The organism is Shewanella sp. 10B, assembly GCF_023475885.1.
In the GTDB taxonomy this organism is placed as follows: Bacteria; Pseudomonadota; Gammaproteobacteria; order Enterobacterales; family Shewanellaceae; genus Shewanella; species Shewanella mangrovisoli.
In genome coordinates this window covers 1-57671 of record NZ_JAMDJO010000011.1, presented here as the reverse complement: position 1 = coordinate 57671, position 57671 = coordinate 1, and the positions used below count along the sequence as shown (strand labels likewise).

Annotated in this window: 55 protein-coding genes (1 of these 55 running past the window's edge); 29 read left to right on the top strand and 26 right to left on the bottom strand. The window is 44.2% G+C overall.

Features of this window, described 5'->3' with window-relative positions:
* The 5 genes from M0415_RS20365 to M0415_RS20345 form a co-directional block, all read left to right on the top strand.
* Window positions 1-372 carry the 3' end of a PD-(D/E)XK nuclease-like domain-containing protein gene (locus M0415_RS20365; protein WP_123115335.1) on the top strand. 819 nt of this gene lie to the left of the window's left edge, so 372 of the gene's 1191 nt are visible here — the last part of the coding sequence; its start codon lies beyond the left edge, outside the window; it ends in the stop codon at window positions 370-372.
* Window positions 373-430: 58 nt separating this feature from the next.
* Window positions 431-1129: a recombinase RecT gene (locus M0415_RS20360; protein WP_086903412.1), complete on the top strand. Its 699-nt coding sequence runs from the start codon at window positions 431-433 to the stop codon at window positions 1127-1129.
* Window positions 1130-1143: 14 nt separating this feature from the next.
* On the top strand, window positions 1144-2067 hold the full coding sequence (locus M0415_RS20355; RefSeq protein ID WP_123115237.1) for a recombinase RecT: 924 nt from the start codon (window positions 1144-1146) through the stop codon (window positions 2065-2067).
* A 1-nt stretch (window position 2068) separates the two neighbouring features.
* Window positions 2069-3004, top strand: a complete 936-nt coding sequence (locus tag M0415_RS20350) for a hypothetical protein (RefSeq protein ID WP_086903414.1) — start codon at window positions 2069-2071, stop codon at window positions 3002-3004.
* A 73-nt stretch (window positions 3005-3077) separates the two neighbouring features.
* A complete protein-coding gene (locus tag M0415_RS20345) occupies window positions 3078-4172 on the top strand; it encodes a DNA polymerase III subunit beta (protein ID WP_123115238.1) in 1095 nt (364 codons plus the stop codon).
* 578 nt (window positions 4173-4750) lie between these two features.
* Here the strand turns inward: M0415_RS20345 and M0415_RS20340 are convergent.
* Together M0415_RS20340 and M0415_RS20335 are read right to left on the bottom strand one after the other, a co-directional pair.
* Window positions 4751-5668, bottom strand: coding sequence for a ParB N-terminal domain-containing protein (locus M0415_RS20340; protein WP_086903417.1), 918 nt, complete (start codon window positions 5666-5668; stop codon window positions 4751-4753).
* Between the two features lie 13 nt (window positions 5669-5681).
* The gene (locus M0415_RS20335) at window positions 5682-6497 is read right to left on the bottom strand and encodes a ParA family protein (protein ID WP_123115240.1); all 816 of its coding nucleotides are present in this window, start codon (window positions 6495-6497) and stop codon (window positions 5682-5684) included.
* 394 nt (window positions 6498-6891) lie between these two features.
* Between M0415_RS20335 and M0415_RS20330 the strand changes: the two genes are divergently transcribed.
* From M0415_RS20330 to M0415_RS20260, 15 genes are all read left to right on the top strand, one after another.
* The gene (locus tag M0415_RS20330) at window positions 6892-7119 is read left to right on the top strand and encodes a hypothetical protein (RefSeq protein ID WP_086903419.1); all 228 of its coding nucleotides are present in this window, start codon (window positions 6892-6894) and stop codon (window positions 7117-7119) included.
* Window positions 7120-7530: 411 nt separating this feature from the next.
* Window positions 7531-9234 (top strand): PRTRC system ParB family protein, encoded by a 1704-nt coding sequence (locus M0415_RS20325; protein ID WP_123115241.1) that lies wholly within the window; start codon window positions 7531-7533, stop codon window positions 9232-9234.
* Between the two features lie 101 nt (window positions 9235-9335).
* The gene (locus M0415_RS20320; RefSeq protein ID WP_123115242.1) at window positions 9336-9692 is read left to right on the top strand and encodes a hypothetical protein; all 357 of its coding nucleotides are present in this window, start codon (window positions 9336-9338) and stop codon (window positions 9690-9692) included.
* Between the two features lie 16 nt (window positions 9693-9708).
* Window positions 9709-9930, top strand: coding sequence for a hypothetical protein (locus M0415_RS20315; RefSeq protein WP_164489345.1), 222 nt, complete (start codon window positions 9709-9711; stop codon window positions 9928-9930).
* A 304-nt stretch (window positions 9931-10234) separates the two neighbouring features.
* Window positions 10235-11464, top strand: coding sequence for a hypothetical protein (locus tag M0415_RS20310; RefSeq protein WP_123115244.1), 1230 nt, complete (start codon window positions 10235-10237; stop codon window positions 11462-11464).
* A 50-nt stretch (window positions 11465-11514) separates the two neighbouring features.
* Entirely contained in the window at window positions 11515-12252 is a 738-nt protein-coding gene (locus M0415_RS20305) for a hypothetical protein (RefSeq protein ID WP_249556663.1), read from the top strand.
* A gap of 5 nt (window positions 12253-12257) precedes the next feature.
* Window positions 12258-12584, top strand: coding sequence for a hypothetical protein (locus tag M0415_RS20300; protein ID WP_123115246.1), 327 nt, complete (start codon window positions 12258-12260; stop codon window positions 12582-12584).
* A gap of 182 nt (window positions 12585-12766) precedes the next feature.
* Window positions 12767-13048, top strand: coding sequence for a BRCT domain-containing protein (locus tag M0415_RS20295; RefSeq protein ID WP_086903426.1), 282 nt, complete (start codon window positions 12767-12769; stop codon window positions 13046-13048).
* 57 nt (window positions 13049-13105) lie between these two features.
* Entirely contained in the window at window positions 13106-13882 is a 777-nt protein-coding gene (locus M0415_RS20290) for a hypothetical protein (RefSeq protein ID WP_123115247.1), read from the top strand.
* Window positions 13883-13951: 69 nt separating this feature from the next.
* Window positions 13952-14734, top strand: a complete 783-nt coding sequence (locus M0415_RS20285; protein WP_123115248.1) for a PRTRC system ThiF family protein — start codon at window positions 13952-13954, stop codon at window positions 14732-14734.
* Window positions 14735-15216: 482 nt separating this feature from the next.
* Window positions 15217-20226: a helicase-like domain-containing protein gene (locus tag M0415_RS20280; RefSeq protein WP_249556665.1), complete on the top strand. Its 5010-nt coding sequence runs from the start codon at window positions 15217-15219 to the stop codon at window positions 20224-20226.
* 9 nt (window positions 20227-20235) lie between these two features.
* Window positions 20236-20703, top strand: a complete 468-nt coding sequence (locus M0415_RS20275) for a hypothetical protein (protein ID WP_123115250.1) — start codon at window positions 20236-20238, stop codon at window positions 20701-20703.
* Window positions 20704-20951: 248 nt separating this feature from the next.
* Window positions 20952-21314, top strand: coding sequence for a hypothetical protein (locus M0415_RS20270; protein WP_123115251.1), 363 nt, complete (start codon window positions 20952-20954; stop codon window positions 21312-21314).
* Window positions 21311-21643 (top strand): hypothetical protein, encoded by a 333-nt coding sequence (locus tag M0415_RS20265; RefSeq protein ID WP_086903432.1) that lies wholly within the window; start codon window positions 21311-21313, stop codon window positions 21641-21643. The genes M0415_RS20270 and M0415_RS20265 overlap by 4 nt, the downstream gene beginning before the upstream one ends.
* A 3-nt stretch (window positions 21644-21646) precedes the next feature.
* A complete protein-coding gene (locus tag M0415_RS20260) occupies window positions 21647-21982 on the top strand; it encodes a hypothetical protein (RefSeq protein ID WP_123115252.1) in 336 nt (111 codons plus the stop codon).
* A 1304-nt stretch (window positions 21983-23286) separates the two neighbouring features.
* Here M0415_RS20260 and M0415_RS20255 read toward each other — a convergent pair.
* The 5 genes from M0415_RS20255 to M0415_RS20235 form a co-directional block, all read right to left on the bottom strand.
* The gene (locus M0415_RS20255) at window positions 23287-24354 is read right to left on the bottom strand and encodes a replication initiation protein (protein ID WP_086903435.1); all 1068 of its coding nucleotides are present in this window, start codon (window positions 24352-24354) and stop codon (window positions 23287-23289) included.
* A gap of 783 nt (window positions 24355-25137) precedes the next feature.
* Window positions 25138-27750, bottom strand: a complete 2613-nt coding sequence (locus M0415_RS20250) for a TraC family protein (RefSeq protein ID WP_123115254.1) — start codon at window positions 27748-27750, stop codon at window positions 25138-25140.
* On the bottom strand, window positions 27750-28586 hold the full coding sequence (locus tag M0415_RS20245; RefSeq protein WP_123115255.1) for a TraV family lipoprotein: 837 nt from the start codon (window positions 28584-28586) through the stop codon (window positions 27750-27752). The genes M0415_RS20250 and M0415_RS20245 overlap by 1 nt, the downstream gene beginning before the upstream one ends.
* Entirely contained in the window at window positions 28583-29443 is an 861-nt protein-coding gene (locus M0415_RS20240; RefSeq protein WP_123115256.1) for a thioredoxin domain-containing protein, read from the bottom strand. The genes M0415_RS20245 and M0415_RS20240 overlap by 4 nt, the downstream gene beginning before the upstream one ends.
* Complete coding sequence (locus M0415_RS20235; RefSeq protein ID WP_249556666.1) at window positions 29440-30192, bottom strand: thioredoxin fold domain-containing protein; 753 nt, start codon at window positions 30190-30192, stop codon at window positions 29440-29442. Before M0415_RS20235 ends, M0415_RS20240 begins: the two co-directional genes overlap by 4 nt.
* A 193-nt stretch (window positions 30193-30385) precedes the next feature.
* Here M0415_RS20235 and M0415_RS20230 point away from each other — a divergent pair, with 193 nt between their 5' ends.
* Together M0415_RS20230 and M0415_RS20225 are read left to right on the top strand one after the other, a co-directional pair.
* On the top strand, window positions 30386-30775 hold the full coding sequence (locus tag M0415_RS20230) for a hypothetical protein (RefSeq protein WP_123115258.1): 390 nt from the start codon (window positions 30386-30388) through the stop codon (window positions 30773-30775).
* Window positions 30776-30788: 13 nt separating this feature from the next.
* Window positions 30789-31037 (top strand): hypothetical protein, encoded by a 249-nt coding sequence (locus tag M0415_RS20225; protein ID WP_123115259.1) that lies wholly within the window; start codon window positions 30789-30791, stop codon window positions 31035-31037.
* Between the two features lie 27 nt (window positions 31038-31064).
* Here the strand turns inward: M0415_RS20225 and M0415_RS20220 are convergent, their stop codons facing one another.
* The 13 genes from M0415_RS20220 to mobI all read right to left on the bottom strand — a co-directional run bounded on the left by M0415_RS20220 (window position 31065) and on the right by mobI (window position 43645).
* The gene (locus M0415_RS20220; RefSeq protein ID WP_123115260.1) at window positions 31065-31529 is read right to left on the bottom strand and encodes a hypothetical protein; all 465 of its coding nucleotides are present in this window, start codon (window positions 31527-31529) and stop codon (window positions 31065-31067) included.
* A 2-nt stretch (window positions 31530-31531) separates the two neighbouring features.
* Window positions 31532-32866 (bottom strand): TrbI/VirB10 family protein, encoded by a 1335-nt coding sequence (locus M0415_RS20215; protein WP_123115261.1) that lies wholly within the window; start codon window positions 32864-32866, stop codon window positions 31532-31534.
* Between the two features lie 2 nt (window positions 32867-32868).
* Window positions 32869-33969, bottom strand: a complete 1101-nt coding sequence (locus tag M0415_RS20210) for a TraK domain-containing protein (RefSeq protein WP_123115262.1) — start codon at window positions 33967-33969, stop codon at window positions 32869-32871.
* Complete coding sequence (locus M0415_RS20205; RefSeq protein WP_123115263.1) at window positions 33966-34646, bottom strand: TraE/TraK family type IV conjugative transfer system protein; 681 nt, start codon at window positions 34644-34646, stop codon at window positions 33966-33968. The genes M0415_RS20210 and M0415_RS20205 overlap by 4 nt, the downstream gene beginning before the upstream one ends.
* Complete coding sequence (traL, locus tag M0415_RS20200) at window positions 34646-34930, bottom strand: type IV conjugative transfer system protein TraL (RefSeq protein WP_123115264.1); 285 nt, start codon at window positions 34928-34930, stop codon at window positions 34646-34648. The genes M0415_RS20205 and traL overlap by 1 nt, the downstream gene beginning before the upstream one ends.
* 150 nt (window positions 34931-35080) lie before the next feature.
* Entirely contained in the window at window positions 35081-35416 is a 336-nt protein-coding gene (locus M0415_RS20195; protein ID WP_123115265.1) for a hypothetical protein, read from the bottom strand.
* Window positions 35417-35510: 94 nt separating this feature from the next.
* A complete protein-coding gene (locus M0415_RS20190) occupies window positions 35511-36512 on the bottom strand; it encodes a S49 family peptidase (RefSeq protein ID WP_123115266.1) in 1002 nt (333 codons plus the stop codon).
* A 14-nt stretch (window positions 36513-36526) separates the two neighbouring features.
* Window positions 36527-37183 carry an IncC plasmid conjugative DNA transfer DtrJ family protein gene (locus tag M0415_RS20185; RefSeq protein ID WP_123115267.1) on the bottom strand — a complete coding sequence of 219 codons (657 nt, stop codon included), beginning with the start codon at window positions 37181-37183 and terminating at the stop codon, window positions 36527-36529.
* A 14-nt stretch (window positions 37184-37197) separates the two neighbouring features.
* On the bottom strand, window positions 37198-37743 hold the full coding sequence (locus M0415_RS20180) for a hypothetical protein (RefSeq protein WP_123115268.1): 546 nt from the start codon (window positions 37741-37743) through the stop codon (window positions 37198-37200).
* On the bottom strand, window positions 37740-39647 hold the full coding sequence (traD, locus tag M0415_RS20175) for a conjugative transfer system coupling protein TraD (RefSeq protein WP_123115269.1): 1908 nt from the start codon (window positions 39645-39647) through the stop codon (window positions 37740-37742). The genes M0415_RS20180 and traD overlap by 4 nt, the downstream gene beginning before the upstream one ends.
* Window positions 39637-42231 carry a MobH family relaxase gene (gene mobH / locus M0415_RS20170; protein WP_249560520.1) on the bottom strand — a complete coding sequence of 865 codons (2595 nt, stop codon included), beginning with the start codon at window positions 42229-42231 and terminating at the stop codon, window positions 39637-39639. The genes traD and mobH overlap by 11 nt, the downstream gene beginning before the upstream one ends.
* Complete coding sequence (locus tag M0415_RS20165; RefSeq protein WP_123115271.1) at window positions 42231-43073, bottom strand: hypothetical protein; 843 nt, start codon at window positions 43071-43073, stop codon at window positions 42231-42233. The genes mobH and M0415_RS20165 overlap by 1 nt, the downstream gene beginning before the upstream one ends.
* A gap of 11 nt (window positions 43074-43084) precedes the next feature.
* Entirely contained in the window at window positions 43085-43645 is a 561-nt protein-coding gene (gene mobI, locus M0415_RS20160; RefSeq protein WP_140374499.1) for a conjugative transfer protein MobI(A/C), read from the bottom strand.
* Window positions 43646-44046: 401 nt separating this feature from the next.
* Between mobI and M0415_RS20155 the strand changes: the two genes are divergently transcribed.
* From M0415_RS20155 to M0415_RS20135, 5 genes are all read left to right on the top strand, one after another.
* Window positions 44047-44661 carry a hypothetical protein gene (locus M0415_RS20155; protein ID WP_123115273.1) on the top strand — a complete coding sequence of 205 codons (615 nt, stop codon included), beginning with the start codon at window positions 44047-44049 and terminating at the stop codon, window positions 44659-44661.
* A gap of 8 nt (window positions 44662-44669) precedes the next feature.
* Window positions 44670-45389 (top strand): hypothetical protein, encoded by a 720-nt coding sequence (locus M0415_RS20150; protein ID WP_086904790.1) that lies wholly within the window; start codon window positions 44670-44672, stop codon window positions 45387-45389.
* 94 nt (window positions 45390-45483) lie between these two features.
* Entirely contained in the window at window positions 45484-46473 is a 990-nt protein-coding gene (gene traF, locus M0415_RS20145) for a conjugal transfer protein TraF (protein ID WP_123115274.1), read from the top strand.
* Window position 46474: 1 nt separating this feature from the next.
* A complete protein-coding gene (locus tag M0415_RS20140) occupies window positions 46475-47884 on the top strand; it encodes a conjugal transfer protein TraH (protein ID WP_123115275.1) in 1410 nt (469 codons plus the stop codon).
* 12 nt (window positions 47885-47896) lie between these two features.
* Window positions 47897-51733 carry a conjugal transfer protein TraG N-terminal domain-containing protein gene (locus M0415_RS20135; protein ID WP_249556669.1) on the top strand — a complete coding sequence of 1279 codons (3837 nt, stop codon included), beginning with the start codon at window positions 47897-47899 and terminating at the stop codon, window positions 51731-51733.
* Between the two features lie 290 nt (window positions 51734-52023).
* Here M0415_RS20135 and M0415_RS20130 read toward each other — a convergent pair whose 3' ends face one another.
* The 5 genes from M0415_RS20130 to M0415_RS20110 all read right to left on the bottom strand — a co-directional run bounded on the left by M0415_RS20130 (window position 52024) and on the right by M0415_RS20110 (window position 54917).
* Window positions 52024-52587 (bottom strand): hypothetical protein, encoded by a 564-nt coding sequence (locus tag M0415_RS20130; protein WP_086904794.1) that lies wholly within the window; start codon window positions 52585-52587, stop codon window positions 52024-52026.
* Window positions 52588-52667: 80 nt separating this feature from the next.
* Entirely contained in the window at window positions 52668-52997 is a 330-nt protein-coding gene (locus tag M0415_RS20125) for a hypothetical protein (RefSeq protein WP_123115277.1), read from the bottom strand.
* Window positions 52998-53032: 35 nt separating this feature from the next.
* The gene (locus M0415_RS20120) at window positions 53033-53446 is read right to left on the bottom strand and encodes a hypothetical protein (protein ID WP_123115278.1); all 414 of its coding nucleotides are present in this window, start codon (window positions 53444-53446) and stop codon (window positions 53033-53035) included.
* Between the two features lie 47 nt (window positions 53447-53493).
* Window positions 53494-53925, bottom strand: coding sequence for a hypothetical protein (locus tag M0415_RS20115; protein ID WP_123115279.1), 432 nt, complete (start codon window positions 53923-53925; stop codon window positions 53494-53496).
* On the bottom strand, window positions 53925-54917 hold the full coding sequence (locus M0415_RS20110) for a DNA replication terminus site-binding protein (protein WP_249556670.1): 993 nt from the start codon (window positions 54915-54917) through the stop codon (window positions 53925-53927). Before M0415_RS20110 ends, M0415_RS20115 begins: the two co-directional genes overlap by 1 nt.
* 182 nt (window positions 54918-55099) lie before the next feature.
* On the opposite strand from M0415_RS20110, the gene M0415_RS20105 reads away from it, so the two are divergent.
* Window positions 55100-55432, top strand: coding sequence for a DUF2375 family protein (locus tag M0415_RS20105; RefSeq protein ID WP_349627971.1), 333 nt, complete (start codon window positions 55100-55102; stop codon window positions 55430-55432).
* 19 nt (window positions 55433-55451) lie between these two features.
* Window positions 55452-55757 (top strand): hypothetical protein, encoded by a 306-nt coding sequence (locus tag M0415_RS20100; protein ID WP_086904800.1) that lies wholly within the window; start codon window positions 55452-55454, stop codon window positions 55755-55757.
* A 92-nt stretch (window positions 55758-55849) separates the two neighbouring features.
* Here the strand turns inward: M0415_RS20100 and M0415_RS20095 are convergent, their stop codons facing one another.
* Entirely contained in the window at window positions 55850-56650 is an 801-nt protein-coding gene (locus M0415_RS20095; protein ID WP_249556672.1) for a DUF559 domain-containing protein, read from the bottom strand.
* Window positions 56651-57671: the final 1021 nt, after the last annotated feature.

Below are 57671 nucleotides of genomic sequence, written 5' to 3'. Positions count from 1 at the left end.
GTCACAGGAATGATGCTCAAAGTTCGATTTGACTGGCTTCGATTTGATGCAATTGCCGTCGACTTAAAGACCACTCAATCTACCAACCCAACTAAGTTCGCATATCAAGTCAAAGACCTTCGCTATGACCTACAACAGGTGTTCTATACCTATGTCGCCAATCTGGTTGGTATCCCTGTCGAATATTTTTGCTTCGTCGCAACAGAATATAAGGATGCCGATAACTGCGAAACCTATGAGCTATCTCAGAAAATGCAAATGGAATCTAGAGAGGAAATGTTTGATTTACTGAATGACCTCAAAGATGCCTTCGAAACGCAAAATTGGTATGGACTGACTAAATCACGAGCTACTTGGGTGATAGAGATTTAGTTGCCGGTTCCACAACTGCGGTTATCGTGATTGTAATAAGGTTTAGGAGTAAAGAAATATGGCTATTCCATTTCAAGAAATATACCAAAGAAACTTTGATTATCTGCTTACTCAGCAAGCGGATAAATCCATCGACCTCAATGAAGAGATCGGGTTCCTAACCCACCTAATTGTCAGCTCGATGGACTCGTATCAACCGATGGTGAACGCCGCTGCCTGGTCTGTGAGAGAGGTTCTAGTCACTCTTTGTCGTCTTGGTTTATCACTTGATCCTGCCAAGAAGCTTGCCTATGTGATGATGGCCGGTGTTGAAACAGCTGAACCATATTTGAAGTTGCATCCTGGGTACCGCGGGGAAATTGCCATTGCGACAAAGTTCGGCGTTATTCAAAACGCCACTGCAACTCTGGTCTATGAGCAAGATCACTTCCGCTTACAGCCATCAACAAACGAAGTGGAGCATTTTGTCACTTCATTGTCCATCGACCCTGCTGTTAGGGGGCTATGCACCGGTGGATATTGTCGAAGTGTTTTAACCAACGGCAGCATTCACTACTCATACATGAGCATCGAAGAACTTGACGCCATTGCGCAAAATCAGATTGAGATGACAATGGGTAATACCCCTTGGAATGGGATCTGGCTTACTGAAATGCGCCGTATCGCACTTTACCGTCGAGCTTCTAAAGATTGGCGCCAGATGATGAAAAGCACCCTAATGGATACGACTTTACAGGCACTCGCAGCCGTCGCTTAAGAAAGGTGATCACTATGAATATGATTCAAAACATTTTAGACCAAATTGTTGAACAGCTATCACTCGACGACAGCCAACGTGAAGATTTGCAGGCACTCACAGCAGATCTAAGCCCTACATTCGAGTTTGGCCATGATTGCTATAGCCTCAAAGATGTTATGCCTCACAGCTTGAGTAATGCTATTGACCCTTACAGAAACGCAGGCCTATCTTTGTCTCCTCGATATGTCACGCTTGAGGCAAAATATAACGAATGCAATTTCAACTTTGAGTTTGAGATCTCCCACACCTTTGTTGGCTTGGCAGAGCTGCTGACGCAACACGCGGCTATCGCCAATGTGATCGTAAACCCGGTCTATGAAAACGATGAGCTACAAATCGATCATGGACAACAAATGGTTTACCACACCCCGGCCACTGAAGTATCTAAATTGCAAGGCCTGTATTGCATTATCGCGCTAAAGAATGGTGAATCCTTCATGTCACAAATCTCATTCGACGAAGCTCGACAGGCGCTATTAGCCAATTCGGAACAACGCCTAAACGGTGTCAATCCTTACACCACTGATGATAAGCAAATGGAGTGCTACAAACTCAGTTGTTTGCGTCGTTGCATCAAAGTGATTGCAGCTCATAACAATTTTGAACACGCTGAGTTTATCAACACATTGGTCAGCATTCATGACCAGCAATTCAAAGTTGCGAAAGAATTGAGAAAAGTGATGCCGTTGCACAACCACAAATATCGTGGCTGCTCTAAGCAGCCTAGCCAGATAGATAAACTGTTCAAACAACAGCAAGGCAATACTGTTGTTCCCTTTGTAGAGCCCTCTTCTAAAGCCAAGAATTCCGATTCTGATAAAAACAGTCTTATCCTCGCATTGGACGATTCTGACCTTGCTTCATGGTGTAACGATGAATTTGGAATGGGGTTCTAAGATGGCTGAATCCTTTGTGAGTCACGTTTATGTGCTTAAAAAGCCGCAGAACAATATTGTTCGTCTAATGCTCGTCAACCTTGGTGATTGTTGCTACAGCATCCAGCGCACTGTACTGGTCAATGGTCGAACCCAACAGTACAAAAACAAGAAGATTTGGTGTTCGCTGTTCCAGGTCAAAGAAGAGCTCGAGCGCCTGATCTTTGAATATGAAGAAAAAGGCTTTGAATTGCGTAATGAAATCAAACTACACCCCAGTAATGACACATTAAACTGCTCATACAGCGCTACAACGACAGTAGCACCTTCTGACGTAGGGATTCCGGTTAAGTCTACAGACATCCCGGTGCATATTGATGTCGGCTTCGACCACATTAAAATTTCGGACCTCCGCTACAACACAGGATTAGATAGTGATTCTCTGGTTCAATATTGTTCTTCATACAGGAAATCTATTGCTTTCCTACCATTTACCATGGTGGCCATTATTTCAGGAAATGTCATTAAGATCTTCAGCTTGAAGTTCAACAGCTTCCCGATGCCTGGTGATCCATTCAAGTACATTTGCAAGCTTGGAGTTAAAGCCTCTAATGATTTCTCCATTTGTGATGCTAGAGCTCTGTCTCAGGACTATATTCAAACAGACATCATCGCCGTTTTTTCTCAAACTGGCGGTGTATGCTCCATCCAGTACCACTTTTGCGCTAACTGGATAAAGATGACCCTGTTCGCCCAATTGAACCCCACAACCGGTAAGCTTATGCTTTACGCGATGAAAGATGGTCACTATCACCAAATCTATCATTTAAACTCATCGTTGCTCAGCCATAACCAAAACGCAGAGTTTATGATGAAGATAGACGGAACTAACCACGCATTTGTCGACGCCCACTTCCTACAAAGACTTTCTTACAACGAATCGGTCTCTGAGATCTAAAAACCTCCCTCAGTTGCCGCTTCAAAAAGGCTAGAGAAAATAGTAAACATTGTAACTACTTAGGAGTTCGTTCATGTTTACTATTCCTCTGACTCAGAAGTCACGAATCCAAAATGTTTGCAAACATGCACGGGGAAAGATTAACCCCATTTTTAACCAATTGCTGGTTAACGCTTCTACCGAGACAGGCCTAGTCACATTTAGAGCTTCAAATGGCACCCAGAGCATCTCGTTTGAAATCGAAGGCAATATAAAGTCCAACTGTAACTTCACCCTCGATGCCAAACGTCTTCATACAGTCCTAGACGCCCTCAGCGGCGATTCTGTGCAATTTAAGCTAAACGACGACCATGTGCTGGCCAGATCTGGTAAAAGTCGCTTAAAACTGGAACTAGGGGCTGTCTCAGCCTACCCAGATGCTCCCAAGCTGAATAATTGTCTTACAAAGGTTACCTGCTCTATTGGCGACCTATCGGGATTATTCAACTATGCGAGCTATGCTGCCGGTAATAATGACGTTCGCTTCTATCTGAACTATCTCAGCCTTCATATTGAAGCTGCTACGCAGAAGCTTACTGTCTGCGCCACTGATGGCCACCGCCTGTCTCAACTATCTTGTAACTCACTATCGTGTGAAGGGGGCGGTCATTTTCTCACTCCATTATCGCTTTTTAATGCGATTCTATCTCAGGGATTGAGTAACCAAACGGAAGTCATCATGGAAATCAGTGAATCAATGATCAGACTCCAATCCACTGACATCACAATTGTCTCCACGCTGGGGGATGGAAGCTATCCCGATGTAAACCGCGTGATCCCTGCAATTGGTCACGACTACATTCAGGTTGACTTAAAATCGTTTCGAAGTCTGGTACAGCGGTTACATTCAGTAGCAGCTTTGGAAAAGTTGTCTGCACTTCGACTTGAAATCGATACATCCTTGACCATCTCTGTAGCCTGTTCTGGGAACAATGAGTTTTCTGAGGATATGGATGCAGAAATCCACTGTGCACCATTAACTTTAGGCCTCAATGCCAGCTATCTAGCAGATGCGCTCGCAAGGCAATCAGGAGAGTTCGTAAGAATTTACCCTAATGGAAACAATGCTGTTCTCCTATGCTGCGAGATTGAAGAACTTACCACGCTAATAATGCCCACTCGCGTATGATTGCCCCCCAGACCCGGATGAACCTTGTTCATCCGACTTGGACAAGATGTGCTTTTCGGATATGAATGTCTTAAATACACAGGTACTTGTAACTAAGGGGAAATAAGAAGATTAAAAAAGGCCGCTCTGGTTGAACGGCCTCTAAAGTTATGAATCTAGAATTTTCTGTAGCCCGACCACTTAGATGGATTGTTAAAGGGTTGGCCTTTAAGAAGCAGTGGAGCCCCTGACAGTTCTTCAATAAGTAGGGAGCTTTCACACTCATCGTTAGAATGGCTATTTTTTGACTGTGGAGCTACAGAGACCTTACCTTTTTCTGTCTTGTTTTCCTTGGTTTCAGTATCGCCCTTATCACGCAAGCAATTTATCCACCAAACTAGATACAAGAAAAAGACAACTAGGGCTATCCATACAAACATTACAAATACCCTCCTCAATTCATCTAAGTACATCATCGCACAGGCTAAATTTTCCGCAACCCCTAACGCTCGTCTAAAAAAACTGCGGTCAACAGGGGGTACTGTGTCTAAGTCAATCTGCAACTAACTTAGCCTGAAGAAGGGCGTCTGTTGGTACCTTCATTCCAGTGATTGAATGAAACTTACTAGTTGTTCCATTTGGGCTTCAGTTACAGGGGCGCTAGTTGTTAGCTTCAACTTACCCTTTTTGTCTTGTTTTAAAACCCAACTGCCCTCACCTACTCCTATTGTCGTTTGGTTATTTACAGGCTTTTCTACTTCTGCTAACAATTCCAGCTGCGAGAGCATCATGGACGGCGTTGTCACAGGTATCTTGAGCTTAGCATTTGCTTTCAAGCTTTCCTCTGTTTCCCCGGATTCAGACAGCTTCTTCCACAACGTCTTTAATTTGATCGCCTGTCTTAGAGTCCAAGCATCTGATTGTTTAGCACCATTTTGTAGCAGCTTCGGAACAGCGGCGATCGCAAAGCGGTCTTGCATTGTCTGTCTGCTCATCTTGTGTTGCTTAGCGAACATCTCAACTGTTAGTGATTTATCAGATGATTGTTTTTTAAGGAATTTATATCTTAGATAATTGCTATCCGTGATGACGTTAATGTCTTTTCGGCCTTTGTTTTCTGTTGCAGCAAGATAATCAGCATCATCATCATTCATATCTTCGTAAATATCTACAGTCAAAGGAAAACCCGCCTCGATACAGCATTCGCGTCGACGGGAACCAGCTATCACCTCAATTTTATTGCCAACCATTCGAGCATCAACAGCCTGACTATTGCCACCAGTCTCCTTGATAAGAGGAAGTAAATCGCTAATATCTTTGATGCCGAAGTTACGCGGGTTCCCCTCATACAGAGTGGTCTGACTTGCGTTAGTTGTAACTCTAAACCCTTTTAGCGTTTTCCAAGGTAGTTTCTTAGTAATATTGTTTCCAGGTTGCTGCTTACCTGGTTCTTCCGATGGATACCTTGCCGTATTTGCTGCTAGCTCTATCAGCCCTAGATCGATTGCTTTGCTCATTTTTCACTAAACCTTAATCTAATTGCGTACCACGTTGATATGCAACGCTTCTTTCACCAAGTGCCTCAGATAATAACAACTCATACATAGCGCGTTTAGGGTGTTTTGCATCATTTAGTGCCAGTCCAAACGGTTGTAACTGCTGAACAGCTTTCACAAATCCAATAACACATGAGGAAAGGCTGCAATAAGGCAAAAGTGACTTAGCTTCTTCTTTGGCCGATTTAATGAGATCCTGGCCATTATGTTGCGATAAAGCCACAAGCAGACGAGCGTCAATACTGTAATCTGGCACTGAGTTACGAATAAACATTTCTGTTTCTGCAATAACCTTAATCGTAGGCGCCAACTGCTCCATATCAGCAAAGCAGGGTTGAAATGGCATGTATATCACATCAGCGACAGTTATTCCTGTTTTGAAAGCGCGGTTTTCATATCCGCCGGTGTCCACCACCACAACATCGTAAAATGTATCTAACTCTTGCAAATCTTTAGCAATATTATCGTCAGGACGCTTCAGTTCGCTTTTGATGAATGGCACCTGCTTCGCTTCTTGCTCTGCATTTTGTTCATTGTAGTCATTCCGTCTACGTACATTGCTATGGCAGGTTTCATTCGTATCGCAATCAACCAAACACACTTTCTTCCCTTTATGTGCCGCAGCGACCGCTAAACCATACGCTGTCATAGACTTACCACAACCGCCTTTCTTGTTTGCTAACAAAATAACTGCCATTTTCTGAAACTCCCTCGATTTTCGATAACTCATAATAAAGGCATACGATTTCACAATCAACATCCATTTTGTACAAACATAATGTTTTTTCATTATACTTTATGTTTCTGATTCTGAATTCAAACATCTGTAGCAACAACGAGTGTCATACGCGTGAGACATCTCCTATCTAACTCTGGATAACTGCAATTAGTGTCATACGCGTCTGACATCTCCTAACGAACTCTGAATACCTGCTCATAGTGTCATACGCGTCTGACATCACCTAACGAACTCTGAATACCTACTCATAGTGTCATACGCGTCTGACATCTCCTAACGAACTCTGAATACCTGCTCATAGTGTCAAACGCGTCTGACATCTCCTGACGAACTCTGAATACCTGCTCATAGTGTCATACGCGTCTGACACAGCCACCAGGTTGCGGGTTATTAACCCTGACTCAAGATTGGAAATATCAACTAGTTTTGAAAAGGAGTAATAGAGATGGCAAATAGCAAGCAAGAACTGAATGAAACTCTGGCAAAAAGTTTGGTCAATCTAGGAACGATCGAAACAATGAGCATAGTTTCAAGGTTTCTTCTATCAATAGCATTCAATCAAAATGTATCGTTTGACTTGAATTGTTCACTAGGAAAACTTCAAGTCACCCCTGCCCTCGCAAATACTGTAGATGGCCAAGAAATGAGTGAAAGCGAAAATCACTCAGGCTAAAAGTCTTATAGATAGAGAACCCCCCTCAAAGTTGAGTAATCAAGAATCACGTAGAATAAAATAGAAGCGCCCTGGGGCGCTTCGTTTAATTGTGTCACCGAGGCGTTGTAAAAGAAATGGGCTGTTAAATTGAGATAACAGCCTAAAGGAAACCTTATGCTTTACGTACAATAAATATTCTTGAACATGTTCCACAAAATTTGGATGACTACCAATACGGATTAGACCTCCCTCCCCTCGCCCAGAATTTCCATATCTACAGTGGAAATTGATAGTTACAAAGTAACAATGGTACACCATTGAAGATTCAATCAAATATGAACTTTCAGTCTTACTGGCACAGTTGCACCTTTTAAAACTAGTGAGAACATTTAGTCATCTGAACAAATAAACGAATGTAAAGGTGACGAAATGACCGAGCAAGCGACTACAGAAACAAGCAACACAAGAATTCCTCTCAGCCAGATAGACCCGGTTGTATTCGGTAACTATCGCAGCAAGCGTAACCCTGTGAAGTTTGACGAATTGAAAAAAAGCATCCAAAAAAGGGGGGTACTACAATCAGTATTACTTCGCCCTGCTGGTGACCGATTTGAGCTTGTTGCTGGCTTTGGTCGCTTTAACGGTTCAGTAGAGCTAGGGCTGCACGACATTCCAGCATTGATAAAACCCATGTCTGATGCAGAAGCAATTGAAGCTCAGATAGAAGAAAACCTGAACCGAGAGGACTTGAGCCTAGTCGATGAATGCAAAGCGGTACAGCAACTCTCTGCATTCTACAATGGTGATCGCCAAGCAATTGCTGACCGTTTATGTTGGCCAATGCGAAAAGTAAATGAGCGGATCGAGATACTAAAGTGTTGTGAAGAAGTATTAAGTGCTGTAACCGAAGGTACAATCACGGTTGGCCACGCTCTACTATTAGCCCCGTTCTCTACCAAACTTCAACAAGGCACATTGAAGAAGATCATTACTGAGAAATGGACTGTTTCTTATCTGCGTCAACGGGCATCAAAAGGCCAGCAGTACCTTTCATTCGCTAAGTTCGATACCAATGAGTGTAATACCTGCTCACATAATAGCGCAGCACAGTCTGGCCTGTTTGGGCTAGATGACCATAAAGCAGCTTGCTCAAACTTGAACTGCTTCAAAGATAAAACTGCAAGCTGGCTTGAAACACGAACAGCAGAACTTAAAGATGAATACGGCACAGTGCTACTAATTCAACAGATTGATGAAGCTGACAGAAACACCGTTGATGCCATTTCAGTAGGAGAAGATCAGTTTAACACTGGCTGTCAGGCTTGTGATAAGCGAGTGATCTTGATTGATGACCGCCTCGGTCGCGTTACAGGGACAACCTACCAAAACCAATGTATTGACAAATTATGCTTCAACAGGTGTGTTGCTGCATTGAATCCTCCCATTGTTGAAGATGAAAAAGCAACAGAGAGCCTTGACGTTGAAATTACCACAGTCTCAAAAGACGTAGTTTCATCAAAGAAATCAGCGGACAAAACTAACCAGAAAAAAACGCAAACTGTAAGCTGCCAAATCCCCAAAAAGGTGATTGAAACAAATAAGGCTATGCTTCGTCAGGTATCTGCTGAGTTGTTACTACCTCAAGAACAATTCCATCTGGCTTTAAGTTACGCAGCTCTGCGTAGAACGGCATCAGGATACAAGCCAAGCAACAACCATTTTGATAGTGCTTCAACCTTCGACACCAATCTATCAAAAGCTTTAAGTGCTGACTCAGCAGTGTTAAAAGCAGAGATTGCAAACGTGATCGCATTCCTCGCAAAAGAAGATAGTAACAGCGGCTTAGACTTCACTCAGATGATGATCAAGAACATAACCCATTCTGAACACGCAAAAGCGGCAGCTATTGCCAAGTGGACGCCTACTAAAGAGATTTTGAATGAATATACTGTTGGTTCATTAACCGCGCTCTGTATCAAAGCTGGTTTTGATAAGGCTATGGAGAGCAAAGAAACTAATAGCTTTAAAAAGGCGTCAAGTGCTGGCAAGGGCAAATTCATCGAGACAATCCTCAAAACAGAATTTGATTGGAGAGGCTTCGCTCCTGACGAATACATCAAATTAATCAAGTAACCAACACGCCCTCGGCATAAGTCGGGGGCAGTTGCGGCTTCAAGAAGGTAGGGCAAGATGACCCTATCAACTTACTTATTTGAACGAAAGAGAACTTGACCATGCTTAATCAACTAACTCAATTAAACACAATTGGTGGCGCTGAACGTCTGAACTTTTCAATCGCATTTTTGGGTAACAATAAGGCCAGAGTGGTACTGACTTCCAAAGTTCAAGACTCTGCTACAGGTGAGCTAGCCGAATTGCTCAAACGTCCAATCGTTGTTACTGGCTCTCTCAGTGATATTGATATGATGCTGACAAACGAGTTATTCAATCTCGCTGAAAGTGCCGAGATTATTCAAGCGCCACTGACCCAAACAGCACCTCAAAGCACCCCAGCTGTTGAACCAGCGTTCTCAGACTCAGTAAAGGAGAGTGAGACTGACACTGAACTAGATGACGAAGAATCACTTTAGGGATAAGGAGCTAACCATGATCTCAGCAGCTACGATTATCAGAAAATTTAAAATAGGTGCAGCAGTGATCGCCGACCCTGCGCCAACGGCAGAACTAGAGGAAGTACAACGCATTCTTACCCAACAGTTCCCGATGATAAGGCACACACGGCTCTATGCCGAGGACGGTGTATTGTCTGATGACGCAACCGAAATTCTATATGAGTTTCAATTGATACCCGTTAAAACCAAGGGGTAAAAAATGGATAATTGCCTCTTAGCATGGAAAAAGAAATGCAAAAAAACGCTGGATAAACAGAAGAAGGCAGAGAGCAGCGTAAAGGATTACCGATTGCTCGCTACCAAGATTAAACTGTTACCTGTTAGAACCCATCACATCGAGTCGAGGCATGTGCCTCCATTGGGTTAACCTATCGGCGTCTGATTAAAATCAGACGCTTTTTTTTGCTTTTAGTGCGGAACAATCTGCCGTCTATTCAGGGTTGCGGGATCTCAAAAGGGGTTTAAATTTGAACTATTAATCAGCAATAAGAGTGTTCACCATGAGCGTCAACCCACCAAGATTAAGCCACGTTAACCGCATTTGGCATAGTAAGGCCACAGGCTTAAGCGCCCCTAAACTTGGGAAAGTAAAGACGATCAATTCAACCAAAAACCAAAGACTTTTAAAAAATTCCTCATTTATCGCGGATATGTTGCAATTCGGTATTGAGAAAGGATATTGCTCACAGTCGGAGGTAGCAAAGACTCTTGCTATCAAAGATCCAACAAAACAGCTAGTTCAAATCTGTGAACTGTTAACGGATCAAATATGGAACCCGTTTGCAAGCAAAGTGCAAACCATTATTGAGACACAACATCAAGCAATTAGGCAGATCATAGCGTCTGCTATCAATGATTGGCCAGAAAGCGAAAAGGAATCCTTCTTAAAAGGCTACGATGATGCGCTTTCATACCGAAACGGAATGGCTGACTTAAAGTTTGGGATCAATCTGGACAGTAGGCTTCACGGTGATTCCTATGAAAACACTCTTAGTCCAAGAGTCACCTTTAATTCAGCCTATAACACTAACTTTGATATTGAATGGTTGCGCTTTAATCCACGATTAAAGACCGGGTTATATTACTTTGTTGAGAGCATTATGCCATATCAGTTTGAAGCCCCGATATTGGAACTGACAGACTTCTCTGCAAACTGGTTTCTTGAAGAAACATTTGGCGAGGATGAAGAATTACTGCGCCGCATTAAGCCAATTTACGAATATATCAATAAGCATCCTGAGTACACGATAGAAGAACTCGTAGAGGCATTAAAACTTGATGATGATGTTGAAACATTTCTTACTGACTACGGCGTCGAATACCTTATCAACAGAGTAGAATTAGAAGAACATAAGGAAGTAGTCGCTAAGTATAGAGCGCAAAAACATGATGATGTGATGCGCGCAATGGGCGGTTTAGTGAAAAGCCACCCAGCATTAAAGCCGTTACTGAATGCCTTTTCATATTTTAAGAGCAACATTGGGAAGGTTCATTTCCCATTTGAAAATCAGTCGGATACCGAATCAGAGTTTCAGCTATTTTTTAGCTATGGCCACCAAGCAGAATCCGAAGTCATAGACGCAATCACCGAAGATTTTTGGCAAAGAGGGGAGGAAGCGGCGTTGGGGTTGGTATTCTCACAAGACTGTGAGCAATTTTTCCATAACTACTCTATTTCTTCGTGCATCGTGGCCTTGATGTTCACTGTGTTGAACTCAGTTGCCGAGTAGCGAAGCGACGATACCATTAAGTTAAACCAAATTTCAGATAAGGCATAAAAATGAATATCCTGCAAACTAACACTAATACGCTTGTTGAACAATTCATTGGTCATTCAATCAAAGACGAGATAGAGATTAACCCACAATTCGCCTTAGTGGTTCATGGTAACACTAGCGGCACCAAAACCTATATCACGCGTCACGATGTAATAAACGGCGCCCTTGGGATTGCACAGCACCACTCAGCGTCAGATCTCATAGATTCTCTCAATAACCTGTCTGTAAAGCCTCAATTTAAGCATGACCCGCATCAAAAAGGATTTCTGGCCTCAAATGTGTTGCTTAAAAACTCAAACACAATCATGTGGCACACATCACGCCAGACCCGAACCCTTTACATGACGACTACCGCTTATAAAGTCCAGTTGCCGCCACTGTTGTTCTTCTATTCAACGATTGGTTCAACGCTTTCTGTGTACGCACTACCGTTTAACAAGCGTCCAGAATTGAACACAAAAATTTATCGTTCGCCGTTTTTTAATGTTTATGAAGATTGCCGAGTCTGTCTTGGCTCAATGAAAATGCCAAGCCAAATTAGCGCTGATACCATCAAACAAATCGAGGAAGAATTTTTTAACACTCGGTTTACTCACTCAAACTGCAAGCAGGTCTTACGCAAAAACCAAAGTGTTGAAGCCTTTTACGCGAAGAAAGAGAAAGCAGGAGACAAGATCCTAGTCTCTGAACTGCAACCTCTCGGAATCACGTTAAACGAACTGATAAACAAGCTGGCATAACCATTATGATCATTGATGAAGATACGATCTTACTTGCTTCTCAAGCCCCTTATTTGACAGTATCAAGCTTGGCTTTTAATTACATCAAGCTAGCTAAAATTTACCAGCTAAACGCGAGCTACTGGCATGTAGAATCATGGGATTACTTGATTATTGAATCATTGTTTCACCTATCTCGCCTGGCACGATTAGAGCGCGTTCACCCTCAATACGCCAATATGCAGGTTCAACAATGGGCGAGGTCGCCCTCACATGCCCAATGCTTGCTATGGTACAGCCAGCTTAATAATGCTGTAGAAAAAGTATTGGCAATCAGCAGTCTTAAACAATAGCCAATATTGTTCTGCTTTCCTGGGAACGTTAAAGCAGGGTAGGGCAGTGGCGCGAAATAGCGGAGGCCACCAACCTGACCGCCGGGCATCTTTTAGCCATTGACGGATTTGGTAAACTAACCTCATAGTCGATTAGTCAGGGAATTGCAGATAACGCTAATAACTTTTCATATTTAACAGCCATGCTGAACGTGATTGATACCGTGGAACCCTTGAAGCAGCTGACTGTTCAGGGTTCTAGTATTCGTGGACTTAACCTTGTTTTCACTGGCAAAATGCAGCAAAACCGCAATGCTATGAGCGCAAAAGCTGAATCCCTTGGAGCTAACGTCCAAAAAGGGATTAGTGGTACTACTGATTACCTTGTTATCGGTGAGAATGTTGGAGCTACAAAGCTCAATGCAGCAAAGGCTAAAGGAACCAAGATCATTACTGAAGCAGAGTACGAGCAGATGGTCGGTTAGTAGGGTAGGGCGGCGTGGTATCCACCAGCCGCCATTTTTCGTTGTTGAGGAATATGTATGTTTACCGGATTTTCACCAACCATATTCAGTTTTTTTGCGATCTTCACTGTCCTGTTCCTTTATGAAGGTATTTTGGAACTAATTGCCAATAAACCTATGCCACCAGATAAAGTCATGTATTTGCTGATGTTGGGCTTTATTTATTGCCTATTCAGATTGCAATCGGTCAATGCCGTACCTTCCCGTATTCGTCAATCAAGCACCTTACTCGCCTGTATTGGCTTCCTGCTAGTAGGGTTTTGGTACACCTATGATTACATTCACCCCTCAAGCATCGTTGTCGTCACCTTGAGTCCATTTGAAAAATGGTGTTGTGTGTTGTTTGTTCTATTCGCGGTACTCATTACCTGGAAATCCGATAACACATGGCGACTCGATGGTGTTCCTAACAAGTCCGGCCTATCGTTTGGCGTAGAAAAGTCAGGGACAATGGAGATTATTAAGCTTCATTTTAGCGGTACAGAGCAAAATGTGATCCACGGTCTCAACGGGCTTGCTGGATATTGCCACCTGGTCAATGAAAATCGCATGATAGAACTACGATCCCCTTTGCTCTCTAACCCTCGCTATGTAAAAGCCATAACATGGAAATTGGAGTCAATCAAAGATGTTGATTTACAGTGGTCTATAAGCACGACTCCTTATGCTGCATCTACGCTAAATCGTCTATGTTACGCCTTACTATTCTCTATAAAAACATTGAAGTTCAATTCGAATTTCTGGAAGGTTGCTCAGCAAGATTGGAAAGTTATGACCATCAACTCAAAGCAGTAATTCCAACACGGTTGCGGATTACCAAAACAGCTTTACCTTTAAGTATCACTAACTTAAAAGTAAAGACTCATGCACTATTCATTAAGCCCCTCACTACTGAATAAGCCAATTAAAATCGCCCTCATAGGCGCAGGCGGCAGCGGTAGCCAGATAGCCACTGAGCTATTCCAGATGGACTCACTCTTACGCCAGCTATCAAATCAGGAAGTATATATCGATCTAACCCTCTTTGATGGTGATGATGTTTCTATCTTCAATGTGGGGCGCCAGTGCTTCTACATGGGTGATATAGGCCAGAACAAGGCAGAAGTGTTGATCAATCGCTTTAACAGCTTTGGGGGCACAGCATGGAAAGCACAGCCAAACTATTTTACCCCAAATAAGACTCTCATAAATGACTATCACCTTATCATTACAGCGGTCGATAAGGCATCATTCAGAGTGGAACTTGGACAGTTCTTCGCTTCCAGCAAAAATAAGTCCGAGCTATTATGGCTCGATGTTGGAAATGGTAAGCACGATGGTCAAGTGGTATGCGGTCATGCCACGCCAGAAATACTAAGTTCCTTTCGACTACCCAACGTATACGACTTATACCACACCATGCTTGAGCAGATTGATGACAACAAAGAAGATCAGCCTTCCTGCTCAACTGAAATGGCATTACAGAAGCAAGACTTCGGCGTTAATCGTGCAGTGTCAGCTCAAGCCACTCAAATAATTTGGCAACTACTTCGATATACCAAGATCGAGCATCATGGAGCATTTGTTGATGTATTGAGCGCATCGGTTCAGCCAATGAAAATTGATCCGCAGGTGTGGGCTGTATATGGCTATGGAGTTAACGAATGACCTCAAACCCTCAAATCGCTCGTGCTCACAACGCGGCTGAACAAGCCGCTAGAGGTTTCGGTTTTACTGACTACGCCTAGTTAAACCAAAGCAACAATGAGCAGGCAAAGGCAGCAGCAAGAGCTGCCTTTGATATAGCCCTATCTGATTATGCAATGGATGAGTGAATAACTCCTCAAATCCCCCAGTGTTAAGACTATCGCCTCAAACTTAACCATCCAGCTAAATCCACCAGCATCATTACGCGCAAACACTACCTAAAGCGACATGTCTGTTTATCCGTGTGTCATCCCAAATGCTGAACCTGGCCGGCTACCACCAAAGCTTGCTTAACGTGAAATGAGCCCTCACCAATACCACTTCGATAACCATTCGCAACTATGATTTTTCCTCGCTAATTAACACCTTTCCCCGCGCAGTAGCCGAATTTTCAAACCGTGTTTTCATTGTACTCAGATTGATTTACAGATGATGAAAACGTTATGGGTGTAATGCAAAATATCGAATACGTTGGCGGTCAAATGGGCTTTTTCTTTGGTGATCAAGCCGAGCTAGCCGAGTTTATTCAGCAATCACAGCAACATAAGAAAACCAACTTGCGAGTTCAAGTAAAGGCTAACGATTTCTTTGCGCGATTCCCTCTTAAAAAAATTGGCGTGGTTACTCGCTATAACCTCAACGTAGCCGCTATTAAAACGCTTAACCACCTTGAAGAAGCAGGAGCAGAAGCCACCCACGACGATCAATTAAAACTCGCTCAATATGTCGGCTGGGGCGCTTGTCCTCAAGCATTCGATCCAAACAATGACAAGTGGGCTAAACGCTACAACGAGCTAAAATGCCTGCTCACACCAGAGCAATACAAGAAAGCGCAGCAATCGACGCTCTCAGCGTTCTATACGCCCGATTTCTTATCTGCCGCTATCTATGACGGCCTGATAGCTTCTGGCGTCGATACAGGCTCTTTTCTCGATACCTCAGCTGGGGTCGGTGGATTGATCCGCACCATGCCTAAATCACTCGTGGATAGCTTCAAAATCCATCTTGTTGAGCAAGATCAGATTTCATCTGCAATTTTAGAAAAACTATACCCAAGCGCCCAGGTACATAATTGTGGCTTCGAAGAAGCCAAGCTTAAAAAACAGTCTGTAATTTTCCATAATCCACCATTCGGCCAAGCGCCTATTTTTGACCGCCAAAACACTGAGTTCAGTGGTCTAAGCCTGCACAACTATTTCATGGCTCGTGGCGCTTCCCTGCTTGCCGAGAAAGGTTGGATGATTGCTATCGTGTCGCGCTCCTTCATGGATGCAAAATTATCTAAAAGCCGCGAATTAGTTGCTAAATACGCGACTTTAAAAGGCGCGGTTCGTCTACCTAAACAAGTCTTTGAAGTCACCACGGGCGCAAACGCCACCGTAGATGTGTTGGTATTTGAGCAAGGCGCAGACTCAAACCCTAATTGGACGCAATCAGTAAACGTTACTGATGAACAACAAAACGACTATCTCATAAATCAATATTTTATTGATAACCCTGATCGCATCATCGGCAAAATGAAATGCCTGTCGCAGTTTCAGGGCAACAATGTTCACTGCGTTGGTGATGACCACTTCGAAAGTGCCACAACAACAGCGATAAAAGCGCTATTTGCCCCGCTTTCATTTGAGGGCCGTATCACCGAAGCCACCAGCATAGCACCAGCTTTAAACCCACAAGTAACGATCACAGAAAAGGCCGGGTGCCGCATTGGGTCTTTTGCTGTTGGCTCAGATGGTGAAGTTTACCAACTGGCTGAGGATGATAGTTGGAAAGATACGGAGTTCACTGGCACCGCCAAACTACGCCTTATCAAAATGTGCGGTATTCGTCACGCCTTAATGACCTTGTTAGAAGCAGAGCAAAACAATCATGTAGAAGATGAATTCGACACTCTAAGGGCCGAGTTAAACGACCGTTACGACGCCTTTGTCAAAGCACATGGTTTTATCCATGATACCGCTAATCAGCGAGTGGCAAAACTAGATCCAACTAACTACAACTTGCTATCTCTTGAGGTCAATTACAACGCAGGGTTAACCCAGGCAGCGGCAAAAAAACTTGGGATCGAGGCCGTCAAAGCTAGCGCCAAAAAAGCAGAAATCTTTTCAAAGCGCGTACTGATGCCATGGTCTGCGCCGACATCTGCAAACACTGTAGAAGATGCCCTAATAGCCTCGATGAATGTCTACGGGTTCATCGATCTAGCATATTGCGCGAGACTACTTTCAATCTCCGAATCAAAATTCATAAATAACAATGAAGGCCTGTCTATCTTTAACGATAACGGCAAATGGGTAACCAAAAACGTTTTTCTATCCGGTGACGTGAAATCAAAACTGGCAGCCGTATCGAGTCTTAGTTGCTCTAACGAAGTCAAAGAACGCTATCAGGCTGCGTTAATGCCAGTGATCCCTTCTGATGTAACCTTTGACCAGTTTAAAACACATTTAGGCGCGTCCTGGGTTCCTGCTGACGTCTATCGTGAGTTCGTTACATTGCTGTGCGGTGACAAACTTCATAGTCACACTCAAATTGACATAACCTATGCTGCTAACCAATGGCATTTCCATTTGTTCTGCCTACCGTACCAGTTAGAAACGCGCTTAGGCTCAGACTCTGCCTATCGTTTTAGTAAGCTTTTCCCTTGTCTAATGAATGGCCGATCCATTCAGGTCACCCTCAAGGGGGAAAACGGGGGCCGGGTCGTAGATCAACAAGCAAGCCTAGAGAACGAACTAAACAGCGAAAAGATTTTGGCAGAATGGGATGCTTTTCTTTTGGAACGGTCGGACATTCAAGCCAAATTGACGAGCATCTATAACGAGAAGTTTAACCGACTGGTGCGCTTGAACGCGTCTGCAGATGTACTCGCTTTGCCAGACAGCAATCAAGCAATCCAATTACGCGACCACCAGTTAAACGCCGTCTATCGCGCTATTTGCGAGGGGCGTCTGTTAATTGCTCACGAAGTGGGAGCCGGGAAGACTTTTACCATTGCCGCGCTGGTTCATGAGTCAATCCGACTAGGCCTTAAGCAACGCTGTATAATTGTTGTTCCAAATCACCTAACAAGCCAATTTGCATCTGGTTACTTGCAACTATACCCACAAGACCAAATCACGGTTTTATCGCCGGATGACTTGAGCCCTAGCACACGTAAAGCAACACTTATGCGCCTTAAAACGGGCGCGAAAGTCGTGATTTGCCCCGAGTCATCTTTCGCCTCAATCCCTGCTGATGATGATATCGAGCAGGAAATTATCGAATTTGAACTGACCAAGCTCGATACGGCGTTATCTAATCTTAAAAAATCGGATGCGCGTTTCACAGTCAAGGGTATCGAAAATAAGAAAGCCAAGCTCAAAGAGCGCTTGTTAGAACTCGGGACCGACAAACGTAAATCGGGCTTGTCTATCTCTGATCTTGGCGTAGATATGCTGGTACTAGATGAAGCTCATTATATTAAGAATCTCGCCTATGAAAGCTCTCGTTTAACCAATGTCCGGGGATGTGGTACCCCCACAGGTAGTAAGCGCGCATGGGACTGGTATTTAAAGATCAACGTTCTGAAACGTAAAAATGAGAATGGCCTTGGTGTTTATTTCTCAACCGGTACCCCGATTTCTAACACATTACTTGAGGCTTATACGTTCATACGATACCTAGATGAAGATTTGTTGCTCGCGCAAGGAATAGAATCTATCGATGACTTTGTATCATGCTTTGCTAAAATCAGCAGTGATTTTGAAGTCGCCGCCACTGGTGCAGGCTTTAAAACAGTTACCCGCTTGCGCGAATTTGCTAATCTGCCCGAATTGCAAGCCCTTTGGGGGTCAATCGCTGATTGTGTTAATGAATCAGAGCTTGCGGCATATTTGCCAAAGCTCATTCATAACAATCAGCTCTATGCTGCAATCCCCCCCGTCACTGGTGGTATGCCTCGGCAGCTGGTTGTAGAGGCGACAGAAGCACAGCTCGCCTACTCAAAATCTCTAGTCAAACGAGCCAAAAACTTTAAGGCCTCGCCAATCGAAAATGACAACATGCTTGTTATAATGAGTGAAGCTAAAAAAGCAAGTGTCGATATGCGACTCTTATTGCCTCACACACCGGTTGATGAGTGCGGCAACAAGATCCTAGCCTGTATTAAGATCACCGCTGAAAAATACCATGCGACCACCGCTGAAAAGGGTACCCAAATTATATTCCTTGATATTGGGGTGCCAAATAGGGACGGGCGCCATTGTGTATATGACCAGATCAAAGCAGGTCTGATCGCTCAAGGCGTAAATCCCGCCGAGATTGTCTTTGCTCAAGATTTCAAAACGCCATTGCAAAAGACAGCGCTATATAGCAAGTTAAACACTGGTGTTTACCGTGTCATTGTGGCGTCGACTTCAACGCTTGGCTGTGGTGCAAACGTAAACCAACGACTTGTAGGGATCACTGTTCTAGATGCCCCTTATCGCCCCTCAGACCTCACACAAAGACTAGGCCGGGGCATACGCCAGGGTAACCTCTTATATCAAGCGAACCCTGATACCTTCACGCTCGATGTAACTTTCATTGCGACTAAGAACAGCCTTGATAGCTTCCTATTCCAAGTGCTAGAGAACAAACAAAAGTTTATCTCGGCGTTTAATAGCGCTAACACAATTTCAGCTGTTGCAGATGATATTTCAAATACTGAACTCACCTTTGCGGAGCTAAAAGCCGAAACATCGGGCTCTCCACTTGTCCTTGAAATGGTCACACTCACGAAAACCATTCAACGCCTAGACGCAGAACGTAACGCCTATATTCGCGATCAGCGTAATGCCTCATGGGAAATTGAGAACTCCCAAATGGCGATTAGTAAATATCAACGCCTTCTTGATGGTGTAACCCAGGATATGGCCTCTGGTAACCATACTGTGCAAGCAGGTGACCAATTCTGCTACATCAATGATGCCTCTTTAACCTTCAATAAATACACAGAGGCCGCGAACAATATTTCTGAAACATTGGCACCGACCTTGGAATCTATAAGCCAGGGCTTTTATAAAGACCGCACCATCAAGTTAGGGAAGTTTGCAGGATATGAGCTATCGGCTAAAGTTGAGGGCCGCAGCGTTTCATTAATCGCGAGCAGTAAGACTGATTACAGATTTTCTTTGGATATGTCCAAGGCCTCTAGTATCGGTCGACAAATCCTCAATACAATTAACTCGTTTATCACCAACTTTGATCAGCAAATTGAACGCTTTAGCACTGAGATTTCAACTAAAGTGGCTCGTTTAGCAGTGGCTAATGACCACAAATATAGACGATTCGATAAGTTAGACCAACTGCTTGAATGCAAACAGCGCATGATCGAGCTAAAACAGGCAATTAGCGAACTAGAGAGGCAAGGTGATACAGATGCGGGTAATGATATTGACGATATAGTGATAACAGACCTTGCAGCTTAGGCGTTAAATATGATCAAGATTATTTTCTTGGCGAAAGTGACAGACTCGCTTTCCACATGGAATCTAGCAATTTACCAGAAACTAAAAGCGGGTACCGCGCCGGTATACTTCGTTTATCGGTGCCCCCAAAGAGGCAGCTCAACATCATTGCTTGACGGTACTGAGAGATTACAGGTTGCCTTAGCTCTGGTAGAGACTATTGCAAATGATCCTCACATTTCCGTTGTAGTAGAACAACCATTAAGTGTTTTAGTGCCAAACCACAACTCGGAGTCAACCATTTTCCAGCGACCAGCTACAACAACGTGCGTAGTGATTGCAGTTAACCGAGGCGGATATATCTTAGCGATAGATAACGTAGATTTATCAAAATCCAAGCCTTTATCGGGCGTTTACAACAGCGCAGGTCAACTGGCTGTTTTTGATAAAGTAGAAGTGGATTTGAACACTCGAATGGTTTTCAGTGTTGCAGAGTAACGATGAGTTTTGATGATCGGTCAATTTAAGATTTTTCTACAACAATGAAAAAAGGGGCAGCTATGTTCAAACCTAAAGAAGTTCAGCAACTCGAGCAATTAGCCAAGCAATTGCCTCTCCTGGGAAACTTGCTTAAGGAAAGCCAAATCTCAATTGCGAACCTTTAACACTAAATACTAGGTGCGGTTGCCGGTTTCTCAACCTCGTTTAAGTTATTAACCATAGACCCATTACAAACAGGTATGACTATGAAAACAGTTGATGAATACAAGCTTTTACTGAACCAACTTTTAAACCGTCAAATTAGCCCAGCGACAATCGTCGGTCGAGGCTACAAGAACCCGAGGCTAACTGCGAGCGCCTGGCTACATCAGCAATGGCACAACCTTGAGAACCCTAATAATCGTGTTGATTTCGTAGGTGTGACCTCAACAGGGAAAGCGTATGCAAGCGAAGCAAAGGCCATTAGATCTAAAGATCATCAAGCACTCGTTGAGGGTAGGTTCAAATTGCTCTCAGATTGCCTAGTAGTTGACTATGGAGTTATGCCCGCGCCTGGAGGCGATGGCTATATGGTTTACGCTTGTACTGCGAAAAAGGAACCAGCATGAAGAACGATTGCTCAAAAGTGGCCAATTTTGGTGATCTGCTAGCACTATTGATGACCTTGAATATGCTATTGTCAATTGTCGGAATTTTATGGCTATCGAGCATTCGTCAATTTGCATCCGGTTTGCTTGCCGGCGCGTCAACGTTTAAGTGGAGGCAACTAGCAGCACTAGAATTGAACGGTAATGACCCTGTTTGCGATAACGATGGTGAACAATGGCAATACTTGTTGAGTGTCATAGAAAAAGATCTGACAATATCTCATCAATTTCGTCATCGATGTCACCCAAAAACAAAAGAACATGAATACCAAAACATCAGGATAGGGTGACAAATGAACAATGATTTAAGCCGGTTCTTACTTGCCGATAAAGCTCAAATGCAAATCAGACAGTACATTCGTCGTAATGTTAAAGCCAGTCACTTGGCCGAAAAGATCACTAAGCTAATGCACGAGTCCTTCAGTAGTTTGACACTCGCACAACTAGATAAGAAAATTGCTATTCATGGCTTTAGTAACAAATTTGAGATTCTAGCGATCAGTGGTAGGGCCGTGAACGATTTACTCGGCCGGGATTTAAACCTGGTTCTGGACAAACAAGTGCTAGAGGAGGCATGGCAATTGGTATATCGAAATGGTGTATGTCCCTGCAATAACCGTTACCAGTAATGAGCCTACCTATTCTTCACTTTCTCTCTTCATCATCGCTAGCAGTATTCTGTCTAGCGATGATTATCTTCCTTAGAAACCAACTAGCTAAACGAACAGGTCCTACGGTCTACGCAATCATAGGTATTTTCGGTGTTCCACTTCATGAATTATCACATTTGATTGTCGCCGTGTTCTGTGGCCACAAGATTCAATCTGTAAAATTTTACGAACCTGCAGCTGATGGCTCATTGGGCTATGTTAATCACAGTTACCGATTGAGGTGGTATTCGCATATCACTAATTTGTTGATCTCTATCGCCCCTTTGTTTGGGTGTACAGCAGCTGCTTGGCTTGTTACTAAAGCGGTTTTACCTGAGGTTACGACCCTTATCAGTAACTATATAGCTACCGAGTCCATAGGTGTCGATTTTAGCGTTTTAACCAAGAGGGTAGGGCAGATAGCTATGGCAATACACTTATCGCCCCAAAATGGCTATTTGGTGACTTTATGGGGATTTTTTATCTACTCAGTGATCTTGCATTCGGTACCGAGTAGAGTAGATCTTCAAAATGGTGCCAAGGGGATGGCGATCTTACTCATCTTTCTTTTAGCAATTGGCCTGTGTTGGCCTAATCTGCTTGAAGTATTAGCGAACATGATCGAGCACCTTAACAGTTTGTGGTTTATCGTCCTGCTGATCCATTCGTTCAATTTCCTTATTGGCTACTTGGTAGTCAATATTCTCAAGTGTTTCCGGTAGAGTCATGCATCTAACGAGATAGGATAACGAGGCAATTTCTTTTCATGCTATAGGAAAATTTTCTTTATAAGATCTATATATAATATCAAAAATATAGAAACTATAAGATCTATAGGGGATGATGATTTCTTGAAAAACCTCTTTATAAACAGTGCTTTATGAGAACAAAAAAATGTAACCTTTTCATAAAACTGTCATTTACGATCAATCTGTTGTCAAAAACGATCATTTAGCTGTTTTTAGGGATCGTTTTAGTGTTAAAAAGGATCTTTATCGTGTTATTGAAGATCATTTGTATGTTGCCACTTATCCACAAGTCTAAAATATGACCACTTTTCAATGGTTTTGAACGAAAACCACCCGATTTAGCAAGGATTAGATCATTTTTTCGTTTTCTGGATCACATTTACTTGTTAACTTATAAGAGTTGAGGTGAAAAATGACTATTGTAATGACAGCGCAGGATCATTTTTATGTTCTCCTCGTGATCGTTTTAATGTTGGCTTAAAGATCATTTAAACGTCGCTAAAGAGATCATATTATCGTCATCGTATCTTAGGCTCAGTAACTAACATCGTTCATTTCTTTCATCTGCCTAATCTTATCCAAGAACGACTCTTTCTCTTCTTTGGCCTTAACCTCAGGCTCTATAACCTTTTCTTGCTGCCTTTGCTCAACGCGCATGTAGATCTCGCTAGCAGTGTCCGGGTCGCCAAGCACTTGATATGCTTCAGCTAGCAAGGTCAATTCCTCGATGTTCAGCTCTTCTCGTTTGATCCTGAGCTTGGTCTCAAGCGTGCTAATTGTCTTTTTAGCTGTATCTTCACTCATGCTGATCTTGCCGGCCATCCATTTATAGTGAAACTTAATGGCAACGGTAGTTCTACCTTTCTTAACTAGGCTATAGCCCAATTGTCCTGAGTCGCTCTTGAAAAGCATTAGCTCATGCTTGCAGACCTCAGCTATTTCCTCAAAAGCATCAGCTACACAGCGTTTAATGAAAACGCCCGTGGGCTCAAGACTCTTATGCTCTTTACTCAGGTTCCCATTTTCATCTAAAAGACCCAGATACCCTTTCAGCTCCAGAATCTTAAGGGGGCGCTGCTTAAAGCCGGTATCTTTGAATCGAGAGATCATTTCATAGAGGCGCTTACTATAGGTACGTCTGAGACGGTATAGAGGCTTCCGGTTAATGAGGGCGTATCCCTTTTTCTGGTGGTCTATGTACTGCTCTTTCAACTGGGGGTTAGGGATAATGGTGAGCTTTCCGTTTTTGTATCGGATTCTCGATAGGAGCGGCAAGTAGTCCCATTCCTGTGTATCTTCATTCACAAAACCGACAGTCCTGGTTGCTAATCGGTCCGCTACCGGTGCCAACGTAGAGCTCAAGTGGTTTGATTTAATATCAAACCAATCACTAAGTGTTTGTGCAGGGAATTCGTAAGAGGGGGTTTGGCCCGCCCAATGGTCTTCTCGCATATGAGCGATCATAAGATTGAAAACGTTTTGTTCATGAGACGACAATCGTTGACGAGAAAAGATAAGTTCATGTGATTTTTTGAACACCTCAGGCATTGTTTCCTGGAGGCCAAGTTCTACGCGCATTGGATCATCAGTTGAGCGAGCCATTTTCTAACCCTGTATTATTGTCAAAATCATTCTGCCACAATGAGTAAGCTCAATATTACACAAATCCGTTGTTCTTACAAACAGGTTTTTGTCATCCAAAAATACACGATTCTGTCTTTCACTAGTCCGAATTCCGTTGTTTTGGATTGCATGATATTGGCCTGGATATGTGACTGTTTCTGTTACTAGATCTCTGTGTTTTTGTGCGAATGGTACTTCCGACTTCATTTCTCTGTTATTGGGAAATGCTTCTTCGCTAACATACTGGTTTTGTAACTTGCTGAAAAAATAGTAATTATTCCTTTAGATCATTTTCCCGTCATCTTGAGATCATCTATTTGGCATCCTGGGATCATCTTCTTGGCATTTTGATGGGCCGAAATAGGCCTGATCATTATCCTTTTTTTTGTCCTTTAATGTTTTATGTCATTGTTTATAAATAGATATATCGTTCTATATGTCGATTCCGAGCATTTTTTAGCGATCACTTTCTTGTTATGGTGGTTTTATGTCATTTCCTTTTATTTCAATTACTTAATAGGGCATAGCTGTTGTTAACAACAAGAATGTGATCTTTTATGCCTCAAGGACATTTTATTGTTGCCTGTCTTCACCGGGATTACTGCATGATTTTATTAATTATCAATCCCTTATGCGATTACGGTCATGTTTTTGTACCCGCTGCACAACAAAAAAATGTATTCAGATACGCTCCAAATACATTTTTTTGTCATTAGTTCCGGGGGAATTGACAAGTTTTAGCTAAAGAACCGATCCTGATCGTTACCTTTGTTTCTCCAGTACCGACAATCTTGCGGCTTCTTTAACGTCATTGCCCAGGGCGCGATATTTCTTCATCAGCTCACGGTCATCCGGGTCGGTGGAGAAAATCATGAGGGTTTCTGGCTCAAGCTCCAATCGACAGATCTCACTCATTTGTTGGTGGAAGATCATGATTTCTGAATAAGAACCCTTTTTGGTACGGACCGACTTCATAAGTTCAAACTGGTGATCTGAAGCTGAGAACGCCTTATTTTCACGAATAGTGTCAATTGCTGAAGCATCTTGTTCCAGGAACAACTTCCAGTCAGTGTTGGCCATAATTGCGTGGCCAACCGGGTTCATCGTGAAGTCCATTAATCTTTGGCTGATCACCCCGCCTGCGGCACGAACTTTACGAAACTTACGGAATGCGGCTTGTAGGTAGTCGCCTACGAACTCCACCAACGCTCCCTTGTCGCCATCTTTCTCACCAGTCATCCATTGCCAGGCTTCCTCTAGCAAGAAGAGGCTCCGGCGGGCAGTGCCCCCTTGGAAAATTTTGTGCTGGATTTGTGAGATGATGCTAAGAATGGCCACCAACTGCAGATGAATGTCATTTTGAAGTTCTTCTAGCTCGATGACAACTAAGCGACCATTGAAATCAATAGGTGGGTACTTGTTTGAAAACAGCTCGCCGTAGATACCGCCTTCTGCAAAGATGCGAAGCTGCATACCGATTTGGCGCATTTCTTCAAGTTCATGCTCAAGGCACATATTCACGAACATGGTGACAGTAGACTCCTGCCCGTTCTCATTCCACATATTGGTAAGTAGAGTCATCATTTCAGCACGTTGTAATTCAGAAACACCGTGTTTAGGAGCGGCCATGGCTTTAAACATGGTGAGAATCATCGGGCCTTGTCCTTCGTGCTCTTCACCATCTTTGGTAAAACTGGACCAGGAGTGGATTGATTTGAATGGATTAAGGGAATATTTAAAGCCACTATCAAATGCTATGAACTGAGAGTCCTGGAACATTTCAGCTAAGTTTTGATATGAGCGGCCGCTATCCAATACAAACACCTGGGCGCCGTCATCGAACTCAACTAGCTCCATATTTTTTTCGTGAGGCTTTCTAAGAAGTGACCCGCCGGTCTTCACGCCAGAGTTCAAATAGCAGTTAACTATGTAGTTCACTAACACTGATTTACCGGAGCCAGTCTTCGCGCTAAGCATGAAGTTGAAACCGCCATCGGTTTTAAACAGATCCCAGAAGAATATTTGTCCGTTTCGTGTGGTCATCGGCACAATCGGAAGGTGAGTATTCCCTTTCCAAGAGCTCATGTGAGGGGTTAGGTAGCTCATGGCTTCAGATGAGTAGATTGAGTGCCGGCGGAAGTTAGCGTAGTCCTTGTCCATCATACAAGGGACGGTTTGGAAGAATAGGGGACCTGTGAGAACGCTTTCTTTTGTGAATGTGACTTTAGATGTTTCAAAGTACCTGATCATCTTGGCCACTGTGCGATCGGCACGTTCAGCGGTTGCAGAGAAGGTGGTTACATGCGTACCGGAAAAGACCACTTTCCGCTTTTTCTCATCTAACTCATACCACATTTGGTCATAGTCTTGTTTCTGCGCGGCAAGTCCTTGGAACCACTCGAGCAGTTTCCCTTTGGCTTGGCCTATCAACCAGTTTCTACTGTTTGATATATCGCTTCTCGCTTTGCTTTGCTCTGGGTAGAGCATTAACGTGGAGATCATGAAAGGGTCACCATGGGCCACGTTCCCGTATCGGTAGTCACCTACCAGATCCAGCATTTGTCCAAAATGTAGCTCCTCAAATGTGCTAGCAAGTGACATCATCCTGATATGAGTTTGGTTTTCTTTTTCAAACTCTAGTCCCCCAGCTTCATCTACTGCGTTAGGTTTGCCAGTAACGATTCCGTTAGGTGTAAAATGGAATGAGTTACCATCTTCCAGAATTTGACTTGCGAACGAGCGGCTATTGTTTGGTTTATAGATAGGATTGCGCCATAACGCATCTTTAGAAGGGTTGAACAACGACTGCAGGCGCCAAAGTAAGTGCTCTGGCTTTGCTTTTGCGGGAAACAAGCCACCACTTCTTAGACCTTCTTCGACGTCGACTATCAGCTCTTTATATCGCTGCTCTTCGCGGCTATTTGGCAATTGCTCTGCTGTCGGTACCCGAATCGTAAACCAAAATTCGAAATCTCTGATTCGAGCTCCATTGCACATATCCTTAAACACCTTCCCCTCGATATCGTTGGCTAATGACTCTGCCATAGAGGTGGTTAGCTCATTGTCATTACCCATCAGACGGTTACCGCGAGTTGTTTCAAATTGCTGCATGAAATAACTCACATCCGGTACGGCGACCAACTGTGTTTGAATGGTGGTGTTAGCCGGGTATTCTTTATTGAAAATGGCATCTAGAGCATTTTTCTGTTTCTCAATAGGCCCGGGAGCAGGGCTACAGACGAAAACCGTAGCCATTCCGCCACCATCCATGATGTAGTAGTCAGATTCGTAGCCAACAAAACCAAATAAATCCTCAACTTGATCAAATCTAGAGAGGTCTTTGACTTTGTGAAAGTAGTTTGAGAATACGCCCATCACTTTATCCCTTTTTCGGTAACCCCGAGACTGCTATACCCAGATTTAGCTTTTTCCTGCCGGCGTAACTCTTCTTGGCTGGTTTGTTGAATTTGCAGCGGGACAATTCGCCCTGGGCGATCATTAGCTTGTTCACCCACAACCCACTTTTTAGGTTCGACTTCGACATAAACAAAGCCTGGCATGTGCAAATCACCGTCCTTGTCGGTCCATGATGAAATCAATATCCGCATGGTTTTTGGCTGTTGGAGAACCGCGAGTGGCTCAGGGGCTAACGCCATAGGTGATTGCCTGCGTACCATGAGCTTGCCATGTTCATCTTGAACTCCCTGAACGGCGCCGAAAGTACGATTCTTCGGCTCTGCGACTAGTTCGGCTGCTGGCAACTCATCTTGGCGCAGAAGATTTACCGGCTTGTAAACGTCATTTCGAGCTCGACCGAGATCAGTTAAGTCAGCATTGGCCGCAGTGGATTGGACTTCCTGGCGTACTGGAACGGGATTCAAACTATCAGGATCATATGAGGTATCTTGTGGAAAGGCAGGGGCACTACCAGTTTGGGTTTTGCTTGTCGTGGTGGAATTGTATGTACCGTCGTCAAAGGGAATCACCTCCCCATTAGCATCCACTCTACCTTGTATTTTTCCCATCGAGACGTTCAAACCCTCAAGGTTATCCCGGTTGTTGGTTAATTCATAAATTTGACGTGACGATGAACAAGTGGCGCCTTTACCACTGTTGGGACAGGCAAACTCATCTTCTCCAACCTGCATTGAACATCCAGATGCCAACAAGACAGCAGCCCCAAGGCTGCTCAGGAGTATGGACTTTTTCATTCTGCTTGCTCCGTAGTTGTAGCTGATTTCTCACCGTTATCATCAGATTCGTTGGGTTCCTGGGCCTCATCTTTGGGTGAGTTCTCCAACCACTCTAGATATTTCTTAGGAACACCTGCGACGCGTTTGCCATCGATACGCACGAAATATGGCACCTTGTCGATGTCCAGATACATCGCCATTAACATCGGGGTCATCACTCTTTTCAAATCTTCTTCTGAACAATCACGTTGGGCGACGCCTTCTGTCTCTCCTGACATAAGGATCTGAATCGAGTCTGTTGTTGAGTAACCACACCAAGCTTTTAAGGCAGGTGTAATGGCTCCCTTTTGATGCGGCATGATAATGAGGTCTAAATTGACCTTGCTGGGATCCAGCTCTTTGATAAATGCTTGTGATTCTGAGGCCGTTGGGCTGACAAAAACACGCGCTTGTTTCGGCAGGTTTTGGTTACCGAATGGGATCACCGCCAGCTTTTCCATTAGCTTGCCATCCCCAAACTTGTCTAGATGTAACAACCAAGTAGCATCGGCTTGTTCAGCGGTTTTTACCTGCTGCATCGCCCACAAATCTTTTATGTCTCCATCAATCAAAAAACGCCCATTGGAAGAAATGAACATTGGCGGTTTATCTTTCAGCTGAATGAGCATGACGTTCTTGATTGGCAGCATCTTTACGACTTCAATATCGCCTAGACTATCCATCATCGTTTTAATTTCATCACTGAAGGAAGATTGGATCTTGGCCTCTGATTCTTTGAGCTTTGCTGCTTGTTCGAGATCTAAACTGGCATTGGCCTGAAGGGTAAACAAAATGCCGCTTAACCACAGCACGGCTTTACAAGACTGCTTTATCATCCTGCATTCTCCAATGTTTGTAATAATTGACGAGCGGGAACATAGCCTGGTGCTAACTCACCATTAGGCAGCAGCAGGGCGGGGGTGCCAGTTATCCCGAGTGATTCACCTACTCGATACATCTGATCGACAGGGTTCTCACAGGTTTTATGTGCCAGTGCTATATCGCTCTTAGCCTTGGTCAACGCTACAGCTGGATCCTTCGCACACCACACGTCTTTGAGAATTTTGTCCATTTCTGAGTTCACACCACCCCGAGGAAATGCGGCGTAAGCGATGGTGATCCCTAACTTGTTGTATTCGGCTATTTCAGAGTGCAGCTTTCGGCAGTACCCACAAGTTGGGTCGGTAAATACCGTGACTCGATACTTTTCTTGTTTTGCAGGAAACACGATTAGCTGATCTGCAAATGCTGCAAGCTGTTGGTTGGCGAGTTCACGCTGACGGAGCGCGGTGAGATTCAATAGCCCTTCTTCAAAATTGTGGAGTGACCCTGAGAAGATGAATTTGCCATCTTTGGACGCATAAAAAATGCCCCTATCAGATTCCAATTGGTAAAAACCAGATAGGGGCGAGTTACTAACCTTATTGACTTTAAGAGGGAGTAAATTTTCGAACTTGGATTGGGTTTGTTGCTCAGTTAAATCAGCCGCCATTACATTTGGAACAGCTAATCCAGCAAAGAGAGCAAGTGCTGCAGCGAAAACAGCGAGGAGCTGAAGGTTTAACTTCAAAATTGTTCTTGGCATCTGACGGTTTCCTTTCATTAAGAGGGCTCATTTTTTCACACTCAACAAAAATCACATGCCATTTCAATGCTCATTTTGAGCATTGAAATCGGGTAACAGGGTACCGCTACCAGTATAGAATCCGGCCGGTTGCGGGTTAATCAAGAGGGTTTCTAATAGTGGTTTATCAGACGACAAGTTAGGTATAAACACGATGATCGATAAGATGAAGGCGGCACATTTAGCATTACGTAATCTGCTGCTATTCCCCGTAGTGATTTTTTGTTGGGGGATTATTGATATAAAGGCGGCTTCCTATGTCTATGAAGGGAGTTTCGTGTATTTGGTAGCCGTTGATTTTATCGTTTTCGCAATGGCCGCTAGTCATGCCCTTTACTTCCTTAAGTGCGAGGGAACGGTACTGTGGGCTGCCTTGATTTTTTGGCTTAGCCAACTGGCGTTACGAAGCGATATGCATGAGCTAGATGGCTACTTAACCATTGTATTTGCTTGCTTGGTGGTATACCTAGCGATTGCTGAAGCGTATGTCGCCGTGGCCAGAGTAAATATCGTCAATGATGTTCAAGATCCCGAGAACGAATAGAAGTACAGGAGCAATGACGTTGGGCGCATTTAAAGTAGTAGACGCAAAACCGTTTTCCTCAGAAGCGCGAAAGGCGGTGATCTACAAGTATTTTTACCATCTCTCTGCATTTAGGCGCTTTGCTGCGAATTATGATAGTGACAAAGAGTTAAAAAAGGGGTTGGCCGAGCATATGAAAACGCGTAATAAGACTCATAACCTTGGGCTTGATACTGACCAACTTCAAGTCGATCTGCTGGTGATGGTGCAATCCCTTAATTGATTGCACCACAGGCTTGATGCAGCGAAGCTACACACCAAATAGTCTGCTGACGATCTCCTTTTGAGTGGCTTCCCTTCTCAAATACTCTTCTTCATTGGCTTTCCGGGGGTTCTCGATTCCCAACTTCTCTAACTGTAAACGTAACTGATCTATGGAGTTGATTCTGAGATTGTAACTCTCGATGTCAAATTGCACGGCTGAAGCGTTTACCGCGAGTATATGACTCCTCTCCAGCAAGATCTTGAGAATGTCCATGTATTCGAGTTGAGTTGGGATGTCATACCCTTGTGTTTGGAAATAGACTGCCAGGGCTTTTTGATCAATGACCTTGATCGTGGGCGAATTGGCCTCGGCCGCCGCCCACTCTTCTTGAACCTGTTTTTTAATCCAATCCACCAGCGTATTTCTAATAAGGACGACGCTTAGTACCGCTAGAATGAACACAAAAAAATAGTAAAACTTACTCATTTTGCCTTTCGATTTATCAGTCATTCTCATTTCCCTGTTTTAAGCGCCAAGCCACGTTGTACGATAAAGTCCAGTTCTCTACCGCCTAGCACCTCTACCACTGGCCAACTGGAGTCCACCAACTCTAAATAGTATTTGGCTATCATGTCGAATGAAGTGCTGGCACCATTGAGCGCAGCGCTTTGACCCATACTGGCCCAGTCGGTGTTTTGAAACAGAGATTTTTCCCCAGGAGTGGTATTCAAGACGTTGATCGACTGAGGCGCCGCTGCCTTTGATAAACCGCTTAAGAAGCCGGCTGCCATGGCATTACCCATTAAACCTCCAGATTTGGTTACCAAAGTCCCGTCAATGCCGTTCTTACCATCCCGGCCGACCGCATAGGCGTTAAGAGGCACCTCGATCGCCTGGTTATCTTCGGTAATGCAGGAGAGTGTCTCAGCGCGTATAAAGGCGCGTGTAGTCGCTAGGTCGCCAATACTGGTACCAATGACTAAACACTCTCGTATATCTAGCGTGAAGTTGTTCGGCATGATGGCTTCATGCTTTAAGCGCACGAGGACTGGCATTGGCATCTTTTGCTGTTGGCCGCCAGAGGTGGGGGCATCGATACCGTTGATTAGCGTGCCAGTCAAAATCGACCCCGCTGACAACCAAGTGCTGTTATTGTCTTCTTTCTTCTCCTTGGCGTCTTTTGCGGCCGCGGATGTTTGAGGGTTATTGCTTTTCACTTGTTGTGAGTTTTCTGACACAGTAACCATTTCTACGTTTTGTTCTTCGATCATCCCAGTTTCTTTTACGGAGCGCACTTTGCCTTGGGTTACAGTTCGAAGAATGTTTCCTGTGACCAATGGTTGTCTTGTGATCACCTGTGTCTGAGGCTGCTCTACTATTTGAGCTACAGTTGCATTGGGATCGTGTCGGATGACATTACCATTTACGTCAGAATTACTGGCGCCGGCGTCAATAGGAGTTTTGTTATTCATCAACTCCTGTTTCAACTGCTCTAGCCATTGTTTTTGCTGAGCCATGTCGTTACGCATTTTGGAGAGCTCCATTTCCATGCGTTTTTCACGGTCCTTGAGGCGCTGTTCCTGGTTGAAAGCAGCAACTTCTCGGTTTTGAGCATCTGCTGACAGTTGGTTAAATAGCTCCTTGGTCTTTTTCTCTTCCATTTGCTCTACTTCAGCTACAGAGAAAAACTCTGTGCCGGTAGTGTCCTGGCCTATCAGCTTGGGCTTGTTGTCAGACTTGAAGAAAATTGGAACCATGATGTACAAGAAGAGTAGAATTCCACCCCAAATGAACAACTGACGTTTTTTGGGATCAGCAAAAAACTCTTTGATTGCAATCGATGTCATAACTATTCTCCCCCAGTAAGTCCGAGTTCTGCCGCGCTGATCTGCCGACGACGATTGCTCTTCTCTAATTTCTCTACATACAGTTTGTCCCGGACGATATACACCTCAGTGGACTCATAGGGCTGTAAAATCGCTTGGTCTACAAAAGCGACTGCTAAAGCATCTCTACTCAGGCATTGTTCTTCCTTGATCTGATACGCGTAATCAGTTTGGTTATATAGGACTACTACGTCGATATACTCCCTGGAGCCCACATAGCGTTGAGCTGTTTTTTGTCTAATGGCCACCGAGCAAGGTTGGCGGAGGGTTCTGGGGATCTCAACTGATTCGGTGAATCCAGTGGGGATGTTATTCTGAGCGATTGGTAATAGTAAGGCCTTCATTCTGCTAACATGAGATTCGAGACCCAACTCTTCCTGGGGAACGCTGGCAAGACTATCGATTTTTTCCAGTCTTGCGCGCTCTCTTTTGCGTTGAGCGATCTTATATTTTTGTGAAGGGGAGAGTTTCACATCGACGTTTATCATTGCTGGTGGATTGTTGTCAGGCTGTAACACCAAAGAGATAGCAGTTTCTGGTAACCCTTCCTCGTACACCATGATACCTACGGGTGCCATTGAGTTAGTGGTGATGTAAATATAGCCGTCTGACGCCTCTATGATGGACTGGTCATCTGATGTGCGGATAGCCACCATGGAGAAGTTAGTTTTAATCCGGTTCATCAACCCAGCAGCGACTGCAACAGCTATGTTATCTCCAGGCTTAAGCTCGTAATCCTGTACAGGTTTATAACTGGCGCGTAGTGAATCACTAAAGGAGTTTCCCGACTCGTTAATAGCTACTTGCATTGGACGGCCGTAACCGTCAACGGTAGGTTGTGCTGGTAGCCGATTGTCATCTGGCACCTCAGACTTCAAAGAGTCAAAAATGAAGGCGACAGGGCTTTGCCTGTTGATTTTTTCAGCTGGTAGTCGAGCACTCGATGTCTGAATGGGTAAAGTAAAAGAATCCACTTCAGAGTTAGGGATTTGGGGATCAGCAGCAACTGCATGACTTACATAGAGCCCTAACAGCAGGGAGGTTAGTTTCAGGTTGTTGCTCATTCTTTTAACTCCTTAACTTGAGAGCCACTAGCTTCTAAACCATCACGCATTTCTTCTGTTAATTCAGGAATTGAATCTGCTGAAGGAACTTTACGTTGGCGGGTATTTGGCTTGCCTGGGTATTGTTTGAAATATGAGATTTTAGGCATACCGGCGGAAACCCCAATACGGTACTCATACGTCCACGTCTTTTTCATTGGGGTTTGGTTTGGAATGGTGATCTCCCTTTGCCCCCAAACCCATACCACATCTTGGTATTCATCGAAGTAAATATCCTCAAACGTAAACTTCTGCTTTAGTTTTCGCGCATTGATAATACTAATTTGGCGGTCAATTTCGTCTTGAAACTGATCCCTGAGGTTAGGCGTACTAGCTGCTAAAAAGCGCTCCTTCACTAGGTTGATGTTGGCATTACTGACATTGCCTATTAGCTCAGAAAATGCCGTGGCGTGGCCTTTTTTGAAGCCAGAGTTTGCCCAGTCACCCTTTACCTCAATGACGTCAGTCAACGGGGCGTTTGGCAAGGCTATGGCGCCGGGCTCAAAGGTGATAAACCTTATCGCGAACAGTAGAACACCGATACTTAAGAGCAGATTACTCAACAGTGTGATATTCCGTACAGAAATCGCTTCCTTAAGAGACGTCTTGATCTCGGACATATTTCTGAGTAGTGACATTATTTAATAAACTCCCGTTTCAAAGGATCGGCCGCTTTGCTACCAAGTTTCAAAGGCATGAGCCCCCAATACCAAAGTGCATGTTCGACATATCCACGAGGGTGATTGGTAGTGAAGTAGTTAGTGATTTTGAAATACATGAAAGCAAAAAGGGTTGCCTCAACTGCCGCCTTGAAGGTGTATCCCAAAATCAAAGCGATAAAAATTGGAATGAACTGATCGAGAGTGACAAAAAATACTATCAATGGGTCGTTAATTCGTCTTGGTACTCGATATGTATTCATGGCAGAACCCTGTGCTGTGTATAACTGACACTTATTTTGATGCTTTGAATAAAAAACACATCGGTTTCAGTGTTCATTTTGAGCATTGAACTGATACAGAAAGGCCGCTCAATGAGCGGCCTTCTATCAAACAGAATGAGTAGGTAGAACTTAGATGGTACCAGTGAGGAAGATGTTGATGATCTGAACTGATTGGCTCAATAACATACCACCGAGAAAGGCACCGACTGCCAGATAGTAGTTTTGCTTAAGCACGTTAAAAAGAGAAGCAAAGAAAGCCAATAGGGTGATGATCTTGCCCGGCACACCATCAGCCCAGCCAGAGATCTCCGTCCAGATAGAAGTAAAAGCAGCACCGCCGGTACCAGCAGTAGCATCAATTGAAAGCAGCAGACCAACCACAAATAAAGCGACAACCGCGAGAATTTTAAAATTTAATCCGACAGCGGTTGACTCGTAACGAGGTAAAGCAATTGTGTTTTCCATGAATCGTATTCCCGAGTTGTTAAAACAACATCAATTTAGCATCGCGAAATATCTGTGCATTACGTTTCAATGCTCAAAATGAACATCTTAATTTTTACCACGTTATACCGAGCTTACTTACCAGGAATGAAGAGAGGCTAAACTGCTTATGAGTGTAGGCCTTGTACTTGACCCCAGCCCACGATTCCAGGGCTCGTTGCACTTTGACTCCATTGCTTGTCGCGTCAACAAGGCCCAATTCTTTGCTTTGCTCTCCAGTCCAAACTAGACCAGTGAATAAAACATCATCTGTAACTTTGAGCTTGCCATTTCTACCGGTTTTCACATCCTTTTTGAATTGGTTAAACACTGGCTGAAGTAAAGTAGAGTTCGCCAGCTGCATCTGTTCATTGTTCAGCGGGAGCCATGGATTAAGCATGTCCTTGTTCTCGCCGGATGTCAGAGTGACGTTGGTTACGCCTATCTTCTCTGCTAAGGAAGACCAGTTGAGGCTATCGATCCTTACCCCGATGTTGCCAAACATCGATGCTTGCTGGGCTACTATGAAATCCGCGTGAATGATAGCTTGGACGCAAGCAGAGGCACATTGTTTACCTACAACAGCGACAATTGGTTTGCGTGATAAGTCACCACTCAATGCTTCTGAAGTTGTAGGATGTTCTTCAAAATTGGGGAAGGCTGCGTTTAGTTTGGTCTGGATTTCGCCTTGCAGCTTTGGGCTCAGCTCCCCGCGGGCCAGTTTGTATTCGATCAGGGTTTCGGCGATGACCTGAGAGTCCGTAGGTGATCCGCCGGGGGAGTCGGCGTTGATCACTAACATTGATGATTTCTTATTATTCAGTGCTTCCACTATTTTTGCCGCAATGGTATTGCCAGAACTGGTCTCATTGTCATTAAACCCGCCACCTAACTCACCGTTGATGTTCACTACCGCTATGTGTTGAGCTTCGACATTGAAATTATTGATGAGGTTTGTAGCGAGCCCCAGGGCAATGACAAAGGCTAACAACCCAACTTTGCCATAGGTGGTTCGCTTGTAGACCTTTAAAATGTCCTTGGCAACCGACAGTAGCTCATGTTCTGCATTCTTATCCATAATTATATGATTCCTCAAGCAATTTTCATGTAGTTTTTCACTGTGTTTCGGATTGCGTATCCAGTGAGAAACAATGTTGCGACCGGGTACCAGGGGGCGTACTGGCCCAGGAGGTTTGGTAACACCAGGTAGGTGAAAGTGATGATTACTAGGTAGACGAGTGAACGAGTCCAAAACCTGCTCCCTTTTATTGAGATCTGCTCGGGTTCGTAGAGTCTTATCTGTCTTGCGGTGTAACCCTCGTAAATCATGGCAAACAACATTGGCAGCATCATCCAGAGCCAAAATTGGATCACTGTGATCCTATAGATGATCTGGTAAGTCATAATGTGGATGTTTGTGGCAGCCCTTTTTAGAACAGTTTCTCCCTTATAGTTCTGCACGATTTGCTTTAATTTATAGTCTCCTTTTGGGGTTAACGTTTGATCGACCTTTTCTCGTAACCCTGAGTTTTCGTAGTATTTGAAGTAGTTCACCGATACGTCGTTGGTGACATAGCTCCACCGTGTATTGTTGAGCAGCAACGATAGAGATTTGACCTCTGTCTCCATTTGTTGTTGAAAAGTATTGCTTGGCACAAACGCCAGTACCACAATCAGTGAAAGGGTGAAAATCAGTAGGATAACCCCTAGCAGCTTGGTTGCCCCATGTTCTTTGACTAGTTCAGCCATCAGTTAGCAATCCTTTAAATTGGTTGGCCTAAGCGATAGACGCTATCCATATTCGGCAAGGGAAGCCCAAGCATATTCAATTGCCGGCGATCAAATACATGCCTCGCTAACAACATGCAGATGCACATTTCCGGTATTTCAGATTGTTTTTCAATATATTCGACTCGCAAGCAATCACAGGTTGCGGTAGGAGAGAAACAATCACTGACTTTACACTTTTTAGCCCATTTGGACTCGAGCTCTATCTGCTTGCGGAAGTCGTCAAATGTCTGGTTCACACAATCCCAGTAGATCCGTTCATGCGCCGTGACTTTGTAGCTCACCTTGAAATGGCTGATCTTGTATAGCTCCCCCAAAATGGCCTGTGCAAATGCCGTGAATTGGGACTCAATACCATTGTCGAACTCTGACTCCCAGGCGAGCGACGCTTTGACCATGATTGAGTCAATTAAAGCTAGATCCTTCCAGACCAATAGGGTGTTGCCACCCACGTAGCTGTGAAGACGGTCATAAACTTGCTGCACCCCGCCATGTTTAGCGGTAAGTTGTTTGATATTCATTGACTCTTTCCTGTGATAATGGGGAGCTTGCATTTGAGTTTTTGACCGTTTGCAAGTCGCGCCACATACTGCAATTTAGGTAAGTCACCTAGGAGTGCCGGCGGGAACATATCTTCTCTGGATTTGGTCACGTTCTCCTTATAACCACCGGAAAACTCGGTCAACCCTTGTCCGGTTGCCGACTGGATGGCGTATTGCACGCCGACATCCCGAATGTTTGTCTTGCTAAATTGTCTGGACACGTATTCCTGAGTTTTATAGTCCGTTACCTTCATTGAGAAGTAATTGTTGCATAGGCCAAGGTAGCGCTCTGCCGTTGCGTCATCTGTCTGGTCTATTAAATCTGGTATGGTTTGTGTGGACAAAACAAACTGACATTTGGCTGCACGACCCTGGGCCAGGTTGTTGAGCAGCGAGTCATTTCCTGCTACCGCGGCGTGTACTTCATCGACAAGAATACTGAGGCGACGTTCTTCCCCATTGCCATAGTTGTAACGGAATCCTAAGCAGCCTGACACATCGGCAAGTAGCAATTTTGCAAGGTGGCCAGCAGTACGGGGGTCATTCATCGAGTTTAAGGCACAGTAAATCACACCACCGTTTTGAATGACCCGCTTGATGTCGATCACTTCTCTATCAGTGTCACGTTTAGGAGAAAGCAGCTCATCTAGAGGGTTACTGCATAACACCTTGAATAATGGGAAAACGCTAGCCAGCATTTTTTGAGCGTGTTCATGGTTGTGTGTGACGAATTGGACCACATCATCGACAGCAGCTTCCTTTTCAGAACTGGGGATTTCGGTGTTGTAGAAACTCAACATGCCAAGTAGAAGTGTCTCTCCCATGTTTAGCATGATCTCTGACTTTTCTTCCTGCCAGTTGTTGCCAAATCGCTTGCGATAAAATACTGAGAGCACTTTCTGAAGCAACTCGGACTTGCCCGTTCTCATGTAACGGTATATCTCGGTTAATTTGGGGCTTTCTGAGCAGTAAATCATTCCGTCAGTGACTTGCGAGATAGTTTGCCAACCAAATTCAATGAACGAATCTGTTGCGTTAGCTCCTGTCTTAAGCAATGAAGCTATACGCGTGGGGATCTCAGATGGCGTGGCAAAGTTTTTGAGAATATCAATCGCACAAGACTCACTCGGCCGGGCAGGGCAAAACTCATAGAATTTATGTTCGATACCTAGCTTTTGGGTCTCTTCACGTAATCCATTCTTAAGCTGATGATCATCTTTAGGATCGATGATAATCAGTGCGTTGCCCATGTGTAGAAAACCGGTACCTAACAGACGTAGCAGTGTCGTTTTGCCTGAGCCCACTTGCCCTGTAATGAACGTATGGCCATAGAAGACCTCCTCGTTCACCAGGATGTCCTGCTCGTCACCGAGAGCGTGTATCCATGTTTTGCCACCCAGAGAAAGGGTGTGCTTCTTGTAATATTTGACAATTGGTTTGAGGGCAAATGGCAGCTCAATTTCTTCATGATTGTTAGTCATATCACTTATCTGATATGCGCGCTGGGCCTGTACAGGCCCCCATTCGAACCCTCTACCGATGAATAACTCACGCTTGTTTGTATGGTGGAAGTTCTCGGGTTGAGAGTTTTGCTCTGCCCGGTTAATAAACCTTAGAAGTCCAATATCAATGAACTCTAACTTATTGACAAAGAGCTTCAGTTGCATCTTCATCTTAGGATAGGCTGCGAGCATCTTAATTAGACCAACGCCGACAAGGCCACCAGCGAAGATTAGTGGCATATCTGCCGCGGTTTCTTGCGTATTGAACCCTCCCACTATGGCTGTCGTGATCCCAGCTCCTACGTATACATACGCGGAGTTAAGTTCGTACAAAGGACGATAGATGGTTTCAGAGAAGGTGATGCTATTTCTATTTCTCATTGTTATTTCTCAATTTCCATTTCAGTTCTTCAAGCTGAACAGAGGGAATGCAGACCGTAATGTTTCCTTCGGAATCTGTCATAGGTGAAATTTTTTCTGCCTTGAGCATTGCCCTGAGCTGACTCCGGGTGAGTGAGCTATCAATGTCTTTCAGTATTTTTAAAAGCATTTGATACGGCATTGTTTCTGGCTCATGAACCGATAATGGTTCTTCACCGTTATGGTCGATCACCGGCTGAGTGGGAACCTTACGTTGTCGCGTACTTTTCTTTGGGACCTGTTCCGGTGCATCAGGAGTATTGCTGGTGGTCTCCGGTACATCAGGAACATCACTGGAGGCCACCGGTGCATCAGGAGTATTGGTGGTGGTCTCCGGTACATCAGGAACATCACTGGAGGCCACCGGTGCATCAGGAGTATTGCTGGCGGTCTCCGGTACATCAGGAACATCACTGGAGGCCACCGGTGCATCAGGAGTATTGCTGGTGGTCTCCGGTGTATCAGGAACATCACTGGAGGCCACCGGTGCATCAGGAGTATCGCTGGTGGTCTCTGCGGCGGTCGAATCCTCGAGGGGGAGGCTATGTTGTGCTTCAGTCTGATCCTGGCAAGGTTGGCCTTTACTGATTTTGTCTAATTTAAAATGAGCAGCCACATCATCGGCCAATACGATATAGGTTACCTTGGTACCCTTGAGATTCATTACGCTGGTATTTCGCTTGTTGTCAAAGAGCTTCAGCATTTGTAGGAAGGTCAACGCATTAAGAATTTGTGGTCTGTTTTGGCCTGACTCAGTGGTGAGGAAGTCCAAGTTTATGCAGACCTCCTGGTTGTCATTTGTCCAGATGGAATCGGGAGCACTATTGTTTAACAGCTTCAGTAAAGCTTCATCCAACGGTTTCGCCCTTCGCTTCTTCGTCATCCAAGGGTAGTGCAGTGGCGCATCGGTTGCAGACTGACCATTTGTTTGAGTAGATGCATCAACTTGGTCGACCTCGGTCGTTCTATTAGCTGCTTTTTTCTCGGTCGAGGAGGACGTTGGTTGAGGTGTTTTTGCTGGGCTCCTTTTGGAACTAGGTTTCTTAGCACTGCCGCGTTTAGGGGAGTCCTTCTTAGTTCCTGGTTGTGAAGGAGCTGATTGTGGCGATTTCTCCGCTGGTTGAACTAACCCTAGAGGCTCTTTAGGGGCTGCTGGTTCCTCCGGTGGTATCTCTACTTTGGGGGTGACAACTGAAAAACCATCATCATTATAGAGTTGATGCACATTGAGAGTTTTCTGAGTGTTGTAGCGCAGCGAGCCCATGACATTGTTCGGGAGCGGATTATCGCCGATGACAAAGTTTGGCCATTCGCATTTAATAACTGTTATTGGCGAGGTCTTCGCCAACTCACCTGTTCGGTGCTCGATAAACTGGTGGATGTCGTTTTCACTGTATTTTCCCAGGTATAAATTTGCGAACGTACTCTTACTGCTCATTGCAGACAGGATTCGTTTGTCGATGAGAATGCTAATGAGCGCTCGGCTGGATGTAGGGATTTTTATATCGTACTCGAGACACTTTTCGATGACCTGTCTGATTGGTCGCTCTGCAGCCAAGTAAACTTCACCATTGAAGATAAAAACGTCTGAACCAGGTCTATTTACTTTCCAGTCTGAGTACAACATACGAAGCGCATTGACGACTCCCATTGTGAGTGATTTTTTTCGAGATGAGTCATGTAACCAAACACGGGCATAGTCAGCGTAGGTTGAATCTGAGTCTGCTTTTCTCACCGCGTTGAAGAGGTAGCCACGATAGGAGTGATAATGTACTAATGTTTGAGTGATCATAGAGTACAAATCGTCATGGCTTCCAAGTAGGTAGTCTTTAGCCATTCGGTTCAACACGAGCGGCAAGAAATGAACCGAATTGGTTTCATGGTCATTCTGCAGTCGGTTTTTGTTATGGATGACGGAGTAACGGTGAATATTGTTTCTCTGGGCCCACTCAAAAATGTTCTCGTTCAGCGGGTGCCATACTTCCCCATTTTCCCCAATGACCTGAACATTTGATATAACCTTGCCGGCATCGTGAAGCAATCCACATACCCAGGCGGCATATTCGTACCGAGGTCTCCTGGCTTGGTCCTCGTCGATTAAGCCCATCTCATCTAGCATATAGCTCATAGCGTTCTGAAGAGCGCGAATAGACACATCTAGGGAGTGTTCTAACAGGCCACCAATGTATTGATGGTGATCCATTTCAGAAGCAGGGATGAGATGGCAATAGCCTATAAATTCCCGAATGGTGTGCAATACCAAATCACGTTGGGCAAACTGGGCACCATCTATAGCCAGCCCGATGTCTCTTTCTATTATCTTGATTTTCGCATCGTGCCGTCTGATTAACATTTCAGCACTGGAAATTGGGATAAGCGAATTCTTTAGAGGATAGTGTAATAGGTTGTCTAATACCTGAGCTTCAGACTCAATCTGCTGATTGAGTCTATCCGCCTTCCTAATTGAAAAATGTTTGCCAAAACGTTCTTGGATATTATCCTTCGTTCTGGCAAGCAGATATTTAACCTTAATACCTAAACTCATTAGACGGCCTCTGACAGTTCTTCCTGCTCAGATTCAATAGGTGCCTTAGCTTTTTTGGGTTTAATTGCTGCCGGTTCGGATTTAACTTCAACTGTTGAATCTTTGCTTTCACCTTTGTCAGTATCATCTAAATTAGTTGCTGGCTGACCCTCAGTATCGTCGAGTTTATTTACCTCATTAACACCTGGCTCACCTTTAATGGTTTCATCAGGATATAAAGTGAAGACTCCACTCTTTAACCCCTCAATGAAAAATTCAGCACTAAATGCTCCACCTTCTCGTTTCCCAGGTTTTGTGGTACTGAAAACTTTCATCGAAATTTGAGTGAGGATATACAGGGCTTGTGTTCGCGAATCCTTTTCAACTGAATCTTCGTTCCATGAAGATGATAACTCCATCGCTTCAATATCATCCATTATGAAGTCGATTTTTGAAATCAGATCAATAACTGCCATGTGACTTTTATGGATAACATCAAATCTGACTTTCATGCTTGGGTTTTTTATGTCGACAAAATTAATGCTTGAGATACTCTCCTCTTGTAGTTTCTCATAATGTGCAATAAGTTTCTCAATTTCTTTTTGCGCTTTGCCAATTATCTCATTGCTGAACCACTCTTTCAGTTGATTGAATACTTCTAGGTTATTTGCGTTATTTGTCATCTTGAATAGTTCGGCAATTCTGTACATTGCATTATTCAGAGTACGCCCTGAGCGACTTCTCATGAATAGAAATACAGCTTCAGATTTGAATTCAAGTTCAGCCACACCGGTTTTTCTGCGAATAGTGTCTTTGCTATTTGATTTTGGGGTGCGTTTAGTATCTTCAATTTTTGTAGTCATATGACCATCTCCTATATTGTTTTTAAGGCTTTTTTTAACATGCTTATTTGATCCGCTATTAAAGTCAGAACTTTTCTTAACTTAATAAACAGAGGTTCGTATTTGTCGAAGAAAGCTCGTTCCCATGTGTTTGCCCGTTTTGACATAAGTGACCAGGTGTAACCCGTTCGTTTACTAGGCTTTATATCAACGCCAGATCTTTTATTTTGGAACTTTCTATATGGGGTGACCTTGTAATCAGTCCAGACCAAATATACTCGGTGTGTATTGGTGGCCTTTTTTAAACGCGGAGCGATACGCCCCATATGGACATAGTTCTCATCACCTAGTCGCTGATTGAGATTGGCTATCCGCTTATTCTCATCCTTCCATTCGGTCCAGTAGCTGGTAACTAATAGGTGAGCCTTATCTACCATTTCATCATAGACATCGGTGATGGTTTCTAGGGCCGTTTCTAAACTATCTTTTTCAAGTGACACAGAACTACCTCGCCAGTTAATCACCAGTATTTTTTCACCTTGGCAAATCGGCGCATCACATTTCAACGCCCAAAATGAGCGTTGAAAACGCAAACCCTCTGACCCAGGAGGATGAGTTGTTGTTTACCTAAATAACTATCTGTAGCAAACCGTCAGCGGTTTGCTACGGCCTATCCGAAAAATGGTACGAACTTAATCGCGCACTTTTTTGCAATGTTTTTTGCTACGTATATAGAAATTTGTTCAACATTTTCATTGCGGAATGTGAGTAACCAATCTGGCTACGGAGCCATGGCGCAAGCCGTCACATTGGGCACTCCCCCACGGTGTCTGCCACGAACTTTTGTGACGTATTTTTTTCGTTGTTGTGTCAAAAAATGGTTACCGGTTAAAAAATTGACACTAGTCATATCTTTACAGCAAGTGGTATGTTTAAATAAGTATAGAGTAAAACAGGTCTGTGTTACGTAAGTGGTTTATTAGGATTTTGCGATATGCAACAGGAACAGAGGAAATGTTTTGAAGCGCTATTGAAGGCGCAGGCACGATACTTGATCGCGTTGAAGCAGTGCGTTTCTCAGACGCCAGATCTTGGGATGATGCTATTCAATTTGAAACCTGAAGAAGTTTCATTGTTGCGGGCTGTTGATGAACATGCCTGGAGCAACTATGTAAATAGGTTAAATTTCTGGGTACTTGCAACGAGGAAGGATTTTGCCAACACCTGTTTGTTTGAGTATTGGGTAAATCATTTGGACGCAGAAGAAAACATAGGCCAGCTTATTAATAATAGATTGACCTCAAATAATAATATCAATTGCGAAGATGTTTTAGGTAACGATTTTTTGCGTTATCAATCTTCAATTTTTGAGGTTGTATTAAGAGCAGTGTTTTTAGCACCTTCATTTAGTCAAGGTCTTCTGTTGCTAACAGATAGTGTAATTGAAAAAATTAAAGTTGATTATTTTGATTTTAATACCTCTCATTACTACGAAAGTGTACCACCGCTGTTTGTTTTTAATGAGTCTATTCCTTTGGTGTCGTTTTTTGATCTTGGGGCAAAGGGAATTGCTAGTGTTGAATATTCTTTATTCTCTTTGAATGTGTAGGATGATCTATGAGTCATAATGTAGATACAGAAAGCAGATTGGGTGAGTCTTATATTTTAGCAGAGAGGGCTGCAAAAGGGGGAATGTTGCCATCTCTCATAATGAAATATTTGCCAGGAGTGTCAAGACGCTTTTTAAATAAAATAGATGCCAGAGATGCAAATCTTTCATTTTCGCGAGGTTTCTCATCTAGTTGGACTCGTACTCATGTAGGATTTAAATATAGTAATATTCTATTTAAGATATATGGAAATGTAACTGGCGACCATCAATTGCGAGCGGGTGTACGTCTTGATAAAGTAATAGATGCTTTTGAATTGGCAGTGTGTCAATTTCCTGTTCTTATAGATGAGCAAATTTGTGATATATCCCGGTTCAGCTGCTTACTAGAAAAAGTCATTGATCATGAGTATATGATTTCCACTTGTTCATCAAAGGGGTGTAAGAATCGATTTATTCACGAGTCATTGCACATTAGAAATAAATGCTGGGTTTGTGCTGAGGCAGCATTATTAGAAAATAATTCTGAGAATGAAGCTGTTAATACCAAAGAACTCGCTTCACAAGCTGCTCAACGTCGATTACGTACCCAGGAAAAAATCGCCAAGCAAGAGCGTGAATTGCGCGTTGCCACCGTTGCACTAGATAGTATGAATCATTTCCACAGGCAACATACGATAGAGAATCATGAAGTTAAATCAATCCAAGGACAGCGAGCTGCAGGATAGGTATAATTTTCAATGCTCGATTTGAGCATTGAACTAAGTAACCCAGCATCAAAAAAGCCATATTATTCCCCTTACGTACCAAAAAGGGGTGGATATGCGTATCTTCAATCGTTGCTGGGTGTTTCCCATTGTTGGCCTAGTGTGTACCAGTACAGTAGCTGGTGATGACTTTTATAACCAGTCTAAACGAGGCTGGTTTTGGCATGAGTCCCCCCCTCCGCAGGAAATACCAGTTGAAGAGTTACCTTCGCCATCAGAACCAGTAAATGATGATGTACCTCAAGATCAGACTGTCACCATCGATGCCCAGTGGCTTAAAGACAACATCCCCAAGCTTCGCATGACAGCCATTAGTAATCCGACTGTTGATAACTTAGGGGCCTACTATGCGGCTCAACGCGTAATGATCGATATGAGCTCAAAATTTGCTAGCTCGAGTACGGATTTTTTTCGTAAAGATGCAAACTGGCTGTCCGAGGAGCATCGCCGCCCTACTGAATCGTTCGTCTTGTCTAAGTACAAACGTGATTTATTGAAGGCTCAAAGACCGGTGATCAACAAAGTGTCTCAGAAAGCAGGTCTTTGGTTTTTCTTCTCTAGCACTTGCCCTTACTGCCTTAAGCAATTACCGATTTTAAAGTCGCTAGAAGAGCAATATGGGATGAATGTACTTTATATTTCACTTGATGGCGGGATTATTCCCACAATTCCTCAAGATAAGACGGTAGTTGATCACGATGGAAAGGTCGCCCGGGATTTCAATATAACAACCACGCCGACCACATACCTTGTTTCAAATGATGCTAGCAAATTCGACGTTGTTAGCAATGGCGTCGCCTCATTACCTAAGCTTCAAAATACGCTGATCGATGTTGCCCATAAATATGACTGGATCTCGGATAGTGAGTTTGAATCTGTACAGACGGTGAAGGGCTCCAATGTCTTGAGTAATGGGAATATCGAAATTAGCCAGTCGGATCTTGATAAGCCAGGAGTCCTTCTTAGTGTGCTTCAAGACCGTATTGACCTGTCTGACTCCCCAATAGGTACTCCATTTTTACCCTCCAAAGTAAGAGCAAACTGATATGTTGAAACTTAAGTTAACGACATTAGCGACATTATTGGCAGCATCTTTACCTGTTTATTCAGATCCCATGCAGGATATTTTTAATGGTATGTATTCCACTTCAACGCCCGGGGTTTCACAGCTCCAAAACGGTCGCTATGGCGTGAACTTAGGTGGATTTTCATATCGGCCGCCTAGGACTGAAGTCGGACCGATTGTTAGTGCAAGGACACCTAATCTAAGTGTGGGTGATTGCGGAGATATAGATTTCTTTGCGGGAAGTTTCTCGATGATTTCCGGTGATGAATTGTCACAAGTCGGACGCGGAATTATGCAAGGCGCGGCCACATATGCATTTAAAATCGCCATAGATTCGATTTCTCCTATGGCTGGCAGTGTAATGTCAGAACTTCAAGATCTCATTAATCAAGTCAACCGCTTCAATATTAATGGTTGCAGGATAGGTCAAAAGCTTGCTTCGGAAGTCTATAGCGGCGACGCCACACCTCAACAAGAATCTAATGCACTTAGCAACGCCCTTAGCAATCTGACAGTTGAGGTTGGGGGGGCCGCCGATACGTTTGATGGTTATTTTGGCCCAGGAGCGGGTAAGTCTGCCTCTGTTAAAGCAGCAGAAACGGGCGCCAAAATAACAATGAATTCGGCGTTTAAAGCATTTGAAGATATTGAGGCAAATGGAGCATTCTTTAATACGTTTGGCCCAGTGAAAAAGTTTGAGTTGGTCATGAGTTTGCTTGGGACCACGGTAACCTCCACAGATCCTACAGAGTGTACTGCGCAAGCCAGTTCTGATGAAAAGACGTGTATAAATCCATACCCATCTTTGGGAACCGAGTTTCTCGTGAATTTCTTTTTCGATCCACAAAATGTAGGCTCGAATTCAGAGTCCTTTGCGTTCAAATACTATCGATGTAACAACGCAGACTGCACATCAATATCTACCGCAACCACTACAACATCACGCCTATTACCGAAATTACGAAAGGACATTTATAACCTGTGGCAAAAATTGGTACATCAACCCAACCAGCCATTAACAGCTAATGAGGCAAAACTGATGCAATGGTTTGGTGCGGATATGCTATCTATGATGAAAACGTTCGGTACCGATGACTACTTTGCACAATCATACAGCGAGTTTTTGGCATATAAAGCCGTAGTGTCTGCCATGAATTACACGATGCAAGACGTCATCACTACGACAAAAAATGCGCTAGATAAGCAAACCTCAACTATGGAAGAGGGGGCTATTTTCCCCGTTGGTATGGGTAAACTGAGCAAAAATGTTGATGAGGTCCGCAATCAATATAACGATTTCATTGAGAAGTCTCTTAATCCCAAAATTGCTGAATATAACAAGAGCTTGCAAACTATTTCTCTTCTCCAATTAATTTCCAAAAGTCGCTAGGGTGGGCCAGGTATGTGGGAAATTTACTCGGTCGGTAATCCAACGTTCTTGATTGAAGTCTTTCGTGGCATAGCAAGGCTATGGTCAACGAATGATGTTTATCTAATGATCTCCTCTGCATTGGTGCTTGGCCTTCTCTGGAACACACTAAACTGGGCTATGAATCAAGAAAAGGCCCCCTTTCCTGCAAAGGGGTTTGTGTTCTCAATTATTATGATCTTGGCCTTGTTAGGCCCTCAGAGTCTCACAGACGTAAGAGTTGTTTCAAAGCGCGATTCATCTTTCCAGATAATAGATAATGTACCATTATTGCCAGCTATCGGTGGCTGGCTGATAACTTCCACCGGTACAACAATTGCAGATTTCATGGCTCAGGCGTTTTCTATAGCTGACATTGACTCATGGCAGGCTTTAAGTCCAATCCAACACTTTGTGAATTTGTCGGATACCAACTATTCAGATACCTGTATCCCAAATGATGCTGACCAGGGTTACAACGTATGCAAAACACTCAACTCATATCTGAATGAGTGTTTTGTTGCTAGCAACTTAATCACGCCAAATGCTAGCAATGGTATTGATAAGTTATTGTCAGCTAAACCGCGGGACATCTTCCCCTTGATGAGGGTTGAGAACGTTAACCTAGAAGGTAGAAGTTACCTCGAGGCCAATAATCCAGCAGGTGTGGTTGTAGATTGTCCGACATTGCACAGTAAATTGACTGTGGCGATGAGTGAAACCAATTTTCAGCAAAACATGAAGAACTCGCTTTTAGCCCAAGGTGTTGATTTGAATGAAGTTGGTAACTTTCTTCAACAATATGGCGCCCAGGGGGTCATTCCTGCCGCTGAGTCTTCTCTTCAGCTCGCAAACACCGCATTTTTACGCAGCGTATTTCGCGATTATTTTACCAATTCTCCTTATGGTCAGCAGGTGTCTCGAGCCATGTTTGATACGGTGAGACAACGGCAATTGGCGAATGCTACTAAAAAAGAATTTTGGATGGAAAATGCCGAAGTTATGCAGTCATTTTTGGAGGCACTGACTGTATTTATTGTACCTTTTCTGGCGCTGGTGTTATCCGTATCTGGTCAGGGCTTGTTTGCCGTTGGGCAGTATTTTGCAGCCTGGGCATTCGTACAACTTTGGTCCGTAATGATTGTATTGGTAAATATGTTCACTGCCCTAGCTATGACCAACCGATTCACAGATGCTGTTTCAGTAGGCAAAAGTCAGTTTAGTCTCTCGTCCATTGATAGTCAGTTCGCTACTGCCAATAGCTATATTGGTATCTCAGGAATGCTTTATACCATCATCCCGCCTATCTGTATTTTTGTCTTATACAGAGGGGTTCACGCGATTCAGGGTATGTCTAAACAAGCAATGGCTGACCCCAACATTAACTCACAACGTCTTTCGCCTGATACCGGCGCCACCGTCAATAATGGGCAAATTTCCTATGGCAATCAGACATCAATGTTTGAAAACAATAATGGTCGGTATATCAATGGTGACTCCCTTGCGACGACATCTATGGGCCAATACTCCATTGGCAGCTCCATGGGAGGAAGCTCTGCCGCCGGCGCAAGCGAAATGCGATCTCAGGCCCAAACCTATGCCGCGAGCGCACAAAAGGCGCTAGATAATATATTTGGAAACAGTTCCGCTGGCCAATACGATTTTGTTAGCTCAACGTCATCTGATTATCGAGCCTCAAGCATGTCTGAATATGCTTCAGCTGCTGCCAATGCAGTCTCCCAAGCTACAGGTATGAGCATGAAGGAGGCTCAGCAGTTAGTGGCCGGAGGCGCTGTCTCAGTTGGCGTCGAAGGAGGTTTAAGTTTTGGGCTATTTACTGGAAGTAGTAGTAAAGGCGGTGGGAAAGGAGGAGATGAAAATAAAAGTGGTTTCTTTGGCCAGTTAGGGGCATCGGCAAACGCTGACATAAAGACATCCCTAGGACTGAATGCTAATGGTAGTCAGGAAACCAACCAGAATTATCAAAGTGCTCTCAGTAAAACCGAGGGTAAGAAGGATGCGATAAACGCGGCATTGTCTAAGATCACTACAGGCTCAGAAGGTACTTCCTTCTCGGATATTGGCACGGTTCAGGAGAATGCCAAACTAGCCAGGTCGTTTACACAGCAGTCTCAGGCAGCCGAGCAACAACAACTGATGCTATCTGGAATGGCAACCCAATCAGGGCAAGTATCTAGCTCGAAGCAATTGGATGTCGCCGGATTGTCAACGGATTTGAAGACCCAGAACCTAGAGCAATACTTATCTAGTCAAAATCCTGAATTATGGGAACGCATTAAAAACACTCAGGTCGACGGAATTACGGGCGATAAATGGTTGGAAAACAAGTCTGCTGATGTGATGAAATCCCGTGAATCTAAGTCGGTGAACCCAATTGGTGAAGGGCGAGCCGGTGCTCTAATGCAGTTTATTGACAGACTTGATTCTATTGACACACAGACCAACAGCAGTGGAAACAAGAGTGTTGATATAGAGAAAGAGCAACGAGATGCTGCTATGAACCGGGACATATACAAGACGTTGGCGGGTAAAGGAGTGGTTAATGCTGATGCCGGCGAGTCCTTGTATCAAGATAAGCTAAATACGCTTCAAGATATGGCCAGGGTTTCAGGTGCATTAACTCAAAACCAGCAAGAGTTAGCTCAAGGCACGCCAGTTCTCCCCTCTAGTGAACAATTTAACCAGGAGTACGCTAAGTCTGAAGGTGCTTCTCAAACCAAGGTTAGCAATGCTGGAAGTGAGGCTAAAAATGGTCTTGAAAACGTTGAGTTGGCAGCTAAGCAAGATGCTGAACGGTTCAATAATGATGGAAATGTGTTAACAGGACCTATAGAACAACCCTCGGAAGCAAAACAGAGAGAGTTGGAGGCTCGAGCTAATGACTTGGCTGTTACTGAGGCTTCAATTACTTCTGTACTGAATGCAGTTCAGCCCATATTGGGTAAAGGCGCCGATATGGTGAAACCTGATGGAGAAACAGCTTTCAATAACTTTGTTGAGACTCAAGTGAAAAACAATGCCGATATCTCTAGTTATCGTCCTGAATATGCTGCTGCAGTTGGTTCTATCAGTGAACTTGATGCGTTTAGTACAGGCTCAATGCAGGACAGATTAGCGTCAATGGATGGTGATAAGGCGAGAGACGCCCAGGAAATGATCAATGTGCTCTCTAACGACCAGCTGATGACCACGATACTTGGGAAAGATGAGAATGGGCGTTACGGTGAAGGTACAGATGAGTCCAAACGTCTATTCGATCAAAATACATTGGCGAAGCTCTCAGAAGGTGCTAACTGGTTGCAGGACTACAATCCAGGCTCTACTGAGACTAAAGCTGTAACACAAGCGATCGAAAACTCTGAACAGGTGGAGGGTGATGCTGCTAGAACTTATTTGACCGCGATGCAGAGTCTGGGAGTGATGCAACAAGCTTCATCTGGAAGCGATGGCAAACTCTTTAGCTACGAGACTATCAATGCGGCTGAAGATATTGAGTCTATGTTGTCTATTCAAGAAACTGGCAGAGGTGAATACGCGATGATAAGAGACCTATCTGATGGCACTACTATGACATCTGGTACTTACTGGTATCCATCGGGTGACAGGGAAGGGTCGCGCGATAGCATTACTGCAAGACTTAATACCATCGAGGAAATGGCTCAGAATATGGGTGCTCTGTTGAATCCAGAACAGAAGGCGTACATCGATCAAACTATTGAGAATGTGAGAGTTCGTATCAAAGAGGATTCGGGAGATAAGGCGGGACAGGAACTCAACGATGGCACTAAAAAGCCACATTCAATTTATTAGTCGTGGCATACATTAAGGAAGGTGCGAATAAGTCCTCGTGGCACTCTGGCTTGCACAGCAATTGGCGTTCAAGGCATCTGACTGAAGGCATGCCGGGGCCTGTCGAAGTCGGATAACGCAGAAAGCCGGTTGCTGTGAAAGCCCCGAAGGGCGTGGTTTACAAGCCTGCCTGCTGTGTTGTGCTTCTTGCAAAGGACTAGGGCCATTTGCGGCGAACCACGCCTTGCATCCAGGCCTGTAAACCGACGCAGAGCACACATGGGACTTGTTCGCACCTTCCTTAAGACACATTAATCCTTTGACGGACCGACAAAGATATATCGCCAAAAACTGATTTTCTTCTCTAAGGGCAATTCGTTGAATTGCCCTTTATATTCACGTAAAAGGTCGAATGGAACATTTGCAGGCCGTTTGTTATCCTTGCACCATTGGCGCCAGTCCATTTGGGTACGTAGGTTAAGAGTGCGAGTGAAAAGAACCAGATCTCCGAATGCGAGATACTTATTCGATGGCAATAAGTGACTCCAATTGCTGAATCCCTCAATTTTAGAGATATTAAAGGGCGCATCAATTTCGCGCTTCCGGACAGCCAGGCGAAATTCTTCTTTTGTTCTGATGTCGAGCTCAGCTACCTTAGATTGCAGGTCTTCAAATGAGATTCTTTGGGGTTGCTGTTCAAAGCCTGTGAAGTCATTCCAGGACGTCCATTCTTTAGAGTAGTAGATGTTAGGGTTTGAAGGCAGTATTTCCTTGTTTGTTATGGTAATTTCGCGGAACCTTTTGTATTCACTCGCGGAAGAAATGAAATATTCACGAATATATTGTTTGGCTTCTTCGTATGTTAGTTTTTTCATTATGAGGTCATAAGCTGCCCAACATGGGCTAATTCTACATGAAATTAGAGCAAACTCTGTTGAAAAGTTGTGATCTAATGCTAAGGATTATCGATAAGCAAGCCTAAACTCTGCTTATTTAACATTAACTTAAATGCACCTTTCTTTCGCCCGGGTACCCAGGCCACTACATCATTCGGTTTTAAGTGATACGATTTTGTATGTAGCGGTAAAGCAAAAATGTAGCGCCTGATGTATAAAAGCTCAGGGGTGTGGACAACTTGTATTTTGTAAGCAAAGCCCAGCAATGGTAAAGCCGCTAGAAACAACCAAGATAGCGGCACACCATACCCGTAAAGCATCATGTTAGTGACGCTAGAAATGCAAAGTAGAATAAATGGCAGTAGCAAGGCTAGTGTTGTGGCCATCATTAAAGTGTTCTTTCTGATAGGGTAGAATGCTTCAGTCATTTTTTTAGTACGCTCGAAGGTAGCCCATAGATCACATAAACATCTAACGGCTTAATCAAGTATTGAGTCTCATATACTGCTTTTCCAACCTTCTCTCCATAGGCTGTGTCAGCTTCATTAGAGCTCAGGCCGCTTCTGTTGAAATCAAAGTGGTTGATGGCCATAGTCTTCACTTGGTTGGTGTAGAGTTTGTCTACAAGCTTCTGTTGAACGCTACGCTGGTCAAGGTTCTTGTAACCCCACCCTTCTTTTGCGACAAACCCCGGCTGAAGATGTTCTAGATCATAAATAGCCTGGCCTTTTAAGTAGATCTTCATCTGCTCTAGCTCATAGGGCCGATGTTCATACTTCACCGGTACGGCGGCGTTTGCTAATGCAGTAGCAAGTAGCAATGATGCGATAGAAACCATGGCTATATCCTTACTTTGTTTAGGTATCCGGATTTATTGGTTGATGGCTAAAGAGTCGCTGGCACAACCAGCTCCCCGCTTGGCCGCTTCAAGGCGGTTCGTTGATAGACCTTGCCTCCTGACTCACGAATAATTTCCCAATCCTCGACGACATGGCTGGACGGAAGAAAAATAATAACAGGTACTGTTTGCCGATCATCAGAGAGAGCAATGCAGCCATTGCTGCCATCATCAAGTGAGGGGCTAAAAACCCTTGTCATCAATGAACTTTGATGCGGGCACTCGTCAAACCCCGCTATAGAAACATCCTGACCATCCACGTCGATCACGTAACCTGGAGCAAAGACTAGAGTTGTCTGTGCCAAGCCGGCCATGCCATATATCTCGCCTGTGTACTTCCCAATATCCCTAACCTGATCACAGCCTGTTAGCGCAAAAGCACCGACTGACAGCAAAAACATTAATTGTCGTATATTCATTAGTCAGCCCCAATTTCGTTGTTATCAACCCTATAATCCGAATACCCCTTTTTTTTTGGTACCAGAAACCAACTTTTTCGCCTATTGAATATGCGGTATTTCTCTTCAATTTTCTCTATGAAATCTCTTTCATTACTATCAGCACAATAACTTGTTAGCGGGTTTATTACTTCAGGTATAGAGCCAAAGATAATCACCGGCAGTGACGCATTACGTGAGCATAACTTTCGGTTCCTTGTATGTTTAGCTGGTCTCTCCCATAAGTCATAGAACGGCTGAACCCGCGCTTGCCGAATTTCTGTTATGTCGTAACCTGAGGGTATGTGTCGGACTAAACTTTTTTCTTCTTCAATGACTTGTACCTTTGCGGCCTTATCAACAAACAAGTATTCAAACGTCGGGTTGTTTTTACCACTTTCCAGTTCAGCGAGTGCTTCCTCCTTGCTCAATCGTTTCTGTATGGTTTTTTTCTGCCAATACAGAGAGATTGTATGGACCGTGGTGTCACTGTATTGGAGTAATCTAACCGCATCCATGAAGACAAGGCCCTCGATTTCCTTATGGAGGTTTTTGTGTTGGGCTTGCCTGGTTCTGAAATTTTGCTTTACGCTGGATTTAAACTCGGCCTTGAGTTCGTTAATGGTGTTTATCCATTGGATAATCTCTTCTTTGTGAGCCTCGGGGATCACCACAAAGCCGGGGTAACGATGAGCCAAATATGTGCTGTACTTAAATGGGTCACGTCTTAGTTTGCAAAATGCCGTTTTCAGGTAAACCCGCCCAGTAAAACTCTCCCGATGAGTCTTAACAACATTAATTGTCTCTGACTCATCTGCCTCAGTCTGCTCCGTTGCGACTTCAATAAGTGGTAACTCGTAAAGCTCGAGATAGTCAGCAACATCCAAGAGTCTATCCCCAAAGGCATCTAGTTCTGCTTGGAGCTGGTGGAACTTATTTCTCATATGATCATTGAGTATTGCACGCTCGGCCATATCTGTTACCGCATACTGACTACTTACTGTAGGTATACTCCCGAACCTGCTCATTGTCAAACCCAAAAAATACGCCCGCTCCCAGTTATTCTACGCTCGGCAACTACGGCGGCAAAATTCAGGCCCGCTTATCTGCCTACCACTGATCTTACTGGCTACTTGATGTTGTATTAAATTTTTCAATGCCCATTTTGAGCACTTTAAGTCGCAGATCCGTTTTTTTTCTCATTAATATTGTCCCAATGACCAGTGCCAACACCCATTCTACAATTCTACAGGGGATCATCATGAAAATTGCGTGCGTTACAGTTTTGTTCTATTCATCAGTTGACTCAGTGTTATTGGAATCACGAGTTCTTAATGATTGCAATGTAGGTGAGGGGGGCCGAGTGATATTGCCTAATGCATTCAAGCAAGACAAGATGATAATCGCAGTGTTATCCGGGAATGTGACAGTGTTGAACCGGCTGGGGGACCGTATATATACGGAACCCAAACTCCTCGTTAACAACTGATTTGTTGAAGGTCACTCTAATGGTTGTCGATTACGATGAGCTGATTCGCTCGCTTGAGGCCGTTGAAAGGATTGCCAAATCGATTGAAGACCAATTCTTCGATCTATCTAGTATCGGGCCATCAGGTTTCTTTGTTTTGCTTAAGAAAAATGGGATAGCACTGTCTGACTTTCTTCGCTATCACACTGACCTTTCCGATCTACTCACCTTAGATATTTGCCATGATATTCACCTGGTGATTCGAGTCCGAAATTCGATTATGTTCATAGACCACTGCATTTTAGAAGTGATTCAATGTCAGGCTGAGACACTGGAAGTTGGTTAATGGAGCTCATTTAGAACATATGCTCTGCCCAGTTATATTGGCTCTTCGATCTGTAATGAAGGAACAAGAGCCTTGCGCCGAGGGATGAATGTTCATCCCTGAAAACTGGTGGACTGGCAAAGCTTATATCTAAAATGATAGTAATTTTCAAACTCATAGAGAGATTTTCGTAGAGATTCTTTGATATTGTTAATGTGCTTCTTTAACTCTGCTTCAGAATTCTCTCGGTTTAACCGCGTAGAGCCATGCCCTTTTAACTTGTATGGAGTCTGCACTCTAAACACTTTGTATCCCAATGAATGGAGCCCGGAGTCTCGAAGTTTATCTTTTCTAACATTCTCGTCGTTAACGTGTATCGGACCATCAAATTCAACTGCGACACGTGCTAACTCAATACAGGCACGTTTTCCATCAGGCTTGGTTATCCATGCTTCTAATGTAACTGCTAGATCAATGACGATTTTGCCTCGAGCGCCATCTATCATAAGGTTTCGCGGTACAGGCTTCTCTAGCTCGAAACTAAAGTGTCCCACACTCAAGCCTTTCATATTATCGAAATCATCCTGGAGGAAACCACCTCCCACACTCAAGCAACCACCTAATAGCTTAGAGTCTTTTCCTGAAACTGCTATAGATGCATTGATTGGTTTTTTGTCAGCAATGCCTGTAATAACTTCAATGGCGTTATAAAATCCTGATTTACTAACATTTCTGTCCTTTTTCTTAGTGAGCATCAATAGTGCCGGCAAGTCGCCAATTTTGCTGGCGAGTATGTTGTACTCCTTGTGGGATCTAGTTATACCTTTACCTCGCGCGTACTCTTCAATCACCTCAATTTGGGAGGGTCTATCGGACTCATCTATTCCGTTCCAATCTTTAGTGGCCATGACCATATAGCACCCCTTATATTGCCAATTTATCTCTATATGTATGAACAAGTTTGATAGCTGTATCCGATAGTGCATGAATGAACATGGTAAAGCTCATGACTGATACATCCGCTATCTAGCGGCTAATTTTCATCATGCATTATCTGCTTTTCTAAAAGCAACTTTCATCATCCCATATATCACCTGCCTCCACCTGTTGCCCGGCGGCTTTGCCATGGGGCTGATTAGATGTGCCGGGCCGCCGGCCATTGATCCTGTATGGCCGGGCCCCGCGCCCGCCCTGGGTATCGAGCTGGCGATCACTTGCGGCCGGCGGCGTTGCCATTGGGCTGATTAGATGTGCCGGGGCGCCGGCCATTGATCCTGTATGGCCGGGCACCCGCGCCCGGGCAAGGTATCGAGTTGCGATCACCAGCTGCCCGGCGCCGCGTTGCCATGGTGCTGATTAGTCGTGCCGAGGTGCTGACCATTGATCCTGCATGACCTGGGCACCCGGGCCCGGGCAAGGTATCGAGTTGCGATCACCAGCTGCCCGGCGGCGCGTTGCCATGGTGCTGATTAGTCGTGCCGAGGTGCTGACCATTGATCCTGCATGACCTGGGCACCCGGGCCCGGGCAAGGTATTGAGTTGCGATCACCAGCTGCACGGCGGCGCGTTGCCATGGGGCTGATTAGATGTGCCGGGGCGCCGGCCATTGATCCTGTATGGCCGGGCACCCGCGCCCGGGCAAGGTATCGAGTTGCGATCACCAGCTGCCTGGCGGCGCGTTGCCATGGTGCTGATTAGTCGTGCCGAGGTGCTGATCATTGATCCTGCATGACCTGGGCACCCGGGCCCGGGCAAGGTATCGAGTTGCGATCACCAACTGCCCGGCGGCGTTGCCGTGGGTCCGATTAGTCGTGCCGGGGCACTGGCCATTGATCCTGTATGGCCGGGCACCCGCGCCCGGGCAAGGTATCGAGTTGCGATCACCAGCTGCCCGGCGCCGCGTTGCCATGGTGCTGATTAGTCGTGCCGAGGTGC

Bases quoted from the DNA above. Each gene is read 5' to 3' on its own strand.
- M0415_RS20255 (WP_086903435.1), bottom strand. From the start codon at position 24,354: ATGGCTCGCTCAACTGATGATCCAATGCGCGTAGAACTTGGCCTCCAG.
- M0415_RS20110 (WP_249556670.1), bottom strand. From the start codon at position 54,917: ATGGCCGAGCGTGCAATACTCAATGATCATATGAGAAATAAGTTCCAC.
- M0415_RS20230 (WP_123115258.1), top strand. From the start codon at position 30,386: ATGATCGATAAGATGAAGGCGGCACATTTAGCATTACGTAATCTGCTG.
- M0415_RS20165 (WP_123115271.1), bottom strand. From the start codon at position 43,073: ATGACTACAAAAATTGAAGATACTAAACGCACCCCAAAATCAAATAGC.
- M0415_RS20330 (WP_086903419.1), top strand. From the start codon at position 6,892: ATGGCAAATAGCAAGCAAGAACTGAATGAAACTCTGGCAAAAAGTTTG.
- M0415_RS20190 (WP_123115266.1), bottom strand. From the start codon at position 36,512: ATGGATAAGAATGCAGAACATGAGCTACTGTCGGTTGCCAAGGACATT.
- traD (WP_123115269.1), bottom strand. From the start codon at position 39,647: ATGAGAAATAGAAATAGCATCACCTTCTCTGAAACCATCTATCGTCCT.
- M0415_RS20225 (WP_123115259.1), top strand. From the start codon at position 30,789: ATGACGTTGGGCGCATTTAAAGTAGTAGACGCAAAACCGTTTTCCTCA.
- traF (WP_123115274.1), top strand. From the start codon at position 45,484: ATGCGTATCTTCAATCGTTGCTGGGTGTTTCCCATTGTTGGCCTAGTG.
- M0415_RS20340 (WP_086903417.1), bottom strand. From the start codon at position 5,668: ATGAGCAAAGCAATCGATCTAGGGCTGATAGAGCTAGCAGCAAATACG.
- M0415_RS20215 (WP_123115261.1), bottom strand. From the start codon at position 32,866: ATGACATCGATTGCAATCAAAGAGTTTTTTGCTGATCCCAAAAAACGT.
- M0415_RS20105 (WP_349627971.1), top strand. From the start codon at position 55,100: ATGCCCATTTTGAGCACTTTAAGTCGCAGATCCGTTTTTTTTCTCATT.
- M0415_RS20150 (WP_086904790.1), top strand. From the start codon at position 44,670: ATGAGTCATAATGTAGATACAGAAAGCAGATTGGGTGAGTCTTATATT.
- M0415_RS20325 (WP_123115241.1), top strand. From the start codon at position 7,531: ATGACCGAGCAAGCGACTACAGAAACAAGCAACACAAGAATTCCTCTC.
- M0415_RS20360 (WP_086903412.1), top strand. From the start codon at position 431: ATGGCTATTCCATTTCAAGAAATATACCAAAGAAACTTTGATTATCTG.
- mobH (WP_249560520.1), bottom strand. From the start codon at position 42,231: ATGAGTTTAGGTATTAAGGTTAAATATCTGCTTGCCAGAACGAAGGAT.
- M0415_RS20320 (WP_123115242.1), top strand. From the start codon at position 9,336: ATGCTTAATCAACTAACTCAATTAAACACAATTGGTGGCGCTGAACGT.
- M0415_RS20235 (WP_249556666.1), bottom strand. From the start codon at position 30,192: ATGCCAAGAACAATTTTGAAGTTAAACCTTCAGCTCCTCGCTGTTTTC.
- M0415_RS20115 (WP_123115279.1), bottom strand. From the start codon at position 53,925: ATGAATATACGACAATTAATGTTTTTGCTGTCAGTCGGTGCTTTTGCG.
- M0415_RS20270 (WP_123115251.1), top strand. From the start codon at position 20,952: ATGAAAACAGTTGATGAATACAAGCTTTTACTGAACCAACTTTTAAAC.
- M0415_RS20205 (WP_123115263.1), bottom strand. From the start codon at position 34,646: ATGTCACTACTCAGAAATATGTCCGAGATCAAGACGTCTCTTAAGGAA.
- M0415_RS20345 (WP_123115238.1), top strand. From the start codon at position 3,078: ATGTTTACTATTCCTCTGACTCAGAAGTCACGAATCCAAAATGTTTGC.
- M0415_RS20180 (WP_123115268.1), bottom strand. From the start codon at position 37,743: ATGAATATCAAACAACTTACCGCTAAACATGGCGGGGTGCAGCAAGTT.
- M0415_RS20155 (WP_123115273.1), top strand. From the start codon at position 44,047: ATGCAACAGGAACAGAGGAAATGTTTTGAAGCGCTATTGAAGGCGCAG.
- M0415_RS20240 (WP_123115256.1), bottom strand. From the start codon at position 29,443: ATGATAAAGCAGTCTTGTAAAGCCGTGCTGTGGTTAAGCGGCATTTTG.
- M0415_RS20120 (WP_123115278.1), bottom strand. From the start codon at position 53,446: ATGGTTTCTATCGCATCATTGCTACTTGCTACTGCATTAGCAAACGCC.
- M0415_RS20265 (WP_086903432.1), top strand. From the start codon at position 21,311: ATGAAGAACGATTGCTCAAAAGTGGCCAATTTTGGTGATCTGCTAGCA.
- M0415_RS20305 (WP_249556663.1), top strand. From the start codon at position 11,515: ATGAATATCCTGCAAACTAACACTAATACGCTTGTTGAACAATTCATT.
- M0415_RS20355 (WP_123115237.1), top strand. From the start codon at position 1,144: ATGAATATGATTCAAAACATTTTAGACCAAATTGTTGAACAGCTATCA.
- M0415_RS20250 (WP_123115254.1), bottom strand. From the start codon at position 27,750: ATGGGCGTATTCTCAAACTACTTTCACAAAGTCAAAGACCTCTCTAGA.
- M0415_RS20135 (WP_249556669.1), top strand. From the start codon at position 47,897: ATGTGGGAAATTTACTCGGTCGGTAATCCAACGTTCTTGATTGAAGTC.
- M0415_RS20315 (WP_164489345.1), top strand. From the start codon at position 9,709: ATGATCTCAGCAGCTACGATTATCAGAAAATTTAAAATAGGTGCAGCA.
- M0415_RS20310 (WP_123115244.1), top strand. From the start codon at position 10,235: ATGAGCGTCAACCCACCAAGATTAAGCCACGTTAACCGCATTTGGCAT.
- M0415_RS20100 (WP_086904800.1), top strand. From the start codon at position 55,452: ATGGTTGTCGATTACGATGAGCTGATTCGCTCGCTTGAGGCCGTTGAA.
- M0415_RS20335 (WP_123115240.1), bottom strand. From the start codon at position 6,497: ATGAAAAAACATTATGTTTGTACAAAATGGATGTTGATTGTGAAATCG.
- M0415_RS20210 (WP_123115262.1), bottom strand. From the start codon at position 33,969: ATGAGCAACAACCTGAAACTAACCTCCCTGCTGTTAGGGCTCTATGTA.
- M0415_RS20280 (WP_249556665.1), top strand. From the start codon at position 15,217: ATGGGTGTAATGCAAAATATCGAATACGTTGGCGGTCAAATGGGCTTT.
- M0415_RS20260 (WP_123115252.1), top strand. From the start codon at position 21,647: ATGAACAATGATTTAAGCCGGTTCTTACTTGCCGATAAAGCTCAAATG.
- M0415_RS20195 (WP_123115265.1), bottom strand. From the start codon at position 35,416: ATGGAAAACACAATTGCTTTACCTCGTTACGAGTCAACCGCTGTCGGA.
- M0415_RS20125 (WP_123115277.1), bottom strand. From the start codon at position 52,997: ATGATGGCCACAACACTAGCCTTGCTACTGCCATTTATTCTACTTTGC.
- M0415_RS20130 (WP_086904794.1), bottom strand. From the start codon at position 52,587: ATGAAAAAACTAACATACGAAGAAGCCAAACAATATATTCGTGAATAT.
- M0415_RS20185 (WP_123115267.1), bottom strand. From the start codon at position 37,183: ATGGCTGAACTAGTCAAAGAACATGGGGCAACCAAGCTGCTAGGGGTT.
- M0415_RS20275 (WP_123115250.1), top strand. From the start codon at position 20,236: ATGATCAAGATTATTTTCTTGGCGAAAGTGACAGACTCGCTTTCCACA.
- M0415_RS20300 (WP_123115246.1), top strand. From the start codon at position 12,258: ATGATCATTGATGAAGATACGATCTTACTTGCTTCTCAAGCCCCTTAT.
- M0415_RS20295 (WP_086903426.1), top strand. From the start codon at position 12,767: ATGCTGAACGTGATTGATACCGTGGAACCCTTGAAGCAGCTGACTGTT.
- M0415_RS20220 (WP_123115260.1), bottom strand. From the start codon at position 31,529: ATGACTGATAAATCGAAAGGCAAAATGAGTAAGTTTTACTATTTTTTT.
- M0415_RS20350 (WP_086903414.1), top strand. From the start codon at position 2,069: ATGGCTGAATCCTTTGTGAGTCACGTTTATGTGCTTAAAAAGCCGCAG.
- M0415_RS20290 (WP_123115247.1), top strand. From the start codon at position 13,106: ATGTTTACCGGATTTTCACCAACCATATTCAGTTTTTTTGCGATCTTC.
- M0415_RS20140 (WP_123115275.1), top strand. From the start codon at position 46,475: ATGTTGAAACTTAAGTTAACGACATTAGCGACATTATTGGCAGCATCT.
- traL (WP_123115264.1), bottom strand. From the start codon at position 34,930: ATGAATACATATCGAGTACCAAGACGAATTAACGACCCATTGATAGTA.
- M0415_RS20285 (WP_123115248.1), top strand. From the start codon at position 13,952: ATGCACTATTCATTAAGCCCCTCACTACTGAATAAGCCAATTAAAATC.
- M0415_RS20245 (WP_123115255.1), bottom strand. From the start codon at position 28,586: ATGAAAAAGTCCATACTCCTGAGCAGCCTTGGGGCTGCTGTCTTGTTG.
- M0415_RS20095 (WP_249556672.1), bottom strand. From the start codon at position 56,650: ATGGTCATGGCCACTAAAGATTGGAACGGAATAGATGAGTCCGATAGA.